The organism is Microcystis sp. M44BS1, assembly GCF_020244875.1.
GTDB classification, from domain to species: domain Bacteria; phylum Cyanobacteriota; class Cyanobacteriia; order Cyanobacteriales; family Microcystaceae; genus Microcystis; species Microcystis panniformis.
On the sequence record NZ_JADBVM010000085.1, the window covers coordinates 1 to 57,671 of the forward strand.

Genomic DNA, 57,671 nt, shown 5'->3' on the forward strand with positions numbered 1-57,671 from the left:
CCCTAGCCTGTTCAAAACAGGAATCGTCGCCATCCATCAATTACCAGTCAATGAGGAGACTTTATGGTTGAGGGTGCTAGGGAAAGGAGGGACACAGAAACGAGCAGTAGAAGAATTAGTGCAATTGCCTGAAGGTAATCCTTTCCAAGAGAATTTACTGGAAATTCTGGCTAACTGGCGCAAGAATTTAGAGTTGAGAGATAATTTAAGTACCGAAGAACAGGAGGACATCATGAACTTATCACCAGCTTATCTAAAACAACGGGAAGAGTGGAAAGAAGAGGGGATGCAAGAAGGGATACAAAGAGGCACTTTAGAAGGACAACTATCGCTGATAACCAGTCTTCTGGAAGGACGCTTTGGCAGCCTAGATGCAGAATTATCTGGTCTGGTGGAACAGATTGCCCAACTTCCCCTCTCGGAACGCACCGGGTTACTTCTTTCTCTGGCCAATTTATCTCGCTCAGAACTGTTAGAAAGATTCAGGGAAAATTAAACTTTCACTCCCCCTAAGCTAGGAAAAACTATCCCCCAGCATTAATGGTAGTTTGTCGGCTGAATTATGCTCAAATCTCCCTCGCGGATAGAAAACGGGTTTCTCGGAGAAACCCGTTTTCTGTGCGTTACTCAACGGATTTAGTATGACAAATGACAAAAACCCCTCCAATTAATGAAGGGGGATTGTGGGATTTTATTGATGGTATTAGGAGACTTTTGTGGTTTCTTTTTCTGAAAAGACGGATGACAACAAATCACACACTCCCCAAATAAACTGTATTATAAGCTACATTTTTATAAATATTTACATTCCTCTCCGTCAGGCTTCTTTAGCAAGGTTAAGAGCGATCGCCTTCTATCTTTTAGTAGTCAATAATGCCGTTAACAAGAGCTAAGTTAAGATTGAAGGGCATTCAGTTGTTAATTCGTGTAATTCTTGAGTAGGGCGAAAATATGACGACACTACTTGTGCAAGCGACCTCGGCTCCTTTGATGATTGATCTTCCTTGGATTATGCCGATGACGGAGGAGCAATTTTATGAATTTTGTTTAGCCAATCGAGATTTACGCATTGAACGCAGCGCTAGTGGAGAAGTGATCGTTATGCCTCCTGCTTTTTCAGATACGGGTAATCGCAATTTTAATATAGCTCTGCAACTGGGGAGTTGGTCAGAACTAGATGGGACGGGGCTTGGGTTTGATTCCAGTGCGGGTTTTACGCTGCCCAATGGCGCGACTCGTTCACCCGATGCTGCTTGGATTAAATTAGAACGCTGGAATGCTTTAACAGAAAAACAAAAAGCCTCTTTTGCCCCCATCTGTCCCGATTTTGTCATTGAATTGCGTTCTGCTAGTGATACAGTATCCAGTTTGCAGAAAAAGATGGAGGAATATATTGCCAATGGTACTTTATTGGGTTGGTTAATAGATCGCCAAAATCGCCAAGTCTATATTTATCGCCCCCATCGAGAACCGGAGATTTTAAATGCTCCTGAAACCATTAGTGGTGATCCAGAATTGCCGGGGTTTGTATTAGTAATGGCTAAGATTTGGTAAATGCGATCGCTGCGGACTCCTGTTATGAATTATGAATTATGAATTGGGGAAGTGGGGAGTGGGTTTTTAAAGTTGGATTGGGAGTTAATCATACTGTTAAAAAAGGATTTAGTATCAGAGGCGACCGGGATTTTCCCACAACTCGATCGAATATGTTATCATTCTGGGCAAATAGAGTAAGTCAGCCTAATTCAACCGTGGTCTGTTGAAGCGGAGGAACCGAATTTGGGGCGAATTTCAGTCAATGAAAAGGACATCTCTCAGTCCTAGCCCGTCAGCTAACTTCGTCGGCATTGGGGGAAGACTGAAGAGAAACAGAATAGGAGATATTCCTGCAAATATTCTGGCTCTTTCAGGATTCTTGGTTGGTACTGCTCATTATCTGTACCTCGATCCTTATATAAGGGTAAATAACATGAATATTGCGGCTATTTTAGTCGCTGGGCGTGCCACAGGCAGGCAAGCGAAAGCTTGGCTGTTTAAGGATGTGGTACTGTATCCGGCGATGGGTTTTATCGGTCTGATTACCCTCTGGTGGGTAATTGCGACTTTCCGAAGTGAATTGATGCCCAATCCTTGGCAGGCCTTGACTAGCAATCTCGATTATATTCTCCATCCCTTCTATCGTCGCGGTCCGGGCAATCTCGGCATCGGTTGGCTATTGCTGGCCAGTTTGCGACGCGTCTTAATCGGTTTTCTGTTGGGAGCATTAGTGGCTATTCCAGTCGGGTTTCTCATCGGGCTATCCCGGCCGGCTATGCTCATCCTCAATCCGATCATTCAAATTCTACGCCCCGTTTCCCCCCTAGCTTGGCTACCCATCTCTCTGGCCATGTTTGGAGTCGCGGAACCCTCGGCCATTTTTGTGATTTTCATCACCTCCCTCTGGTCAACCATGATTAATACAGCCCTAGGAGTCGGTAGTGTACCCAAAGACTATATCGATGTAGCCAGAGTCCTAGAAATGCCCAAATATCGCCAGATTTTTAAAATTATCCTCCCCGCTAGTTTGCCTTACATTTTTACGGGATTGCGCTTAAGTTTAGGAATTGCTTGGCTAGTCATCGTAGCCGTGGAAATGTTAACCGGAGGTGTGGGAATCGGGTTTTTTCTTTGGGATGAGTGGAATCGCTTAAACCTTAGTTCCGTCTTTCTGGCGGTGATTGTCATTGGCGTTACCGGTTTAATCCTCGATTACCTAATTAGCCGTTTACAAGTCCTTGTCACCCATCGTCCTGCTAAACCGGGCAGTTAATACCATGATTCCCCCCATATCTAGACGTACCTTCCTTCAGGGATTGGGGACGACTTTGGTTACTGGTAGTCTGACTGCCTGTACTATCAATGCCAGTCGCAACCCGACGGGATTAACCGAGGCAGCCCTAGCCGTAACCCCGATTATCGATCCGAAAACCCTAGAAAAACCTCACCTCACCGTGGGATATGTCCCCGTCAATGATTGCGCCCCCTTCGCCGTCGCCTGGGAAAAAGGCTTTTTTCGCAAGTATGGACTGAATGTCACCCTCAGTCGGGAAGCAAGTTGGGCGAATTCCCGTGATGGGATTATCTTCGGACGCTTGGATGCTTCTCCCGTGGTCTCCGGGGCGATTACCAATGCGAGGACGGGGGCAGAAGGGGCGCGGGTTGCCCCTCTGTGTGGGGCGATGACTATTCATCGTCACGGTAACGCTATGACCATGAACCGGCCGATGTGGGATTTTGGCCTTCGACCTTGGCGAGAGTATAATGGCGATCTTGAGCAAGCGGGACGGCAACTGCAAGCCTATTTCCAGAGTATCCCCCCGGAAGAGCGCATCTGGGCAGCGGTCTTGAGTTCCTCCATCTATGAATACTTCCTGCGTTACCTGACGGCATCGATGGGCATTAATCCGATCGAAGAATTTCGTCTTTTGATTATTCCGCCGCCGCAGATGGTCAACAATATGCGTATTGGTACAATGCAAGCTTATATGGTGGCCGAACCCTGGAACACTAGGGCGATTACCGGTAACGAAGGGGTCGGTTTTACCTTTGCCCAGGGACGGGAAATCTGGCAAGGACACCCCGATCGCATTCTAGCGGTGATGGAGTCTTTTATCGAAGAAAACCCGAAAACCTATCGCTCTTTAGTGAAAGCGATGATTGAAGCTTGTCAGTATTGCGATCGACCTGAAAATCGAGAGGAAGTAGCGACGATCATTTCTGGGCGCTCGTTTACAGGGGCAAAACCACAATTTACCCGCCCCGGCATCGTTGGGGATTACAACTATGGCGGTTTCGATGATCGAAAACGTCTGGTTGAGGATCTAGCGACGACAATTTTTTTCGCCATGCCAAAAGATATTGCCAAAGCCGATCGCGATCATTCTACCTTTCTCTGGCAATCGGAAAGTCTTTGGTTAATCACCCAGGCCGCTCGCTGGGGACAGATTGCTGAAATACCCAAAAATGCGGAAGAAGTAGCCAAAAAAGCTTGGAAAACCGATTTATACCGTCAAATCGCCGACGATATGGGTATTGTTTCTCCCAGCGAGGATTATTACGTCGTACCGCCGGGGGCTTTTATCGATCAAAAAGCTTTTGATCCTAGCGATCTCGTCGGTTATCTCAACAGTTTTGAAATTCGCGCCAATTCATCTCAATTCTTTTATTTGCAGGGATAATTAATTATTATGGCTCAATTCTCCTCTGTTCCTAACGCGATCTCAAGTTCCTTTTCCGGGGAGGAATTTTTAGAGATTAAAAATATCGTTAAAGCTTATCCTAAGGCTGATGGCAGCAATTTTGTTGTCCTCGATGGGGTCAATCTAACTATTGGTTCCCAAGAATACATTTCGGTGATCGGTCATTCCGGTTGCGGCAAATCGACGCTTTTAAAAATTATCGCTGGTTTAGAACAATCCTCCTCGGGACAGGTCACTTTAGAAGGAAAGTTAATTCGTAAACCGGGGGCTGACCGCATGATGGTTTTTCAACATTATTCTCTTTTGCCCTGGTTGACAGTGCGAGAAAATATTCGCTTGGCGGTGGATGAAGTTCTTAAAAGTGCTAGTAAAGTTGAAAAAAATAGCCTTGTTAATGAACATTTAGCTATGGTGCATTTAACGGCCGCTGCTGATAAATATCCCGAAGAAATCTCCGGCGGAATGAAGCAGCGGGTGGGCATCGCTCGCGCTTTGGTAACTCGACCGAAAATGCTATTAATGGATGAACCTTTTGGGGCTTTAGATGCTTTAACTAAGCGAAAATTACAACAGGAAGTGCTGAAAATTTGGGAGAGTCACCGGCAAGCGGTGATTATGATTACCCATGATGTAGATGAGGCAATTTTCATGTCCGATCGCATTGTTTTAATGACCAATGGGCCCCATGCTAATATCGGTGAGATTTTAACAGTGCCTTTTCCCCATCCCCGGGATCGTCACGCCATGCGAGAAACTCAAGAATATTATGATTTAAGAAATCATGCTCTCGATTTTCTAGAGCGTTATTTTACAGCCGATGAATAGGCGGTGAACAAGTCAGATAATATCTGTCGGGCCAAAGCATTCGGATGGGAAATCTCCGGTTTCAGCGATAGGTTATTGCCCGAATGCTTCGCCCTTTTTCTGTTAAGATTGGGTCAGAGTAGCCAATTCTAAGGCTAAAGGATCAACCCGGCGTAAATTTGCCCCTAATGCTCTTAATTTACCCTCTAAATTATCGTAACCTCGATCGAGGTGATGGAGTCCCTGCACAATAGTAGTCCCCTGGGCTGCCAATCCTGCCACCACCAAAGCTGCCGAAGCGCGTAGATCCGTGGCCATCACCGGCGCTCCAGAGAGGAAAGGCACACCGCGCACTAAAGCGACATTTCCTTTGACCTTGATATCTGCTCCCAGACGCTTTAATTCCGCCACATGACGCAGACGGTTTTCAAAAACCGTCTCATTAACCACGCTACTGCCCTCGGCTAAAGTTAATAGAGCCATAAATTGGGCCTGCATATCCGTGGGAAAACCGGGATAGGGCAGGGTTTCCATATCGGTGGCTTTTAAGTCTCTAGGGATAATCCGGAGACGATTGGGACCATCTTCCACCACTTCCGGACCGATTTCGTGCAGTTTGGCAATTACCGAAGCTAAATGGCTGGGAATCACGGGATAAAGACTAATTTCTGAGTGGGTAATCGCCCCAGCTATCAGTAAAGTCCCGGCTTCAATGCGATCGGGAATGATACTGTAATCGGTACTGTGCAGACGGGAAACTCCCTCGATGACAATTGTATTGGTCCCGGCACCGCGAATTTTTGCCCCCATGGAAACACAAAAATTGGCTAAATCAATCACCTCTGGCTCCTGGGCCGCATTACCGAGAATGGTTTCCCCTTGCGCTAAAGTCGCCGCCATCATTAGGGTTTCCGTCGCTCCCACACTGGGATAATCCAGATAAATATTCGCCCCTTTCAGACGACCATTACCTTTAACGCGGGCGTGTACCATGCCGCCATCGATTAATACATCTGCACCCATTGACTGTAGGCCTCTAACGTGCAGATCAACCGGTCTGGCCCCAATGGCGCAGCCGCCGGGGAGGGGAACTTTTGCTTCTCCCAAACGGGCTAAAATCGGTCCGATGGCAAAAAAACTGGCCCGCAACTGGGAGACGAGATCGTAGGGCGCTTGAGCTTGTTGCAGGTCTCTGCCATCAATCTCTAGTCTATCTCCGGTGCGACGGACTTGCACGCCCAAAGCCGAGAGAATTTGACTCATCCGCTCGATATCGGCCAGGGAAGGGACATTACTAATCTGGCACTCGTCGGAGCAGAGTAAAGCTCCCGCCATAATCACGAGAGCGGCATTTTTGGCACCACTGATCTTAACTTCACCCTTGAGAGAGTGACGACCTTGAATTTCTAAATAGGGATGCTCGGTATCGATGGTCATAGGATCATTCATTTATCTTAGTTGGGAGTCTTGGCTAAGGAAAGCTTCAGCAAAATGAGACTGCACTGTATCAGATTTTTGAGGAAATTATTGGTGATTCTACCCCGAAAAGCGATTTTTGTCTTAATTATCTCAACTATCTTGACTTATGGATTGTCCGATAGTATAATAAAAGATTGTGAAAGAAAAATGCGGAACTGGCGGAATTGGTAGACGCGCTAGATTCAGGTTCTAGTGTCTGCAAAGACTTTCGGGTTCAAGTCCCGAGTTCCGCATTATCTCCCTCAAGACGCAGTTGTTTAGGGTAGCCCTAGCAGGGTGAAAAATCCGATTGGCTATGATTAGCAGTGTTCAAAACCCTTTAATCAAGCAAATTCGCAAGCTACACCGCACTAGAGAGCGACAGGAGCAGAATTTGTCCTTAATTGAGGGAACCCACTTACTAGAGACGGCTTTAGCCGTGAATTGTTCCCTGGAGACGGTCTGTTTGACGGAAAAGTGGCGGCAAAGACAGGGACAATTAGCAGAGAAGCTTCCAAATCAAGCCAAACGAGTCGAGATAGTTTCCCCGGAAGTCCTCGCTTCCCTAGCAACAACGGTTAATCCCGATGGCGTGATTGCCACTATTTCCCGTCATCACCTTCATCCAACCCCCCAAAATCCGCTACAATTGGGCTTAGTTTTGGAAAGATTGCAGGATCCGGGTAATCTCGGCACTATTATTCGCACTGCCGTGGCTACGGAAGTACAGGGTATCTGGTTAAGTCTCGATAGCGTCGAAATCGATAATCCCAAAGTGATCCGCAGTTCCGCCGGGGAATGGTTTCGATCGCCCCTGGTGGTAGAATCGGATTTATCGGCTTTGGTGAAAAAATATCAAGCACAGGGGGTAAAAGCGATCGCGACTTTACCCACAGCCACCAAAAACCACTGGGAGATTGATTTTACCCGTCCGACTTTAATCTTGTTAGGCAATGAAGGAGCCGGTTTATCGCCCCAATTAGCGACTTTAGCCGATGAAACGGTGAAAATTCCCCTCTTTGGCGGTGTGGAATCTTTAAATGTTGCGATCGCTACTGCTGTCATCCTCTACGAAGCTAGAAGACAATTAAGCTGCCCGCGCATTTGAATTGCTTGTTGAGATGAGGCACTCATGCAAGGGGCAAGAGGCAACCCCCCCTTGCCCCCCCGATGTCGGGGGGGTTGGGGGGGCGGGGGAGATTTAGCCAATCTAAGAAAGTGATAGCAAAGTAGCGATTGCGGGGAGCAGTTTTGCACATGACTCGGCCAGTTTGGCAGCATCGGGCAAACCAGCAATCGTTCCTTTGAGAATTTTCAAAGCAGTTTTTGCCGCTTTTTGGAGTGCATTATCTTCGGGTTTCTGTCCTGCTTCTGCCAGGGTTTTGACCTGTTCCATCGCCTCCGCTTTATCTTCCGGCGCTAGGTGGGATTCATTTTTGATCGCAGATTGAAGCTGTTCGAGCAGTGTGGCCAGTTGAGTTGCTTCAGGGGTATTCGTCGATTGCAGTTGACCGATGCTGTTCGTGACCACACCGCTAATTTGTCCGAGTGCAACCCCGGTCATGGTTTGGTTTTCGCCTGCGGCGGCAATTCCGCTCACGTTTCCCTGTACGCCGCTGATGTTGACGTTTCCTTTATTTTCTGTCATAGTTTCTACATGGTTGTAATAGTTTTTCGCGTAAACCTTTTGGCTGCTGATGGCGGGTTCAGCAAAGTTAGAATCAACCGCTTCATAAGCTTTTTGTGTTAGAGCGCACTTGTATTCATCCGAGGCTATTGTTTGCAAATTAATATAACCAGATTTTTCTAATCCACCGAGCGTTGGGAATTCGACCTCAGGACAGCTATCAGAACCCGTGTAATTTGGCCAACTAGGGCCGTTGAAAACCTGAGGACCCCACAAAATATTGTCCTCGGCGGGAAAATCACCAGCCAGTACTCCTTTAACTATCCATCGCAAAAGGTTTTTTTGTTTTTCTGTTAAACTCATATTTAAGCCTCGAAAAATAAACAACAGTACCATTATACTATGTAGTTTTGATTTTCGTAACGGGAATTTGCTAAAACCGACATCTATATAGGGTCTGCTGAAAAAGTACGGGCGAAGCATTCGGATAGAAAATCTACGGTTTCACCGATAGGTTATTGCCCGAATGCTTCGCCCCTACAGGACACGGGCCGATGAAGACGCAAGGTTTTGAACGAAGATTCTCTCAAAATCTTGCACCTGTGAGAGCAAAACAGAACCCTAAAACCCTTACCTCGTCTATATTTCACATTTATTCAGCAAGCCCTATATAAATCCCTCGGATAGGTGAAACTGTTTCTATGAATAGTGCAATTTGAGACAGTCAACCAATTTTTTACACTTCCGTTTTTTTGGCAGGTTTTGGCGGAATTTGTGCGGCTGTTAAGGTGACAATTTGGCCATCTTTGAAAATGCTGATAGACTCTCCTAAGAGGCGGTGTCTCTCAATTGCTTCTGCGATTGCGACTCTAACACCTGTATCGATTTTCTGATGCAGTTCCGTTAAGGTTGGTTCAGTCATTTTAGTTTCTGGTAATGATTCGGAAGGTGTCTGGGTTATAAATAATAGGAGGTTGATTAAATCCTAACGCAGCAACTAAGTGCGGTTCATCCCCAGAATTATCATAGATAACCCAAGTATCGCACAAAGGTAAATACAACTGCACGAGGTTAATGCGTCCCCGCTCATAACGACGACGAACCACATCTTCAGGAATATTATGACCGCCACTGGCTACCCTTCTGTGAACTCTCTCTAAAGCTAATTCTGGACTTTGTAGCCAAAAATAAATAAGATTGAGCCTATAGCCAGAACTTTGACAGTCTCTCAAAAAACGGGCAAAATGTCGGGCTGCCAGGGTGCTTTCAAAGGCAAAATCTATTCCTTGGCACTTCAGTGTTACCAGCCTTTCTAACATCAACCGTCCTGCTTGGATAGCAACCGACTCAGGATTAAAAGGTGAGAGTCCAGCCGCAATTTCATCGGCGTTAACGTACTCGATAACGCCTAAAAAGTTGGGTAAAAGTTTTTTAGCGACGGTGGTTTTCCCGGAACCATTGGGGCCACCAATTAGATAAACGTCAGACATGAGGGAAAAGCTCGTCCTCCAGATTATTTTGAGATAACCTCGAACTAAGTACCAGTGGTACCAGTTTACCAGAAGTGGCTACTCTCCTAGATGATGGTAATCTGAGAACATTTGGCGATGACGGTTGCCAAGAGGTTTTCACTAATCTCGATCGACTTCGTTACCCTGAAAAATCCTGTATTTTTTAACAAGTCAGACTAAATCTTTCAAGGAGGAGTTTACAAATTTCCTTGGCATAAGTTGATATTTGAGAGACGAAAATATAGAAGCAGCTGATTATTTACTAACCTACTTTTTTTTATTTTTAACGGGTTAGGGCTGGGATATACTGAGATTGTTGCTTATAGATCACTACTATGGGACGTTTAGCGCTGATCAGCGTCACTGACAAAACCGGAATAGTTGACTTTGCCCGTCAGCTAACAGAAGAATTTGATTTTGAAATTATTAGCAGTGGAGGAACCGCCAAAACGCTCCAATCGGCGGGAATTCCCGTGATTAAAGTGGGAGAATATACAGGATCTCCTGAAATCTTGGGCGGAAGGGTGAAAACTCTCCATCCTCGCATCCATGGCGGTATTTTGGCTAGACGGGATTGGCAGTCAGATTTAGCGGAAATGGAGGCTAATCAAATTCGTCCTTTTGATTTGGTGGTGGTTAATCTCTATCCCTTTGAACAGACGATCGCTAATCCTGATGTTACCACCGCTCAGGCGATCGAACAAATCGATATTGGCGGTCCGGCGATGTTACGCGCCTCGGCTAAAAATTTCGCCCATTTGACTGTCATCAGTAACCCGAAGTATTACGAGCAGTATTTAAGCCAATTACGGCAAAATAACGGCGAAATCTCCCTGGAATTCCGTCAAAAAATGGCGGGGGAAACCTTCGCTTTAACCAATGCCTACGATGGTGCGATCGCTGCCTATTTCGCCAGCTTAAACGGGGAAACGACTCGCTTTAATTTGGCGGGAAATGCCCTGCAAACCCTGCGTTACGGCGAAAATCCCCACCAAAGTGCCACTTGGTACGGCAGCGGTACAATGGCTCAAGGTTGGGGAAAAGCGACCTTATTACAGGGAAAAGAACTAAGTTATAACAATTTAGTCGATTTAGAATCAGCCCGCCGTTTAATCGCCGAATTCGGCAGGGAAGAACCGGCTGCCGCTATTTTGAAACACACTAATCCCTGTGGAGTGGCGATCGGTGGTAGTTTAGTGGAAGCTTATACTAAAGCTTTTCATGCCGATGCTATCTCGGCTTTTGGGGGTATTGTTGCCCTAAATCAAGCCATAGATGAAGCAACCGCTAAAGAATTAACGAAAACCTTCCTAGAATGCGTGGTTGCCCCCGATTGTAGCCCCGAAGCCCGGGATATACTCGCTAAAAAGTCAAAAGTGCGGATTTTATTACTGCCGGATTTAAGCAGGGGAGAAAAACAAACAGTAAAAGTTATCGCTGGCGGTTTTCTAGTACAAGCGGCCGATGACGTGGTGGAAACTCCGGATGATTGGCGCGTGGTGACAGAAAAACAACCTACCCCTGCACAATTAGCGGAATTACTGTTTGCTTGGAAAGTATCTAAGCACGTTAAATCTAACGCTATTGTGGTGACAAAAAATCAAACTACTTTAGGCGTTGGTGCGGGGCAAATGAATCGCGTTGGTTCGGTGAAAATTGCCCTTGAACAAGCAGGGGAAGCGGCTAAAGGTGGCTATTTGGCTAGTGATGGTTTTTTCCCCTTTGATGATTCTGTTCGCACGGCGGCCCAGTTTGGTATCGAGGCAATTGTTCAACCCGGAGGTTCTTTAAAAGATCAGGATTCAATTAATGCCGCTAATGAGTTAGGTTTAATTATGGTCTTAACAGGCATTCGTCATTTCTTGCATTAATACAAAGTTAGGGTGTGTTATTGCTTAAATTAACGCACCCCAAATTTGTATTAATTATCAGTTAATTTCCCCTATTCAATAGTCTTAAATTTGCCAAAAGTGCGAGGATGTCAAGCTTTTGGGGAACAAATAAAATAGTGCCATGTCTGGCTATTTATTCAGGTCATTTCCTCAAATGCTTTGGACAAAAATTGACCAGACTTAGCGATCAATGTTTCCTCTCCAACTATTAAGAGTGTCAAAATAATAGTGAAGTTTTGTGACAAAGTGCAGTCAGATAAAGAATCTTTGCTAGAACTCTAGAAGGCTTCTATGATAAGTCTCCTTAAAGTAGATTGTTTGCAGCAAACTAATCTGGCTAACAGGCTTTTGGGCGTGATGTAGGGAAAGTTTCTTGCGATTGCGCCTAAATGGGGTGATGTACAGAAAGTTGATCCATATCGTTACTCTGGAGAGTGTTATATAGAAAGTTGACCTGTAATATGTAGTTATGCGGCAAGTCCTCGGTTAGGACAGTGGCTTGAAGTTGCTTGCGGGGCATTCATTGACGATAAACATTGCTTGGCATGGATAGCTGTAACGACAATTTATAACTACAATTGGTTATTGTAGCTGTCGTTCGGTTATGGAATATGAATGGGATGAAGCAAAACGTCTTGCTAATCTTCGTAAGCACGGAATAGATTTTACCGATGTTCCAGCCGTGTTTGATGGGGATATTGTAACGGTTGAGGACGATCGTTACGGTTATGGAGAGCAGCGTTTTGTCACATTCGGTTTGTTGCAAGGGCGAGTGATTGCCGTTGTCCATACAGAACGGGAGGATTGCACCCGTATTATTTCTGCAAGAAAAGCGACGAAATATGAACAACGAACCTACTTCGAGCAACTCTCAAACTGATTGGCAACGATTGGATGCGATGAGCGATGAAGATATTGATTTATCAGATTGTCCAGAGATTACGCCAGAAATGTTTGCTAAGGCGGTAGTGCGGCGGGGTTTACCTGCTACAAAAGCCAAGGCTCAAGTTACACTCCCCATTGATAGCGATGTATTAGAGTGGTTTAAGTCTCAAGGGCATGGCTATCAAACACAGATCAATCAATTGCTACGAGCGTATATGGAGGCACATCAATAACAGGCAGATTCATGTTTTTGTATTTGAAAACAAGGATTGCAGCGGCATAACAAGGGATTTACCATACCTTATTAGACTGAAAACCGCTATAACAAATCACCGCACCCGAAATAATAGTGAAATTTTGTGACAAAGTGCAGCCAGATACAAGGATCTTTGCCATAATTCTGGAAAGCTTCTATGATAAGTCTCTTTAAAGTAGATTGTTTGCAGTAAACTAATCTGGCTAACACGCTTTTGGGCGTAATATAGGGAAAGTTTCTTGCGATTGCTCCATTTGAGAGTAATAGGCGGAAAGATTTTTTTTTAACAAATGTGTATTCGGCGTGATATATGGAAACTTTCCGTCTAACATATAGTGATGTTTTCAAGAGAAGAGAAGAAATGTTATCAACACTTCTAAGTAAACCTGTACAAAAAGCTCAAGAACTACCAGAAGCAATTCAATTGGAAGGCTGCCTCGACGCAATAATTGCCGGTAAGCCGGTTCATTTTCTGGATGGTGGCCTCCGATGATTGCTGCTCTCGATGTCCATTACACCGACACTGCGGCACACGCTGCCGCAATTGTGTTCAAAGAATGGCAATCTGAGGAACCAATTGCCAGCCGCACGGCGACCGAAGAACCTGTGGCGGCATACGAACCAGGAAAGTTCTACAGGCGGGAATTGTCGCCGCTGCTGAGGGTGATCACGCAGATCGGGTTCGACGTACACACCTATGTGATTGATGGCTATTGCCATCTCTCTCGTGACCTTACGCCAGGTTTGGGTGCGTATCTGCACCGTTCGCTGACGCAACCCGCCGTCATCGTCGGCGTTGCCAAGAACCGTTATCGTGATTCGGAACACGCGGTCGAAGTGTTCCGCGCAAACAGCAAGCGGCCTCTCTTTGTCACAGCAATCGGCATCGAATACAACGTAGCTGCCCAACACATTCAATCAATGGCTGGGCAATTCCGAATACCCAAGATGCTCAAGGCCGCTGATGGTCTTGCACGGAGACTGAAATAGTGCGATGCCGAAGGCACTGCATAGTGCGATGCCGAAGGCACTGGGTAGCAGTACGCCGAGCTTGTAGGGTGCGTTCCCTAATCTGGAGCCTACTGCTCCACCGATCGATTTTTGGGAACGCACCATGCCCATAGATTGAAGTTGTGAGTTTAAGTGCGATGCCGAAGGCACTACGCCATTGCCGTATGTAGCTTAAAGCTTGAGAGCCAACTAACAAAAATATGCCCAGAGGTGGGTTAGTCATCTATCGGATTAAAATGTAAAGAGAATAATCACCTATACTTCAATCTAATATCCATCCTATGCAAATTACCCTCAACCTTGATGAATCGCTTCTCAAGGAAGCCTTTCAACTGACTAACCTCACCACCCAAGAGGAACTAATGAATCTTGCTCTACAAGAATTCGTAAGATCCCGCCGTAAGAAAAACCTTCTCGACCTTGCCGGACAAATTCAATTTGCTCCAGATTTTGATTATAAAGCCCTACGTGAAACTCGTCATGTTGCTGATTGACACATCTGTGTGGATCAGCGTCTTCCGCGATCGCAGTGGTCAAGTTCGCCAGCAACTGGAAACGTTAATTGCAAATCGTGAGATTTTACTCACCCGCTTTACCGAAATTTTGGGTTAAAGCCCCGTCCTTTTAGGACGGCTTTTTAAACTATATCTTGTTAACTTAACTTTTATTGTGCTATACTGATTTTGTCTAAGTCCCCCCTGCGTAAAATGTTTGTCTTAGAGTTTAAAGTTAAAGCTAAAACTCAACAGTATCAAGCCATAGACGATGCTATTCGTACTGCTCAATTCATCCGTAACAAATGTGTAAGGTTATGGATGGATACAAAAGGTACGGGTAAGAATGATTTATACCGATATTCTAAAGAATTAGCTCAGGACTTTAAATTTGCCGATGAACTTAATTCAACTGCTAGACAGGCAAGTGCTGAACGTGCTTGGAGTTCAATTAGTCGTTTTTACGACAACTGTAAACGTAAAGTATCAGGCAAAAAGGGGTATCCTCAATTTAAAAAATCTCGCTCTGTTGAATACAAACAATCAGGATGGAAGCTTCTTAGCCCTAAAACTGTTAAGTTCACTGACAAGAAAAACATTGGTGTTCTTAAGTTGGTAGGAACTTGGGATTTAGGGTACTTTCAAGAATCCGATATTAAACGGGTTAGGTTGATTCGGAGAGCGGACGGTTATTATTGTCAATTTGTCCTTTCTTGTGACGTTAAAGAAGATGTTAAACCATCAGGTAAGTGTATTGGCTTAGATGTAGGTTTGGCTTCTTTCTATACAGATAACAATGGCAACAAGGTTGATAATCCTCAATTCTTGAGAAAGTCCGAGAAACGATTAAAACGACTTCAAAGGCGATTATCTAAAAAGAAAAAGGGAAGTAAAAATCGTCAAAAAGCTAGACAAAGATTAGCTAAAGCTCACCTTAAAGTAAATAGGCAACGTCAAGACTTTGCTGTGAAATTAGCAAGGTGCGTAGTTCACTCTAGCGATGTGATAGCCTACGAGGATTTAAGAGTTAAGAACTTAGTCAAGAATCATTGTCTAGCTAAATCGATAAATGATGCGGCCTGGTATCAGTTTCGGGAATGGATAGAGTATTTTGGGGTTAAATTCGGCAAGATAACGATTGCTGTCTCACCGAATTATACAAGCCAAAACTGTTCAAACTGTGGTGAAACTGTCAAAAAATCTTTATCGACTAGAACCCATCAGTGCAAATGTGGATGTGTTTTGGATAGGGATGAAAACGCCGCAATCAACATCCTTAAAAGGGGACTAAGTACGGTAGGGCATACCGGAACCTTTGGGCTCGATCCAATAAACGCTTGGGGAGAGAATACCTCTACTTTTTCAGAAGCAATTCTGTCTAAGCAAGTAATCTCTGTGAACCAAGAATCCCCGTCTCTTTAGAGCGGGGAGTGTCAAAGTCCCATTAAGATTCTCAGTCTGTCTTCAACCAATGCCAGGGTTTCTGAGGATACAGTTCCCCATCGCTTCTCAAGTCGTTCTACTGAGATTGATCTTACGTCCTCGCACTTGATAAAACTTGGCATTTTCACTCCTCCCTCTGGGGGTTCCACTTTTAGGTGAAAAGGGATTCCTTTGTCTTTAGAAGTTACTGGCAAAACAACAACTAAGCCAGATGCACCCTGATTAAACAGGTCTGCTGAAATCACTAAACATGGACGCTTACCAGCCTGTTCATGCCCCCTTACTGGATTAAGGTCTGCTAGCCATATTTCTCCTCTGGTAATTTCTGCCACTACCCTTCTACTCCATCAGCGAGAGTTTGCTCCCATGTCTGCCTTTCAGAAATTTCCTCTTGCCATAAAGTCTCATTCTTCCTTAAGGCGGCGAAGGCTTCATTCGCTTGAACTAGAAAAACATATCTGCGATAATTTTCGATGGCTTTGTCTAATACTGTTGGGAGCGTATCCCCAGAGGAGTCAACGAGTGCTAGCAGCGTTTTGTGAGCAGCCTCACTAATGCTAATTTTTAATTCAGGCATACTTTTCTCTTGTAGCTTGTGTAGGGCTATTGTAGCCAATTGTGTAAGGACTAACAACCTGGTTGGAACTGATTATTTATTCTCCCTTTTGCCTTTTTCCTCTCCTGATATGTAGCCTATACTCAACGGATTTAGTATTAGATAACACCTGTGAATAACGGAGTCGGAGAAGAATTTTTTTCGCCCAATGTTGAAACACTTTCAATTGATGGCGTTTGCTGGGTAAACGCAGTATATAGACAAATCGACGCATTATATCGGCTAATCTACCAGTAATATTAAGGCCAAAACTGGAGACAAGGGCTGATTGTTTACCCAAGGTTAACATATCACCTAAATGGAGATAATAATAGGGTTGGGGCGATTTTTTTCTAATCACTGCCGAGATATTTTTGGCTACTACACTGGCTGCTTGATAGGCTGCCTGTGCTGTGGCAGGAATTACCTGTTTACTCGGATAAATTTCGGCTAGATCCCCAAGGGCAAAAACTTCGGGATAGTCGATTAATTGTAAACTGGAACGGGTTAATAATTTGCCTTGTGCTGTTTTCTGACAATCTAAATTATTGATCCAATCTTGTGCTTGGGTTCCTGCTGTCCACAATAATAAATCAATGGGGATAACTTCATTTGTATTATCTTTAAATACGGTTATGGAATTAGCTGCAACTTCCTTTAATCCTGTGTTTAAATAGAGACTAACATTCTTGGCTAAAAGGGAACGATAGGAAGCAACACGCACCGATTTAGGGAAGTTTTGCAGTATTTCCTCGTTCTTTTCCACTAGATGAACTTTGCCCTTTTTTCCTAAGCGATCAGCTACCTTACAGGCTAATTCTACCCCATTGGGACCGCCGCCAATAATGGCTAAATTAATTGAGGATTTTCCTTGAGTTTCTAAGTCATGAATTGCCGTTTGTAATTTTTCCACATCCTCTAAACTCCGAAAAGTTAGCCCATAATCAGCTAACCCCAGTATAGCCGGCCAACGATTCCGCACTCCCACCGCTAAAACGAGGTAATCGTAATCTATAACTTCCTCATTTTCTAAATATACTTGATGATTGTTTAAGTCAATATTACTAGCTTTTTGAGGTTTTAAATTAACCTTAGTTCCTGTTAATAATTGACGGTAGGAGGGGGCAATTTCCCAGCGTTGCAATTCTCCTGTAATTAGTTCATAGAGAAGGGGAGTAAAGAGAAAATGGTTTTTTGGTTCGACTAAAGTTATTTGCCATTGACCTGATTTTACTGCTGTTAATCGACTCAGATCGAGTGCCGTGTATAACCCTCCAAAACCACCTCCCAGAATGCAAATCTTAGTTATAGGTTTATTCATGGATTTTTATTCTCAGTTGTGTTTAAGAGGGGTTTCAGTTCCGAAACTAATTGTTCTGAACGAATAATTCTCGCCGGGGGCAAAAGATGATAGTGAGTGTCAGCAAAAATAGTAGAATCGGTCTTAATATTCAAGTCTTTTGGGTCATAAATTGTTGGCACAACCCGACTTAATTCTTCGGCAGATTTGCGAATATTAGCAACGGTTTTACCATCATTTTTTGCATAAACCCAGGGCAAAGAAACCACTAAAGTCGCACCTTTTGCTTCTAAATCTTTCTTGAGCTTTTCAATAGCTTTAATCGAGTGAGCAGAGGCAGGAGTATTAAAAGTCATTTGCCACCATTTCCCCGTTCTTTCCTTAACTATAGTCGGATCACCTGTATTAGTAATCGGATCGGAAAGATAACCCGTCATTCTGCCTTTAGTGAATAAATCAACCATCGATTTAGTGACTGGACGCATCCCCGGAATACCTAATAACCAAGTATCCTCGATCATGGTTTTTAAAGGTATCCCACCTAACCCTGGTTTGCCAATAGCGACGCTAAAAGGTGCGGATCCCCAAAGTCCTTCGCCGCGATTAAAACCGTCCTCATCCATGAGCATGAGATATTCAGGAATCAGCAGAATTACGTCTCCTTGGCGCGCTTTTTCGAGAATCATAGCGGCAATGACATTTAAGCCGATATCCCCCTGTAAACCGAAGTTAACCACGGGCATTCCCAATTCTTTGGCCATTAATTCCGAATTTATGCTATAATGCGCCCCCGATCCCGCCGTGACGATTAAACGCCGCGGTCCTTCGGTACTAGCTGCGATCGCTGATTTTTCCTCGTACATCATCCGCAACCAGCTTAATTCGCCGCCGTAGATGACATTATAAACAAAGCCGAGGGACCAAGCGACTCCCAGAGAGGCTAACCAGGGGAAAGGGTTAAAGGATTTAGTATTCATCAGAATTCAAAGTAAATAAAGTCACCGGTATTAGTGGAAGCTAGGAGAATAGTTAAACCTAGCAATATTTTAGACAGCCAAGGGGATAACAAGAGTTCATATTCAAACTTTTTCTGGGCAATAGCCAGATGTTCGAGGATTAAAACAATGATACCAAGAACTAAAGCGACGCTTAAAACTGCTCCTTGATTGAGAGTATAGGAACTAAAAATCTCCCCGATATTAGCTAAGGAATAATTGAAAGGATTGGCAATAACCAGCATTTTGCCGATTAATCTTCTGGTGTTAATCTCCATGAAAAAGAGACAACCAAAAATGACAGCCAATTGCGTTAAAGCCCAGGAGACAATTTGCGGCTGAGAAACGTATTTTCCGACGAAAGCATAGAAAGGTCGGCCCAGATAACGCAGTAATAATAATAATGCCCCGTGGTAAGCACCCCAAAAGATGAAATTCCAAGCTGCACCGTGCCAGAAACCTGAAAGAGTAAAGGTAATGAATAGATAAAAAGGCGCCCAATTTTTATTGGAACCCATCAGGGGTAAAAACACATAATCCCGAAACCAAGTGCTAAGGGTAATATGCCAACGTCGCCAAAATTCGTTAATACTTTGGGATGTGTAGGGGGCTAAAAAGTTTAATTCTAATCTAACCCCGACAAAATAGGCTAAACCGACAGCAATAAAGCTATAACCACCGAAGTCAAAATAGATTCTCAGGGTGAATAAAAAGGCCTCAAACCAGATATACCAAGCATTGTCGATCATCTTATCTAATTCGATGTAGGGCGCAATGTTATCGGCGAGGACAAATTTCATAAATAAACCGAGGGAAAGCCAACGCAAACCCTTCTCGAAGTTTTCTCCTGTAAATTTGAGGCGAAATCCCTCCATTTGCGGTAATAAATCCCGGCGACGCTCGATCGGACCTGCGACAATTTGGGGGAAAAAGGAGATAAAATTGACATAATCGAGGACGGCTAGGGGTTTCTTTTTCTTTTCCCGTAGGGAGTCCACCACGAAAGCCACCATCTGGAAGGTATAGAAGGATACCCCCGGTGGGATTTGGCTAGGCACGGGAATTGGGGAAAGTTCCTTCCAGTTAGGGGGGAGAGAAACGAACAATCCGATGATTTCCTGCACAAAAAAGCCGAAATACTTGAAGTAGGCAAGGACGAGAATATCGATGACGATAACGATAGTGGCTAGGATATTCGCTTTCCAGCCGCTCATTTTCAGCACTAGCCAGACCATAATGTAGTTAAAGGCTAGGGAGACGATGAAAACGAGGAAACTGGTGCGACTGGCGTAATAAAACAGGATCAGGGAAAGCGCCGCTAATCCAACTCCATCAAAAACACCTCGCCAGAGATTGAAGGACTTCGCTATATAGCGCGCCGTTAGGAAAGGCACGCTAAAAAGGATTAATATCCACCAAAATATAAAATCAGAGTAATTCAAGGCTTGTTAACTCCTGATGGTCTGTGTTACCTTGTTTGAGATGGGTTTCCTGACTTCTGATGCTTAGAGAAGAGGGATTTTCTTGACAAGCATATCAAATTTTGTCAGACTTGTCCATAAAATTACCTTCATCCATCCTAGAAAATCGAGGCTAGACAAGCAATGCTTTATCAAAAACTGTTAGATGCACATAAACGCTATCGGCAATTTAAGACTTATCCTCATATTGCTGATCAATACTGGTCTAGTCAATTGGCAGAGCATAATATTAGTCCTAATTATGTGGAATATGATGCTAAATCTGGTCAACTTTTTTACAAACCCTTAGGGATCAGTTTAAGCAAAAATAAGCAGGATTTCCTCTTGGCTAGTAAAGTTGTTAACAAAGCTAACGCTTTAAAATCTCTGGCTGATTGTAAATTTTATATCGATGAGCAACAGGAATTAATTATCGAGATCGATGGAGTTAAGCTAATTATCGAGACGGGACAGGATTTGGATATCGCCCATGAAATTTTCCTGTTAGGTGTATATAATTTCCTCTATGACAAGCCCTGTGTAGCGATCGATATTGGTATGAATACGGGTTTTGCTAGTCTCTTTTTTGCCAATCGATCTAATGTGAAAGCTGTCTATAGTTACGAACCTTTTAAGGCTACCTACGACCAAGCTTTCAGAAATTTTGCCCTCAATCCTAATCTAGCGGAAAAGATTAAAGCTTTTGATTATGGAGTCGGCGCTCGTGATGAAATTATTCAAGTAGAATACGATTACAATGTTAAAGGTAGTGTTGGTATTTCTGGTATTGACAACCAATTAAAACCTTTTGCCTCGAAACAAACAGCTAGAGCCGATTTAATTCTTAAACCTTTCACCGATGTGTTTAAAGGTATTACCTCTGATTATCCCGACATCGATATAGTTGCCAAGATTGATTGTGAAGGTTCCGAATACGAAATCCTCGATTCTTTAGCGGCAACTGGTCAATTAGGACAGATTAAAATTGTCATGATGGAATGGCATAAAAAGGGCCCCGATGCTTTAGTCAAACATCTGCAAGACTTCGGTTTTATCATCTTTTCCAGGATGCCTCGCAGTAAAAATGTCGGCACTTTGTACGCAATTAAACCCTAAAGTCAGGAGTGAGGTGATGGGGAGATAGGGAAATGGGGCAATTTCCACTAATACCCCAAAACCCTAACACCTTCTAACTGATAACTGATAACTGATAACTGCTTTACTGTGCTTGACAATAGGTATTAAAAGCTTCGCCAGTTTCCTTTTCTAATTGGCCAGCTTTTCTGACCTTTTCCTGTGCTAATTTTGCCCCGTTTTTATTGCGAGTTTCGATCACTTGAATTATTTCACGAGTGGCAGTGGCATAATCTTCGTAAACTTGAGCGAAGGCGATTTTATATTTCTCTAGTTCGGTATCCTTCACTGCTAATTTTTTCATATTTTCTGCGGCCTGTTCGATTTTATCGGCGGCTAATAGCCAACTTTTTTGGTCAATTTCTGTCCCTTGAGCGTTGGTTAAGGATTTGGTTTCTTGGGCCACTTCGTTGGCAATCCGATAGATTTTTTGACATTGAAACTGTTTACTATCAGCACAACTTGCTAAAAAAGTCAAGCCCATAAATATTAAGATTATTTTTTTATTCATAGCATTGTATTTGAGATGATTCTAGGGAAGCTTATAGCGGTAAACTATCAGCCTCTAAGTAGGGAGGCACAATTATTTGTAGGATGGGTTAGCGGTAGCGTAACATGAGCGGGCGTTGGGTTTCATGCTTCAACCCAACCTACGTTCTATCGGCACCCCCCTTATCAAGGGGGGCAGGGGGGATCAAAGACAAAATCTATCTTCAATTTAATTGAAACCACTTACTTAGAATTGTTCAATCTGATAATACTAAAGTTTAGCACTCGATCGCTGTTAAGCGTGTCTTTTTTGATGCCAATTCCAAGCGTGTTCAACTATTACCTTGAGATCGGCATATTGGGGATGCCAACCGAGAACCTGTTTAGCTTTATCACTACTGCCGATTAAAATCGGGGCATCACCTGCCCTTCTGGGACTTTCGATGACAGGAATATCTAAACCAGTTACCGCTTGCGCTGTTTCAATCACTTCACGCACAGAAAAACCATTACCATTACCCAAATTAAACACATTACTTTCGCCCCCATTTAAGAGATATTCTAAGCCTAAAACGTGAGCCTGGGCCAAATCATTAACATGGATATAATCCCGCACAGCAGTGCCATCGGGAGTATCATAATCTGTGCCAAAAATTGACAGGGAATCCCGTTTTTTCAGGGCAGTTAATAAAGCCAAGGGAATTAAATGGGTTTCCGGTTGGTGATCTTCCCCTAATAAACCACTGGGATCGGCTCCTGAAGCATTAAAATAACGGAAAGCCACCGATTTAAAACCATAGGCCCGATCAAAATCCCTAAGAATTTGTTCCACCATTTCCTTGCTGGCTGCGTAGGGACTGAGGGGATGATGGGGGTGACTTTCCGTCATCGGAATTTCCTTCGGCATTCCATAAATGGCACAGGTGGAAGAAAAAACAAATTTCTTCACATCGGCGGCGATCATCGCTTGCAAAAGAGTCAGACTACCACTAACATTATTTTGATAGTAAATAGCCGGTTCTTGGACCGATTCCCCCACGGCAATAAAAGCGGCAAAGTGCATGACAGCGGTAATATCACGACTAGCAAATAAATTATCCAGCAGCGATCGATCCCTAGTATCACCGACAATTAACTCAACTTTTAATATATCCTTAATGATTTCGGCGTGACCGTAGGATAAATTATCGAGTACGATGACGGAATAACCGGCATTTTTGAGCGCTAGAACTGCATGGGAACCAATATAACCCGCACCGCCAGTAACGAGAATGGTAGGTTTAACTTGAGACACGCGATCATACCTATTTGAAATTGACTTGTCTATAACTTTATACCCTAATTTTGCTTTGAGTTGACCATCATGTTAAGTCCCCTCGATCTATCTCTTTCCCTTGACAAGGAAACTTATCAATCACAAATTAAAGATTTAATGCAACAACTGCGATCGCTACAGAAGTCCTGTTGGGAGTGTAAATTACCCGTGGTGGTGGTTTTGGAAGGTTGGGCGGCGGCAGGCAAGGGAACTTTAGTCAAAAAAATGGTTAACTATATGGATCCGCGCGGTTTTACCGTCCATCCAATTTTAACCCCTTCCCCCCAAGAGGAAAGTTACCCGTTTTTGTGGCGATTTTGGCAAAAACTGCCAGCAAAAGGCAGTATCGGCATTTTTTATCACAGTTGGTACACCCATCTACTAGAGGATCGACTCTTAAATAAATTGCCCTCCTCCCAGATTCCCCTAGTCATGCGCGATATCAACACCTTTGAGCGACAATTATCTGATGATCGGGTCGCAATCGCTAAATTCTGGATTCACCTCAGTCAAAGGGAATTAAAGTCACGCATCAAAGAATACGCCGAAAATGAGCTAGAATCTTGGCGCGTGCGTCCGGAAGATTGGCAACAGGCCAAACGTTATGATGAGTATGCCAGTTTAGCCGAGGAAATGATTACCTACACTAGCACGGGGGCCGCCCCTTGGATATTGGTGGAGGGCAACTGTCAACGTTGGGCCCGGGTAAAAGTTCTCTCCCAATTAGTCGGTACGATCGCTCAAGCTTTGGATCAGCGGCAATTACCGATCGAACCCCCTGTCAATCTACCACCTCAAGCCCAATTACTGCCCACGGAACCCGATTATCTGGGGAGAGTGGACTTAAGTGCCAAATTGGAAAAAGAAGACTATAAAATCCGTTTGCGTCAGGCACAGGTAGAATTAAGAAAACTGCAATTAGAGATTTTTCAGGCAAATATTCCCGTTTTAGTCCTCTTTGAGGGGTGGGATGCCGCCGGTAAGGGAGGGGCGATCAAACGCTTAACCGATACCCTCGATCCTCGCAGTTATCAAGTGATTGCCTTTGCTGCTCCGACGGAGGAAGAACACCGCTATCATTATCTCTGGCGCTTCTGGCGGAAATTACCCGCAGCCAAAACTATCGGTATATTCGATCGCAGTTGGTATGGACGGATTTTGGTGGAGAGAGTGGAAGGATTCGCTAAAGATATGGAGTGGCGACGGGCATATCAAGAAATTAACGAATTTGAAGCACAATTAACCCATTCAGGCTGTGTTTTAGTCAAATTCTGGTTACATATCAGCCCCGAAGAACAGTTAAATCGCTTCAACGAACGCCAAACTAACCCCTATCGTCAACATAAACTCACCGATGAAGATTGGCGCAATCGGGAAAAACAGCCCCTCTACCATGTGGCAGTTAATCACATGGTAGCCCGTACTAGCACCCCCGTCGCCCCCTGGACGATTGTGGCGGCAAATGATAAGTATTTCGCCCGCGTTAAAGTCATAGAAACAGTCATTGCCGCTATTGAAACCGGTTTGAAACAACGGGGATAAGGGAGATAGGGGTATGGGGATTTTTTCGATTCACCCTCTCTTAACCGTGATGTGCTGAGAAGCAGAGTCGAGAACTTTATTGAACGTTTTGAATATCCACCAGAGGAGAAACAATCATGAATCTCAATGAGTTGCCAGGGGCCGAGATCATCTTACCCGGACTGAGGGATCTTCACAATGGTGAGTCCAATACCATTGGGGCGTTGCTAGTTGCGATCGCATCGACGCGCCTAACCGAAGTCGGTTTCGATATCCCTAAAAATCACCTAGCTTCAGAGCCTGAGCTAACCTTGTATGCCTATCTCCAAGAGGAACGGGATGATGCTTATTCTTACTATAATGCTTTGCTGAATCGCCTCAATAGCTTTTGCAATGCACTCGAACTCGCTTATAAAATATGATGACAATTTCCCCCAGTTTAATTTCTCCCGATCTTAGTTTGGCCGATATTCCCCTAGAGGAAACCCTCTCTTTAGGAGTGATGGCTTCTGGTAGTGGTTCCAATTTTGCTGTTTTAGCAGCAGCGATCGCCAAAAAACAGCTAAATGCCCAGATTTCTGTCCTCATCTACAATAATCCCGATGCCAAGGTAAAAGAAAAAGCCGCTCACTACAATATCCCCGCGGTTTTCCTCGATCATCGTCAATTTAAACCCAGAGAAGAACTCGATCGGGCAATAGTAGAAACTTTCCAAGAATACGGCGTAAAATGGGTAATTATGGCGGGCTGGATGCGAATTGTCACCCCGGTTTTACTAGATGCTTTTCCCGATCGCGTGATTAATATCCATCCTAGTTTACTACCCAGTTTTAAGGGTGTGCGCGCCGTGGAACAAGCTTTAGCGGCAGGGGTAAAAGTGACCGGATGTACTGTGCATATCGCTCGCGCGGAGGTAGATAGTGGCCCAATTTTAATGCAAGCAGTGGTTCCCATTCTCCCGGATGATACCGCGGCCAGTCTCCACGAACGCATTCAAGTGCAAGAACATCGCATTTTCCCAGTAGCGATCGCTTTAGCGGCGAAATTGAGCCTATAGAGATAGATTTCTGGACTTTCTTGGCGAGAATACTGGCAAAAAAACGAAAATTCAAGGCAAATCGTTAAATATCACTCCTTCGTAAATTTCCTGAAAACTGAGAGCAAAATTGACAGAAGTTAAAGATAAACTGGCATTTTCGCCCTCGTATTCCGTTAATAACCATTTATTTTCCTCAGTTTTGTTATACTGCATGATATAGGGACGACTTTGACTAATGAGAATATATTCTTGCAATTCCAGCAGCGAACGATAATAGAGAAATTTATCACCCTGGTCATAATTTTGAGTTGATTTTGAGAGGACTTCTACTATTAATCTGGGATTGGTAATAGTTGTCTTGCCAGTTTCATAATAAATCGGTTCCCCCTCAATTAGCATCACATCGGGATAGGTTGCTTGACGATATTGCGCTATCCATAATTTAACATCACCGATAAATATTTTATAGTTAGACTGTGGTAACTTTAGGCGTAAATAAAAGTAAAAATTACCTGCAATTTTATTATGATCGGTAGTGCCTCCTGTCATCGGTACGATTTCCCCATCTTGATACTCATGTTTATAGGTTGCCGTTTCCTCTAGTTGTAAATATTCGGCAAAGCTATAGGTACTTTTATCTGTGGCTATGGTCATAATTGATTGATTCTTTGGTTAACTTAAGCTGGTTTAAACAACTGGTTTAATCATTGATTATATTAAAAGTAACTCCTTCGTAAATTTCCTGAAAACTGAGATCGAAATTGACAGAAGTTAAAGATAAACTGGTATTTTCGCCCTCGTATTCCGTTAATAACCATTTATTTTCCTCAGTTTTGTTATACTGCATGACATAGGGACGACTTTGACTGATCAGAATATATTCTTGAAATTCCGGCAGCGAACGATAATAGAGAAATTTGTCGCCCTGGTCATAATTTTGAGTTGATTTTGAGAGGACTTCTACTATTAATCTGGGATTGGTAACAGTTGTCTTGCCAGTTTCATAATAAATCGGTTCACCCTCAATTAGCATCACATCGGGATAGGTTGCTTGACGATATTGCGCTATCCATAATTTCACATCACCGATAAAAATATTATATTTCTGTCCTTTGAGGGCAAATTTTAAATAAGCGGCAAAATTGAGAGCAATTTTATTATGATCGGTAGTGTCTCCTGTCATCGGTACGATTTCCCCATCTTGATACTCATGTTTATAGGCTGCCGTTTCCTCTAGTTGTAAATATTCGGCAAAGCTATAGGTACTTTTATCTGTGGCTATGGTCATAATTTAAGTAGCTGGTTATAATTAAATTAAAAATGGATTTTAGGTTCGATCCCCTCTGTCCCCCTTAATAAGGGGGGTGCCGATCTCCCCCTTATTAAGTAGGGTTGATTCATGAATCAACCCTAGGGTTGGGGGGGGGTTGCTTTTTGCCTAATCTCAACAAGCAATTTAAATACTTAACAGCTTAACAGCTATCTTAATAAGACTTTTGAAAATTTTTACCCAGCAACTAAACCAGAATTTGATCTCTCCCAAATGTGGGACAATTGACAAAGAACTAAGAATTGTAGAATCCCCCCATCATGACCTCGGAACTATCGAAGCAATACGATCCCAAGATCACAGAAACGAAATGGCAGCAATATTGGGAAAATCAAGAAATATTTACAGCAAACCCCGAAAAAGGCGGCGAAACCTACTGTATAGTCATCCCCCCTCCCAATGTTACCGGTAGTCTCCACATGGGTCACGCTTTCGAGAGTGCCTTGATTGATACACTTGTTCGCTACAAACGCATGACCGGCAAAAATACCCTCTGGCTGCCCGGCACGGATCACGCTAGTATTGCAGTACAAGCTATACTCGATCGCCAATTAAAAGCCGAAAAAACCGACCGTTATCAACTAGGAAGGGAAAAATTCCTCGAACGCGCTTGGCAATGGAAAGAGGAGTCTGGTAGTACCATTGTTAATCAACTGCGACGCTTGGGGGTATCCGTCGATTGGACGCGGGAACGTTTCACCATGGATGAGGGACTCTCCCATGCTGTCCGTACTGCTTTTATCAAACTCTATGAGGACGGATTAATCTATCGCGGTCAATACTTAGTTAACTGGTGTCCCGAATCCCGGTCGGCCGTTTCCGATTTAGAGGTGGAAAACAAGGATATTGAGGGAAATCTCTGGTATTTTCGCTATCCTCTCAGCGATGGTAGCGGTTATCTTCAAGTAGCCACCACAAGGCCCGAAACCATGCTCGGTGATACTGGTGTCGCTGTCAACCCGCAAGACCCCCGTTATCGCCATTTAATCGGCAAAACCGTCACTTTACCGATAATGGGGCGAGAAATCCCGATTATTGCCGATGAATTAGTGGATCCCGAATTCGGTACTGGTTGCGTCAAAGTTACGCCGGCCCACGATCCCAAGGATTTTGAGATGGGTAAACGCCATAATTTAGCCTTTATTAATATCATGAATTTAGACGGCAGTTTAAACGAAAATGCCGGAATATTCGCAGGTCAAGATCGTTTTGTTGCCCGCAAAAATGTCGTTAAAAAACTCGATGAAGACGGCTTTTTAGTTAAGATTGAAGCCTATCGTCATAGTGTCCCCTATAGCGATCGAGGTAAAGTTCCCGTGGAACCCCTTTTATCTACCCAATGGTTCGTTAAAATTGAACCTTTAGCCACAAAAGCTTTAGCCTGTTTAGATCAGGAAAACTCGCCCCGTTTTGTGCCAGAAAGATGGACAAAAGTTTATCGCGACTGGTTAGTTAAACTAAAAGATTGGTGTATTTCTCGACAACTGTGGTGGGGTCATCAAATTCCCGCTTGGTATATTATCAGTGAAACTAACAACGAAATTACTAACCATACTCCCTTCGTCGTTGCTCAGGATGAAACCTCCGCTTTAGCCAAGGCCAAACAAGAGTATGGAGAGGATATAATTATTCAACAAGACCCCGATGTTTTAGATACTTGGTTTTCCTCGGGATTGTGGCCATTTTCGACTATGGGATGGCCAGAAAAAACCCTTGATCTAGACACCTATTATCCCACCACAACCCTCGTCACCGGTTTTGATATTATCTTTTTCTGGGTGGCCAGAATGACGATGATGGCGGGCTATTTTACGGGACAAATGCCCTTTAAAGATGTCTATATTCACGGTTTAGTTAGGGATGAAAACGGCAAAAAGATGTCTAAATCTGCCAATAACGGCATCGATCCCCTAATTTTAATTGATAAATATGGAACCGATGCTTTACGATATACCTTAATTCGAGAAGTGGCAGGAGCAGGACAGGATATCAGTCTGCAATACAACCGTAAAACCGATGAATCGGAATCCGTAGAAGCTGCCCGAAATTTTGCCAATAAAATTTGGAATGCTTCCCGTTTTGTCATGATGAATCTGGAGGGAAAAACCCCAGAAGAATTGGGAGAACCAGTTTTAGAAAATTTAGAATTAGCCGATCGCTGGATTTTATCTCGTTATCATCAAACAGTACAAAAAACTAGAGATTATCTAGAAAATTATGGCATGGGGGAAGCGGCAAAAGGTCTATACGAATTTATCTGGCGCGATTTCTGTGATTGGTATATCGAGTTAGTGAAAACTCGTTTATGGAAGGATAAAGAATCGGTTTCCTGTGCTACGGCCCAGCAAACTTTGGCTTTTATCTTGGCAGGGACATTAAAATTATTACATCCCTTTATGCCCCATATTACCGAGGAAATTTGGCATCATTTAACCCAAGAAAATCAGCAGGTTTTGGCCTTAGAAACCTATCCAATAGCTGATAGTTCTCTGATCGATCTAGATTTAGAAAATACTTTTGAGTTATTAATTGAAAGTATTCGGGTGTTGCGTAATTTGCGCGCCGAAGCAGGGATTAAACCGGGGGCAACGATCACGGCAATTTTACAGACAGAAAACAGCCAAGAATTAGCTATTTTGCAACGCGGACAAGTGTACTTAAAAGACCTGGCCAAGATCGAAAAGTTAATTTTGACGGCCAAATTAACCGAGGAAGTCAATCAGGCGATCGCTGGTGTTGTCGCTACGGTAGAAATCCTCATCCCCCTGTCCGGATTGGTTGATATATCGGTATTGGCCGGGAAATTAGCGAAAAATTTAGCTAAAGTGGAAGGGGAAATCAAGAGTTTGAGCGATCGCTTGAATAAACCTAGCTTTGTCGAAAAAGCTCCAGAAGCTTTAATCCAAAAAACGAAGCAAGCTTTAGCGGAGGCCGAAAAACAAGCCCAAATTCTCCAAGAACGCTTAAAACGTCTGCGATAGTGTTTTTGTACTAAATAAGTCCAGTGGGCTAGAGCAAAGCTACTGCGATCGAGATTATCGAAAATTTGGGTTTAAAACCCCGTCGTAGAACGACGACTTTTCTTGATCCCTGATATAAGTAGGGAGGCACAATTATTTGTAGGATGGGTTAGCGGTAGCGTAACATAATCGGGCGTTGGGTTTCATGCTTCAACCCAACCTACGTTCATCTGTCTCCTGTCTCGACTAGGAAATTAATTTTGCACGACTACTGAAATAAACAACATTTTGGTTGTTTATTTCTTTTTGTTGCGATTGAGTATTTATACTGGAACTTTTGATCCTAGGATTTCTATAATAGTGTCAGAACAGCTAAGAAGTTGATTTGCGCTCAATTGACTGGGTATATGTAGTCAAGCTCGGCATTTTTATAACAGTTCTAGTCACAATTATCTGGTAAAAGTGTGGGTGATTTTTGTAGGTTAGTTTCCGACTAATCTCCGCTCGGTTTTGCTTGGAATCACAGCTAAGAGAAGGGGTAGATTATGAGTAACGATTATTCTCTCTTATTCGATGGAACCGATGACTATATCAGTATTCCCCATGATTCTAATGCAGTCACAATCACTATTATTGATGATGATATACCAAAACCCGGAACTTTAGCCTTTAGTGATGCTCAATTTAGTGTTAATGAAGACGGAACACCCGTTAATGTTGTCACCATTAATCGTACAGGTGGAAGTGATGGACAAGTTGGCGCGACGATAGCTTTAAGTGATGGAACAGCTAAACGTCCTAATGATTATCCTAATAATTCTATCCCTGTCATCTTTAATAATGGGGAAACCTCTAAAACTATTACTATTCCTATTGTAGATGATCTCCAATTTGAAAGTAATAAAACCCTTAATTTAACCCTAACAAATGCCACAGGTGCCGCAACAATAGGCACACAAGACAAAGCAACTTTAACGATAGTTGATAACGAAGTTAATCAAGTAATCATCCTTGATGAAGGACAAACAAAACTGATTAATAATGCTGTTCTTAAAGCTGTTGAAACTAATAAGTTACCCACAGAGATTATCTATACCTTAACTGATTTACCTGATAACGGTCAGTTAATTCTCAATAATCCCACTGGTAAAGCATTATCATTTGATGGAGGTAGTGATTATGTAAACTTACCAGCTAGTGCTATAGGAGGTGCAATTACAGTTGAAGCTTGGGTTTATGCTAAAGATTCTCATCGCTATTGGCAGAGAATTATTGATTTGGGAAATGGGAGAATAAATAATAATATTGTACTTGGTTGGTATGGCAGTTCTGGTCAAATGTTTATGGAAAATTACCAAGGTAGTAGCACAATAAAAATTATTACCAATGAAATATTTCCTGAAAATCAATGGACTCATGTTGCCGCAGTTACTAATAGCAATGGCAATGCCTATATCTACTGGAATGGTCAAATAAAGGCTTCTGGTAATATTTACCCTGTAGTCAATACTATTCGCTATAATCAGTATATTGGTAAAAGTAATTGGGTTCCTCCTGATGCAGATTTTTATGGAGTTTTTGATGAAGTTAGAATCTGGAATAAAGCCAGAACTCAAGCTGAAATTCAAGCTGACATGAATCGTCAATTAACAGGTAATGAAACTGGGTTGGTCGGTTATTGGAACTTTAATGAAGGTTCAGGAAATACGGTTACAGACTTAACTAATAATCATAATAATGGCACAATTTATGGTGCAACTTGGACAACAGGAATTGTACCCACCAGTACAACTTTAAAACTGGGTGATACTTTCAGCCAAGCTGATATAGATAATGGTCTTTTAACCTATCAGCATAACGGAAGTGAAACCACATCTGATAACTTTAAATTTACCCTTGCCGATGTCAAAAATGAATTTCAGGTTAATACCTATACAACTAATAATCAAGGATTTAATGATAACTACCATCAATCATCAACAACAGCTTTAAAAGATGGTGGCTTTGTAATCGTTTGGTCATCTCAAGGACAAGATGGCAGTGATTGGGGAATCTATGGGCAACGTTACGACATTAATAGTAATAAAATAGGCAGTGAATTTCAAATTAATACCTACACTCAAAATGCTCAATATAACCCCTCAATTACAGCTTTAAATAGTGGCGGTTTTGTTGTGGTTTGGGCATCTAAATTACAAGATGGAAGTGGTAATCCTATTTATGGACAACGCTATGATACTAATGGCAATAAAGTAGGCAGTGAATTTCAAATTAGTACCTATACTCAAGATACCCAATGGTGGGAACCTTATCCTTCAGTAACAACTCTTAATGATGGTGGTTTCTTTGTCACTTGGGCATCTGAATCAGGAGATGTTGATGGTAATATTTATGGACAACGCTATGGTGCTAATGGCAATAAAGTAGGTACTAATTTCCCAATTAATACTTATACTTCTGGAATCCAAATACAAGCGGCCGCAATAACCCTAAATAATGGTGATTTAATCGTTGCTTGGCAATCCTATCCTCAAAATAATGGTCATTGGGGTCTTTATGGACAGCGTTATGACAACAATGGTAATAAGCTAGGCAATCAGTTTCAAATTCATTCTAGTCCTTATTATGATTGTTCTGGCCCGAAAATAGCTGTATTAACTGATGGTGGATTTGTTGTTACTTACGAATCTGGAGACTGGAATGGAAATGGTATTGATGGTAGTGGTTATGGTGTTCATGGACAAAAATTTGACTCCACCGGTAATAAAATAGGCAGTGAATTTCTAATTAATACTTATACTACTGGAAATCAATTTTATCAATCTGTAACTGCTTTAGGTAATGGTGGATTTGTTGTTGTTTGGCAATCCCAAAATCAAGATGGTAGTGGTTATGGTATTTATGGACAGCAATTTGACGCTAATTGTAATAAGATTGGTAATGAATTTGCCATAAATCAATACACTGCTAATAATCAATGGGTTCCTGCCATAACAACCTTAGCAGATGGAAGTTCTGTTATCATTACTTGGACATCAGAAAATCAAGATGGAAGTGGATACGGTATCTATGCACGAAAATTTAATACCAGCGACCCACCTATTTCTACTTTTAACATTACTATTAATAATGTTAATGAAGCCCCGACAAATATCCAACTCAGCAAGAATAACATTGATGAAAATAGCCCTAACGGAACAGTTATCGGCACATTAACTACCACTGATCCCGATGCCAATAATACCTTTAGTTACAGTTTAGTTGATAATGCAGGTGGTCGCTTTGCAATTAACAGTAATCAATTAATTGTCGCTGATGGAACTAAATTAGATTACGAAACTAATCAAAAGCATACTATCACTATTCGGACGCAAGATCAAGGCGGATTAACCTACGATAAATCTTTTGATATTAACCTAATTGATGTGGCTGATTCTGGTGTAATTGCTTTCAGTCAACCTAATTATTCTGTCAAAGAAGACGGTACACCTATCACCGAAATTACTTTAACTCGTAGCATTAATACTCAGGGACAAGTTAGTGTTACTGTTACTCCTAGTAACGGGACAGCAACAGCATCCAATGACTACAATAATGCACTGATTACGGTCACATTTGCTGATGGCGAAACCAGCAAGAAAATTGCTATTCCCATTGTCAAAGATACTGGTTATGAAGGCAACGAAACCGTAAATTTAACCCTCGGTAATCCTACTAATGGCGCAACATTAGGAACACAAAAAACTGCTACTTTAACTATTGTTGATACTCCGATTACTTATTATCTAACGACTGCAACCACTTGGACAGATGCACAAGCACAAGCGCAAGCAATAGGAGGCAATTTAGTTACCATTAATGATGCAGCAGAAAATCAATTTTTAGTTAATGCTTTTGGTGGATCTGAATATTTATGGATTGGTTTTACTGATGCAGTACAAGAAGGTAATTGGCAATGGATTAATGGTGAACCTGTTACCTATACAAATTGGGCATCGGGAGAGCCTAATAATTCAGGTAATGAGGACTATGCTGGTCTTAATTGGGGTGGAATTGGACGATGGAATGATTATAAATTTAATGTCTATAACTTAAGAGGAATTGTCGAGGTTCTTGATGGAACATCTACCATTTCTATCGCTGACGCAACCATTAATGAATCTCAAAACCAAGCAACTGTAACAGTTAAATTAACAGGAATTAGCCAGCAAACCTTTACCATTGATTATAACACCAATGACGGAACAGCAAAAGCCGGACAAGACTATACTTCTGTTAGTGGAACATTAACTTTTAATGCAGGAGAAAGTCAAAAAACTATCACCATTCCCATTAATAATGACCCTGATTCTGAAGGAAATGAAACCTTTACCATCAATCTTTCTAATCCTATAGGTGGCGCAGTTTTAGGAACAAATACAGCTACAATAACGATTATTGATAATGACGTTTCCAGCAACCCCACCGAAGGAGATGACACCCTTTACGGAACACCAGGAAATGATACCATTGATGGCCTAGGCGGAAATGACCAGATTTTTGGACTAGCAGCAAACGATAATCTCTTGGGTGGAATCGGGAATGATACCCTTAACCCCGGTTTGGGAATCGACACCGTAAATGGTAACGATGGAAGTGACTTACTACTCCTCGATTACTCTACCCTAACCACCAATATTACCTCTACCAATACGGGTACAAGTGGCACAATCACCACTACTAATAACAGCGTCACCTACACCAACATCGAAGCAATGAACGTTCAGGGTGGCAGTGGCAACGATACTATCTACGGAACCTCTGGCAACGATACCATCTTTGGCAACGGTGGCGCAGATTACCTCATTGGTGGTGATGGCGATGATAGTCTCGATGGCGGCGCGGGTAATGATACCCTCTATGGTGGGGCAGGAGATGATACCCTCAATGGTGGTGTGGGAGATGATACCTTTAACCTGAGTGGTACAGGTACAGTTATTGGGGGCGATGGGGATGATATCTTTATCTTCTATGGCCCCTATACTGGTATCATCGACGGCGGTGGCGGTAACGATCGCATTGACATAGCACCGGGTTATTCTGGAAATATCGTTTTCCCCGCAACTATCACCGGCATAGAAAGCGTAATTGTACCCGGAAGTGGTGGCGACGATTACCTCATCGGTGACGATGGCAATGATTCCCTCAATGGACAAGATGGTAACGACACCCTCGAAGGACGCGGCGGTAATGATAACCTTTTAGGTGGTACAGGCAACGATGTCATCTACACTGGTTTAGGAATAGATACGGTAGATGGGGGGGAAGGCATCGACCACCTGATCGTAGGCTATTCTAGCCTAACAACTCCAGTCTCCTCAACCTACAGCAATGGTTCAGGGAGTATCAACACCACTGATAACCAAGTAACCTACGATCGCATTGATAGATTAACCTTAATCACCGGCAGTAATCAAGATTTTTTGGCAGGAACAACCGGCAGTGATAGCCTCGATGGACAAGCAGGTAATGACACTCTTTTAGGAGTTGATAGCCATAGCCTCACCCCGGGTCTTAATGAAATTGATACAATGACGGGAGGAACAGGCAGCGATCGCTTTATCCTCGGTGATGAAAGTTGGTGGAGCTACGATGATCGCAATCATAGCAGTAATGGTGCCACAGACTACGCCCTAATTCAAGACTTTAGCTCGATCGAAGATGACATCGTACAACTGCACGGCGACAAGAGTTATTATCGTCTAGAAACCGTCAATAACGATACCCATCTCTACCTAGACCAGCCGGTGGGTGAACCAGATGAACTTATCGCTATTTTCGCCAATCTTACTGGTTTAGAACTGAACTCGGAGGCTTTTGTCTTCATTGCTGCCGCTATAGAATTGCCGCAAGTCAGTCTAGCGGTTAATCCCAGTAATGTCAATGAAAACGGTTCACCGAACCTTATCTATACCTTCACTCGCACTGGAGACAAAACTAATTCTTTAACCGTTAACTTCAACGTCAGTGGAACGGCTACTTTCAGCAATGACTACACCCGTAGTGGGGGTAATAGTTTCAGTGCAACAGCAGGTTCGATTACATTTCTAGCCGGCTCATCCACCGCTACCCTGACCCTCAATCCCACCGCTGATAATATCGTTGAACCCCATGAAACCATTGGCATTACCCTCACCAGTGGCACCAGTTACACGATTGGCACAACCGCAGCCGTGATAGGCACAATTACCAATGATGACGCAGATACCAACAACAACGAACTCATCGGCGGCAGTGGCAATGATAACCTCGGCGGACTAGCAGGTAACGACACAATTATCGGTAATGCTGGCAATGATACCCTCAATGGCGGTGCGGGTGTTGATAGCCTAATTGGAAATACAGGCAACGATACCTATATCATCGATGACCTTAACGATGTCATTGTCGAAAATGCCAACGAAGGAACCGATACTGTTCAAACTTCGATTAATTTCGACTTAACAGCAACCAATCTAGAAAATATCACCCTGTTAGGAACAGATAACCTCAATGCCACGGGAAATAGTTTCAATAACACGCTAATTGGTAATGACGGTGATAACCGACTGCAAGGATTAGCAGGTAACGATAATCTCGATGGCAAGGCAGGTAACGATACTCTCGTTGGTGGTGCTGGCAATGATACTTATACTATCGATGCCGGTGATACGATTGTTGAAAATCCCAACGAAGGAACCGATGCCGTAAAAGCGGGTTTCAGCTACATTCTCGCTAATAACCTAGAAAATTTAACCTTACTCGCTACAGGAAATATTGACGGCACAGGTAATAGCAGTAACAATAGCCTGACAGGAAATAACGGCAATAACCGACTGGAAGGATTAGCAGGTAACGATAACCTCAATGGGGGATTAGGTAATGATACTCTCGTGGGTGGCAGCGGCAATGATAACTACACCATTGATGGGGGAGATACCCTGATAGAAAATCTTAACGAAGGAACTGATACTGTCACAGCTAGTTTTACCTACACTTTGGGAGACAACCTAGAAAACCTCAACCTCAGTGGCAATGCTGCTATTAACGGCACTGGGAACACCCTAAACAACAGTCTTAATGGCAATAGTGGCAATAATCTTCTTCTTGGGTTAGAAGGGAATGATTCTCTTGATGGAAAAGCCGGTAATGACACCCTCGAAGGAGGCGCTGGTGACGACACTTACACCATTGATGTCGGGGATACAATCACAGAAAATGCTAACGCAGGAACCGATACGGTTAAAGTTGGTTTTGCTTCCTACACCCTAACCACTAATTTTGAAAATCTGACTTTAACGGGAACTTTAGCCATTAATGGGACAGGCAATAGCAGCAATAACCTTTTGACAGGGAATAATGCCGCTAACACCCTTACCGGACTAGACGGAAACGATACCCTGCTAGGCGGTAGTGGCAATGATACTCTAGTTGGCGGCAATGGTAATGATATTCTCACAGGAGGTTCGGGACTCGAACAATTTGTCTTGAATGCACCGGGTACCGGCATTGACTCAATTACCGATTTCAAAGTAATCGATGATACCCTTGTGGTTTCTGCGTCTCAATTTGGTGGTGGGTTGACGCTGGGAACGGCTATCGATTCTAGTCAATTCCGCATCGGCGCCGGAGCCACCACAGCAACGACTGCTGACCATCGTTTTATCTATAATTCCACCAATGGAGCTTTATTCTTCGATGCCGATGGTAGTGCCACTACAGCTATGGCGATTCAGTTGGCTACCCTCTCCCCACAATTAGCTTTAACTGCCGGTGATTTTATCGTTGGAGTTTGATAATAAAAAGTAAAGGGTTCTGGTATTGCTGATTTTAACTATGAATTATCTTATACCCCTGTATCATTCGTAAACAGAGGGGTTGAGTATCATCAATCCTTACCTCCTCTTGCCCAAAAAACACAAACAGACAAAGGAAATATTACGACCAAACCCGTTTTATTCCGTTTTGCTGCTCACTCAAAACATCCTACAAGTTTTAACTCATACCAAATTTCTCAATCCATGACAGACATCCACGCTCGAATGCTTGCCAAGCCTGCATTCGTTGTGACGCAAATAAAGAAAAATGGGATCATATTGGTGATTTTCTCTCACTTAAGGTGAGCAGCAGAAGTTGTTCAAAGAGGGCGCAAGCATTGCGCCCCTACAGTAACGGATTTTGTCCACAATGTAGGGGCGAACTGCGTTCGCCCAAAAGGTACATTATCAAAGCGCAAGTCCCTTACGGGATTTTCCGAAAAATAGGGCAGTTTTCAGGCTACCCTAACCGGAAAATTAATCCCCAAAATGGGAGATAATCGCATCGGCAAATTCGGAACATTTCAGGGGAGGATTAACGGGAGGTTCCATCAGACGCGCTAAATCGTAGGTAACTTGTCGATTAGCGATCGCTGCTGCGATGCCTTTTTTAATCAAATCGGCCGCTTCTTGCCATCCCATGTATTCCAACATCATTACCCCAGAAAGAATCACCGAACCGGGGTTAATTCGGTCTAAACCGGCGTGTTTAGGGGCTGTACCGTGGGTTGCCTCAAAAATAGCGCAACTATCGCCAATATTCGCCCCGGGTCCCATCCCTAAACCACCGACGATCGCCGCTGCCGCATCGGAGAGATAATCGCCATTCAGGTTCATGGTAGCGAGGATCGAGTATTCATCGGGACGGGTTTGGATCTGTTGGAAGATACTATCGGCAATGCGATCATTAACCATAATTTTATCTTTCCATTGCCCATTGCCGTGGGTTTCCCAGATAGCATCGAGAACACTGGTCACTTCTTGGCAGATTTTAGCTTTTTTCTCGTCCGTGAGGGCATCATAACCCGGTTCCACCATGCGGGCGTTATCTTCGATGCTCAGATCAGGGTTTTTCTCCTTATTACTCAGGATCCATGATTCCATCTCGGTAACGCACACATCCCGGAATTCACTTTTAGCTAATTCATAACCCCAATCCCGGAACGCCCCTTCCGTATATTTCATAATGTTACCCTTGTGGACAAGCGTAACTTGATTTTTCGGTTTGGGTAAAGTCAGCGCTCGTTCGATCGCCCGGCGGACTAATCTTTGGGAACCCGTCTTACTAATCGGTTTGATCCCGATGCCCGCATCGAGGGGAATTTGTTTGTTACCGTGTTCGGGAGTGGCGGGAATTAGTTCCGTATTGAGATAATTAATCAGTTTATCGGCGATTTCCGTGCCTTGTTTCCATTCGATGCCGAGATAGATATCCTCGGTATTTTCCCGATAGACGATGACATCGAGTTTTTCCGGGGTTTTATGGGGGGAAGGGGTTCCCGCATAGTAACGACAGGGACGAACACAGGCATAAAGGTCAAAAATTTGCCGCAAAGCCACATTCAGGGAACGAATCCCGCCACCGATGGGAGTGGTCAGGGGACCCTTGATGGCTATACCATATTCTTTAATCGCTGTCAAGGTATCTTGGGGTAGATATTGATAAGTCCCGTAGATTTCGCAAGCTTCATCGCCTGCATAGACTTTAAACCAATGGATTTTCCTTTGACCAGCGTAGGCTTTGGCGATCGCTGCATCGATAACTTTTGCGGTTGCGGGCCAGATATCGACCCCCGTACCGTCACCGCGAATGAAGGGAATGATCGGATCGTCGGGAACTAGAGGTTTTCCCTCAGAAAAAGTAATTGTCGAGCCTGTTGTCGGTGGGGTAATTTTTTCGTAGCTCACAGTCATGGGCTTCCAGAAACAGTATTTATCTATACGTTGGGAGTCTAGCGCCGTCAATATCTAGACTCAGGGATTTTGGGTAATTTCTTAAAGATTCCCTTGCTGGTATCAACTTTGTACCTCACCATTAAGATAACTGCGTATTTAAATTGCCTGTTGAGATGAGGCAAGAGACTTCGCAGGAATTTGATGACAGTTTACCCAAAATTGATCGGGAAATTATCGACTAACCGTTGGTTCTATAATCTCAATTTTTTCGATGATACCGAAGTTTTCACTAATTGCTCGTGTTGCTTTCAGTTGACCGGTTACTAAAAACTTCAGCTTCATTTTAATTGAGGATGTATCGGCTGGATTTCCTGCTAAAAACTGAATTTGTCGCAGTTGGGCTAAAATTCCCAAAGAAGCTGCATTATATTCTGTTTTGTAGGTAGTATCTTGATTATAGGCTTCGATTAATTGGTCGTGGTGGGTTAGGATAGAGCCAGCAATGAGAGCCGTTAATTTTTCCAGTTCATTGATACTTGCAGCTTGTACCTCTATGAAAAGTTCTTGTTCAAAATTTCTTAGGCTAAAAATCCCGACAAAAGAGTAGATAAACAGGATACTTTTCGCTTTTGATATATCATAGGTAAAGTTACACTCTTGCGTTTTATAATTGATGGTAAAGTCTTGTTTTTCCTGAAGCCAAATTTGCTTTTCTGTTAAGGTACCTTCAGCAAAGAAAGCTTGACACTGAACCGTTCCTTGTAGGGGTGTTTTGGCTAAGATATATGGTCCTAAAGGTTTTCCTTGGATGACAGCCAGTTTTTCCCGAAACTCTTCTGGACGCGGTTGATTAGAGGTGTTTTCTCCGGGTTGTTGGCTGATGGTAAAGCAACCCGGAGTTATAACAATCATCGGGAGATTACTGCTATCATTTGAGTCAACCGGTCCGGCCTTAATGTGTTGCTCTGCGGGAGAAACAACGCTTGCTAAGGTTTTAACTAGCAAGCTGATTATTCTCAAAACTAGGTTTTGAATCATGGCAGTTTTGGGGAAGAATATTAACTACTTCATTGAGAGAGAACTTCTACTTTTTTAGCGTCGTCAAGATTTTCTTCTTCCTCAGCTTTAGCCAGCAGTTCTTCTAATACTTGAATTGCGCCACTGATGCGAAGCATGGTAGTTCTTAGATTAGACTCTTGTGTTTCTAGATCAGCTAACATTTTTTGACCAGACTCATATTCAGCTTTGAGTTGTTCGATGCGTTCTTGGATTTGTTCTTTCATAGGAATAAATCGTGGGAAAAGTTAGTTTTTAAACTAGGGTTTCTAGATCGTACCACAAAAACTGTAAGTTAAGGACAAATCCGGGTAAAATATCTTCTCCTGATAAAGTAGCAGGCTTTTTTAAGACTTCTACGGGTTGATCAGCGCGATAAATTTCGACAAGTTTATTTTTGGTATCAATTAACCAGCCTAAGCGCATTTGGTTGGCTAGGTATTCCTGCATTTTCTCCCGTAAGGGTTTCATCTTGTCTGTTTTAGAGCGCAATTCTAAGACAAAATCAGGACATAATGGGGGAAAGGTGTCTTGTTGTTCGCGGGTTAGACAATTCCATCGTTCTCGACTAACCCAAGCGACATCAGGAGAACGGTTTGCGCCATTGGGAAGGCTAAATGCTGTGGAGGAATCAAAAACCTCTCCTAATTGGGTTTGTTCGTTCCAAATGACAAAACGACTAGCGAGTTTAGCGTTGTATTTCCCTGTGCTTCCTCCAGTAGGTGACATCATGATTAATTCGCCGGTATTACTGCGTTCAAGGCGGAGTTCTCGGTTGGCTATTGCTAGTTTTTTAAACTGTTGTTGGCTGATTTTGCAATGGTTTGGCAGATTAATTATCGCTGGTTTCATAAATCATCTACTCTCCTGGCTCTTCATTGATGATAGCATGGTATAAGATGCCTAAAATTTTGTTGATGTCTTTAATATAATACTCACTCAAATCAATCTCAACGGTTTTACCTACAAGTTTTAAAAATCTCCAGATAGTTCCAATGGTCACGACTCCGTAAATGACAGGGGTTTTATTACCTTCCTGTTGGTTGAAGATTTGAGCAGCGATCGCTTCAGCGATACACTGACCAAATCCTGAGTTTAAGTTTTCATTTTTCGCCTCGACAATTGTGACAATCGGCTGACGAATAAATAACTGTTCTGGATTTTTACTGATAATAAAGTCGCAAATACCGTTCAAGCCTTGGCTGAAATCGACAGTAAAGTCAACTCCAGAAAATAGACTAATTTGGTGTTTTAATTTCCTTCGCAACTCTAATAGGACGGGAGCAATAATCATTTCTGAACGAGCTTTTTCGGTGTTGATAGCTACTGCTAAATCGACAGTTTCCCGGAGAGTTGTTATTAAATGTTCACTAGACTCTAGTTCTGGAATGGTATCAAATAATTCAGAGTTTTCCTGAATGGTTAAATCAAAAATTTTCACTAATTCATCTAATTTAAAATTGCTATAAGCCATTTACATTTACCGCCTTTTATGGGTTAAATAAAATTCTAATAAACACCCCAGAGACACAGAGGACAAGGAGTTTTTTTGTTGTTGATTCAGTGAGCGCTCTGTTGTTTTATTTCCCTAAGTTCTCGCATTTGCTGTTGATATTTTAAGGCTAATTCTGTTGATATTTCACCAATTTATCTCGCTTGTTGTTCAGCAATTTTGAACTGTTATAGCATGGCTAATAGAGTTATTATTGCTCAACCCAACCTACGGCTCTAACATCTTTTGACCAGACTCATATTCGGCTTTGAGTTGTTGGATGCGTTCTTTGATTTGTTCTTTCATGTTCCTTTAGTGATAAGTTGTTTGAGCAAGAATTTCTTCTATGATATTCGATATTTCTGCTTCTGAGTCAATATGCTTGGCTAAAACCTGTGCTGTTGTCTCTAATATACGGTTAGAAAACATTTTGGTTAAATCCTGTCTTAGTCCTTGTCCAATATACAGCTTCAGCAGTGCTTCATAAGACATATCTCGATTAGCAGCTACTTTTTTGATGGCGGCTAAGGTGTCTTTTGGAATATCCAGAGAGATTGTCTCTTCAAGACGGGGATGCAGTTTTAAGCTATATTCATCTTCTGGTTTGTTCATAGAGTTTCCTTTCATTCCTAGTAGCTTGACGAGCAGAAATTATCCAGTTTCTTTTTCCTTTTTCTACATAGATAACTAACAAAAGATGCTGTTCTAAAGAATAACCGAGAATAAACCGACGTTGTTCACTATTGGTAACATTCTGGGGGGTTGCTTCTCCTTCTTGGTAAAAGGGGTCAAAAAACGCCTCTATTGCCTCCTCAAAGCTAATGCCATGTTTTTCCAAATTAATCTGAGCTTTATGACTATCCCACTCAAATTCAACGCCTTGTAGTTGATAGACAACATTCATAGATTTATTTAAAGAGCATTGACATTCCTGACAGCGAGGCGTTTTTCTAGTTGTTCCTTCATGTTTCTTTAGGTATAAGGCGTTTAAAGTGATCGCTATTATTATTATTTAATCACAGCCTGACAGCTAATGTTTAGTTCTTTGGCCATTTGATCAAGCCAGATATATTTCCCTCCAACTGATAAGATATGCGATCGCACTGTGATTGATCGACACGATCATTATCATACATGGGGAACAGAGGAAGTTCACGAATCATTTAGATTTGCTATAGCGTTTACATTTGAGTTGTGGAACGAGATAAGGACGCGGGTTCCTTGCGCCTCTACAGAGGTCTTTCCACATTTTATTTGAAAACACTATATCATGTTATTATATCACTGATAACTGATACAGAGGATTCGCTAACTATGTGGCACGGCAAAATCCTGACATTAGACATCTTATAAAAGTAGGTTCGTAGTTGCGCTTTAGCGCTATTTGATTTAGAGGTAAATGTTATATGAAAACATTGGCTAAATGTTCTTTAGAAGATTATCATCAGATGATTGCAGCAGGTATTCTGCGCGATCGTCGTTGGGAATTATTAGATGGCAAAATTTTTGAAATGAGTCCAGAAACCCCGCTTCATTACACTACAGCTAAACGAGGTGTAAAATATTTAGAAGATTTGCTTTCAAGCAAGGCTGATGTCCGTTTCAATGGACCAATTACCCTATCTGACTCGGAACCCGAACCTGATATTGCCATTGTTCGACTACCAGAATCATCCTACAATGATCGCCATCCAGGTTCTCAAGATATTTTCTGGATTATAGAAATTGCCAAGACAAGCTTAAAGAAGAATTTAGAGATTAAACTGGCAATTTATGCAACGGCTGGAATTGAGGAATATTGGGTTTTAGATTTAGCAACCAAGCAGGTGATTGTCTTCAGAAATCCTCAAGGAAGTCAGTACCTTGAAGAATTTAGGGTTGTTCAAGGAGCGATCACACCCCTAGCATTTCCTGATATTTTAGTGTCTGTTGAGCGACTTTTCCTGTGAACAAACGTAGAGTTTATCTGGACAAAACGTCAGAAAGCAAGCACTACAGAACTGGAAACTACTCCTCGCTCATTTTTTGAAGTGGCCCAGGCTTCGATTGGGGTGGGGGAGAGACCAGGATATCTTTCGACCAATCCAGAATATATGCAGGGTTATGGACAGTAATATTCTATCAAGTGATTGTTGATACGGGTGTTTTGGTGGCTTTTTTATCTTATACAATTGTACCGATTATGCTAAATCAGGAAGAACTTTATGTCCAGATTCTTATTCAGATTTAAGTTCTTGTAAGCGTTCATAATTATGAGACCTGATCCCAATTATTATCCCCGTCCCAAGATATTTGTTTATTAGTACCGTGAACTGCATTCGATAAATAAAAAACTACTCGATTTCCTTCTACGCTTATTCTAAATGTATTACTGTTATTGGTGATTGTCAAATTTCCTACATTAATAATTTGATGACCTACAAAGGTATTTCCACCTCTTGTTGCTACTTCGTTCCAACCAGGATTATTGGTTTCTAAGCCCGCAACTTTTCTAAAGAAAAGTCGATCATTGCTGACAAATGTTGAGGCAATTTGCAATTGATGATTATTAGATGTGTTGCTATGACGAGCGGTTATTAAGTGTGTCCACTTATTGGAAGTATCGGGTACATCACCAGGGATTTCGCTGCCGCCATTTTGATAAAAACCTGACTTAAGAGGAGTACCAAAATTGGAGATATCACTTTCATAACCTAGGAATGCAGAGCCTTGTAAATCTAGATTACCCCTAATATAAGTATTACCAGTACCTCCGTCAACCGCAAATAATGGATTCCAACCAGTTGACCAAAACCCAAACTCTCGATTCTGGTGAAGATGAATACCAAATCCTGCTTTTTTAAAAACTCCTCGACTGGACGAATGTTTAATCAGTCCTTCATCCCAATTTTGATTCAGATCACGAGACCAAAATACATTAGGCCATTCATCTTTATCCTCAGAGGTAAAACCTCCCAATTGCAAGCTTCCAATCTTAACAATACCAGAAACTGAAAGAACGCCATTGCTATCAAGAGTCATCAAGGATCTTCCACCACCTGCATTTAATTCAGCATCATTGTGTGAACCACCTTGATACCAAGCAAAGTTGTAATCGCTACGAAAATATTGGGTCATATTTTGTATGCCAATTCCATAGCCAGTTGACCATAAATTAAGCATTTGACGCACTTGTGAACCAAAACTAACTGAACCTGTTACTGATAAATCACCAGAAACTGTTAATGTTTGGGCTTTAACAATACCAGAAACTGATAAACTTCCAGAAACCTTAACTTCTCCTGTCCCTTTTGGTTTTAATTGTAAATCTTGATTAGGATTACTTCCTGCTGCATAAATGGTATTGAACCCAAAGCCAATTCCTTGAGTACCACTACTATGGCGAAATTCTACACCATCATTATCAGCATTAAAATCACCGGTTATATATAGACCTTTAATGGCTGTCGGATGAGTTCCAGTGCGAGAAGCTGAGGCAATATCTAAACTAGCAACTGGATTTATTGTACTACCACTACCAATGCCAATATTATTCCCCAACCGATTGATAAGCAAAGGTTTGCTACCATGAGATTGAATCCAAGAATAATCTTGATGATAGCCTAATCGTAGATTAGAAGCATTAGTAGATCCTAAAACTAAAATCTGACCTGAAGGATCTTGAGGTTGAGGAAGAACAATACTTAGACTTCCCTTAATAGTGACATTACTATTGGCGTTTAAGGCTTCAGCAATAGTTAGCGGTCCTTTAAGAGTGTCGGCTCCATCTCGATTGATTTTTGCTGTTTCTAAGCGGTCGATTTCTTTGATTATGACATTCCAATCATCAGACTTGAGAATGTCACCCGGTTTTCTGTTGAGAGTGTCGGCTAATGGCATGATTGTCACCAATAATTAGAGTGTAAGTTAATTTAGAAAAGATTAGGTTTATTTCAAAAGGTGATTTCCCAAATCAGGGTAAGAATAAAATCTTTAGTTTTATTGATGGGTTTAAAGATAACCCTATTATACATGACTTTATCCGCATTAAACAAAGCCGCTTCTTTTAATTCTCCATTACCTTCTTCTGCTTGGAGATCAGCCGTTATTGTTAGTTTGATTCTTTTGCTATCAGGTAACAGAACTAAATCACTGTCCTTAATGGGATTTATCTTTTTGCGGAAGATTTCTTGTGCTAATTGTAAATCATCATCACTGACCGCTTTATCATTACCTCCGATCGCAATCTGAGAAACTGGTTTAATTGTGTCTTTGAAGTCTTTACTAAAAAGTTGAGCCACTAATCTCCGTCCAGAAGTGACAATAGTGTTGTTAGCGTGAATTTCTTCTACCAGTTGATTATTCAAGTCTCTTTTTTGGATGGTGAGACTTCCTTTGATGTCCATTGTGTCTTGGATAGCCATAGCTAGATCTCCTTAGGTAAATACAATTGTATCAAAATAAGTGTAGTCAAATACGGCTGAGGTCAAAAATGTATCAGACATTTCCTGTTCAGAACGCAAAGATTGTTGAGATCGACCATCAAATTTATCAGTTATGTTATGATCTTCTGAAAATTTGCCTTTTCCTTTAAATGACAATTTTTCCTGGATTTGATGGTCTTCTTGAAATTGTTGTTCATAAGCAATTTTAGCACAAATCCCCGATGCTTTGACTTTTTCAATTAAACTTTGGATTTGGTGGCGTGGATGATCTAAGCTTTCGTCAAAGCGATCACTGTAACCTGGGATTTGCCAAGGAATCTTAACTGTGAAACCTCCTGGAGTTATTTGATAAAAAGAGAATGTAACCACCAAGGAATAAGATTTAGCTTGTTGCTCAGATGTAATTGGATTATTTTCGGCATTTTCAAATAAAGAAAAGTCAAACAGAGTGTAATCAAAAGTAACTTGTGGATTGCCAATATCCGCTTCTATTGACCATTCAGATTGACCTAAAGGTAAACTCGGTATAGATCCCACAAGTGGAGGTTTAGGAATTGTTACTCCATTTACCATAGCTGAACCATCTGGTAGGATTAATAAAATTTGATTGATATTGAGACTTGCTTCATATTTTATAGATTGATTATTAGTGAGATTAATTAGACAAATATTCGTTAAAGGTGATAAAGAACCTTGCGGATTTTCACGATTATCTAAAATCTTGATTTGAATCGCAGGAATAGCCAGAACAGCATTGGGGTTCTGGACATTAAATTTACCAATATGAGGATGAATTGTATATTTATGAAAAACCAATTCAGGAAAAAATTCAATTACCCGAATTAACTGACGATAAACCTTAAGGGTTCCATTTTTTTTAAGAATACGATAAACTTGTCCTTGGCTGGCATCAGTAAGCAACCAACATTGTTGAGATTTCTCTAACACAATAGTTGTCCCAAATGCCAAAATTAATCCTTTTTCTCGAAAGACTTGCTGAAGTTCTGCGGGTACAGTAAGCTTACTAAGAGAGGGTTCCAAGGTTATCGGAATGTCAAAAAGGTAAGATTCCCAAGGTTTGATCTCTTGGCTATCATCCGTACTCATTCCTAAGTTTGCAGCAACAATTTTGACTATTCCCTCTTTAGTTGAAGCACCAGATTTTAAAACATCGATTAGGCGTTCAAGACGTTTACGATAGACAGTAATATTTTTTTCTAAATAAGTGGGATAGGCTGTTTCTAACAGTAAGCGATTCAGCCGTTTAATTTGTGATTTAGACTGAATCAAGCTTTGCATTTCGCGAGATAGGCTTTTAAAAGTAAAACTTTCTTTATTATTTTCATAGAATTTGTCATCAGTTAAAATTTTCTGATTGAAAGCTTGAGCAAGTTGTTCAGCGACTTCTCTTGCTGTCGGCGTTTTACTGGAGGGAATTTCCTCTGGATAAACCGATTCTAATAGCATTCGATTGAGTCGGATTAAATCATCTCCAACGATGACTTGAGATAGAAGGTATTCCGCTGCGGGGGAAAGCTTGGCTATTTCTAGATTAGTGGTATTTTCTGGAACCGATAACAAACTAGATAAACTAATTTTGTCAATTTCTAATAAACTGTTGATTGCTTGGGTTGATAAAAATGTAGTCGCTGCTTCAGCTTGATTAATTACAGCAAGTAATTGTTGGACAAAGGAAATATTTTTAAATAAAGCTTTTAATTGATTTTTTAAGTCAATCTCAATTTCAGGCGTAATATCTTGAGGTTGAAAAGGCGGGTTTTGTCGAGAAAGTATTCTTTGAATGTCTAGAGGTAAACGCCGATACAATCCTTTTGCTAATACTATCTTTACTGGTTCTAAGCCTTGATTAATTTGTTGGAAAAGGTTGATCTGTAAATTTCTTTGTTGCAGGTATTTATAAAGATTACGATCTTCTTGTAAAATCTTATTAAATTCCTTAACTAATGCAAGATTTAGATCAGGGTTAATAGATGCTGAACCATCATAATTGAATAATTTTTCTTTAGTTTCTGCTGATAATTTATCGCGCAGATAGCTAGTAAAAGCATCCTCTCCAATAATCAATTTAAGAATTAGTGATAAGTGAAACTGAAAATCCTTGGAGAAGTAGGAATTGCTGACATGATATTTATTGATTAAATTTTCTGTATTTTCAAATAATTTAATTTTTGTAAAAATATAACTCGATAAAGGGTTTTCTGAATCAACCAATTCTTTCACTAATAGGGAGATTTGTGTAAAGTCCCTAGGTTGAAATTCGGGATTGACTTGGGTTAATTGGGATGTTCCTCCCAATTCCGCTAACATAAGAGCAAAGATTTTATCTAAATCTCCTTTTTGGGTAGCGGTGAAACCCAGAGAACCAAAATTGTCTGCTGTATTAATAAAATGAGATTTTAAGACACGGATTAAATCCTGCTCCACTTCGTCTAGTATCTCTCCAAAAACATCCAAAAATTGAGGTAAAAAACTCGTAGGATCTTCAGGAGGATAGAAGTGGGGAAACCGACTTATAATACTAGCTGTTCTACCACTAATTGTCATTGTTTTCTCAGTCTAGAACAAGATGAGAGTAGGGTCGTAGAAAAGTGGGGTTGTGGGAGAAATGAGACCTTTCTCGACAACCATGTAAATCAGTATAGCAGGTATGGCCAGTTGCAGCAAGCATTTATATGAGATGACGATAACAATGCGCTAAATTAATTAAAACAGTCCACTGCTTAGTAGGGTTATTTCACTTCTACTGTTGCTAGAGGGTTGATTTCTTTGATTATTTCGACGGAACGAACATGAATCTCTTGATTGTTGTTAATATTTCTTGTTTGAGTGCGGTTATCAGATTGAGAAGTTGCTGTTAGGTCAAAATTTTCGATAACGTAAGTAACGCCTCGCAATAAATTTTGTAATTCTGGCGAACTAATTGGTGTAAGAATAGCTTGTTGCAAGCTTGCATAAGACAAGTTTTTCCCTTGTCCTGGCTTCGGAAAGTCTTGAATGACTTTCGTAACAGCTTTTTGTATTGGTTCAATAACATCTGTTTGCTTGAAACCACTAGGAGAAGGATTGGGAATTACCAATTTTAAGCTTAATTTAGTAATATCTACCTTGATACTTTCAATCTCGCTAGTTACACAAAAATTACCAAGCTGCACTTTTTCCCATTGTTTAACTTCAATTTGCTTTTGATTGATCCTTAATTCTTCTTTATCGTTAATTATAGTGATAAAATCATTGATATCAAGCTTGAATGGCATATCATTAACAACATTTTTGACCGCTTTTTCCAACCCATCAATGTCAACGTTTTCTTCGGGTTTAAGCGTCTCTAAATAAGCATTCAAACTGTCAAAAATTTTTTGCTTGATTTTATTTTTCTCCTCATCATTAGTTGTCTTAGAAGTGGTAAATTGTACTGCGCCAACAATTTGCAGGATCTTACGATAAATAAACAGATTTTCTTTGTCTAATTCGGCTTTTTCGGCAAAACTCAATTTAATTTCTTCCGGTGTAACTACTGCTAAAGGCGATAAATCTGAAGCTTGTAACTTCAAGTCTTTATCTTCAACAGTGATTTGAGCTTCAGCAATTTTATTTTCAATATCTCCTTTTTTCACTGAGTCACCAGATTTTAGATTTGTGAAATATTCTGATAATTTATCTATAATTTCTTGTTCTCGAGAAGACTGAATATCCTGATTGATTTTAAATTGAATTACAATAGGAACTGTTTTCACTTGTGAAGTTACCCAAATCTTACGCAGATAGATTTTTTGCGCTTCCTCAATATCAATTTGCTTTCGAGAATCATTATCAGCATAACATTGATTTGGTGTACTGGGAATAGAGCCATTGTCTATTGGGACATAGGTACAAATTTCAAAACGCTCTATATTATAGATATTTGTTACAGAAAGAATTTGGCGAGTCAGTTGAGAAAACAACAAGGGTTGTCCCATTTTTGTTTGACTAATATAATTAATGATGCTTTCTTCAACAGATTTTTCTATTGTCTTGCGCTCCATTTCTGATATTTTTATAGCTGGATTAATTTCAATCTTAAATACAGCATCTATAGGAACAAAAATAGCTGATTGTAAACGAACAAATACCCCTGCTGCTCTAACTTTATCAATCTGACTTTTCAGACTTTGAACTTTAGTTTCATTGCTAAAATCAACGCCATCGACAAATATGTCAACTAAACCATATTTTTGTTCAGGATCATTAAACCTTTCAATCAGTTTAACTTCTTTAACGCTCGGCTGACTTAAAAGTGCATTTTCTAGAGCAATATTAGAAGCTTTTCCAGAAGAAATCAGGGCAATTTTTGCTCTTTTTCGTAATTCCTCATCGGTTTCTGTTTTTTTTCCAGTAAACTGTATAGGACTTTTATTGATGACTGATTTAATTCCCGTAATCGGGAGAGGCATAATATTAATTGTCTCCTCCTTAGTCACCTGTTCTTCTCCTCGTTCTACAGCTTGAATTTTAACATCAAGAGTTTTTGAATTGGCGGGAAAAATTTGGGATTCAATAGTTGTATAAGCTTTTTTCGGTGATTTTTCACTGTCTTCTGTAGTCACTAAAGTTCCCACAGGAATTTCAATTATGTCGGTTCCTAAATCCCGTTGAAAAGTGACGGTTCCCTCGGCAAAATCTGGTAATCCTCGTTGAATTCCTAGCAAAGCTACCAACATTTCTAATTGTGAACCTTCTGCTGAATCAATAAAGGCTGACAGATAAACTTGATTTAATTGTTCGTAGAGTATCCCAATTTCATAAGCAAAAGATTCATACATGGTGCGAATAACGCTACCTACCTGAAAATCTGTCAAAGTAGGAACTTTTTCTTGGGATTTCTGCACCATGTTGGTGTAGATTTCTTCAAATTTTTTCGGTTCAAAAGTCATAATCTAATTCTCGGTGTTGGTGAAAGGATAATTATGGCTAAAGATTGATGGCTAACTGAATGTTAAGAGCGGTAGATTCTCCTACAGGTTGCAAAATAATTGTTGTTAGTAAAACATTGCGTTTATCTAAGTCGCGAGAAGGTGGTTCAAATCTAATTTCCTTGATTTCAGCAATCCGAGATTCTTGCTCTAAGCATTCTCTGATATAAAGTTCTGCAAGCTTACGAGTACGAATATTATTAGGTTCTCCCATTAATAAATAAAGGCGAGATCCATAGGATGGATGTCCTAATTTTGTCAATTCTCCCCGACGAGTATAAAATCTATTAACAATAGCTTGTGCTAGATTTTTTCGTCCATCAACTCGATTAAGATCTTGTTTTTGTCCTAGTTCCCCCGGTGTTAATTGCAGATCAAAAGTATTGATACTGGTCATATTCTAACCCCTGATTATTTATTTAAGCTTTGCTTAATTTCCTGAATTAATTCCTGTTTTATGGCGGAGGAAAGTTTTCCAGTAATTTCCTTTTCTACGGTAAGATTGCCTTTAACCGTCACTGTTTTATTGACAGCAGGACTTAATTCAATGTTACCGGCTAAATCAAAACGAATTGCTGCGCCATTTTCTAGCTTGATTTCTAATCCTTGATCTAACAGGGTTAAAGAACAACTCGGTTTTTTATCCCTTTTAATGATAACTTTTCCACTAGCGGGGATGAGTTCAATATTACCCTCCTGAGTGACTGAGAGTTTATTATTGTTGTCAGTAATTAAAGAAATTCCCTCCTTTTGATGTAGATTGATAAGAGCATGACCGGATTTATTCCCTTCGTGGGGACAATTCTGATCTGTGCCTATGCACCATTTACCATTATGGGGTTTTTCGATGCGACTAGGCATATCATAGGGACAGATAAAAATCTGAAGAAAAAGCTCTGGTCTTTCTGTCGTTTTGTCAACAATTCCATCAGTTTGACTTGAATATTCATAATCGCTGTTTGCGCCTTTAAGTCTGACCATGATTTAAGCCTCTTTGTCAATTTTACTTAGTTAATTATCCTACTTTTGTATTTCTTGCTTTAGCTTGAATTGAGTTAATTTTTTCAGTCGGAACCAGAATCGGACAAGGCGCACCTAAATTTCCCAGATGGGTATGAGTTGTTAACAAAATGTCATCATTGTCGGCGATCGCATTTGCTAGAACTCTCCCCCCAACTTGGATACTAGAAGTAGCAGCATCGCCAATTTTTATCCCACCTAAACTTTTCAAAGTCAGATTACTACTTGCTGCATCAATAGTAATTCCTCCACTGGCAATTTCAATTTTACAAGTCCCATTATCAATCGTCAAAGTCGTCCCTTTAAGAACAATATTACACTGTTGAGTTTTTAAGGTCATATCGCCATCATTAAGATTAATTTCGCATTTCTCATTAGTTGTTGTGATTTCTTTATCCTTCACTGTCACAATGCTTTTTTCATCTTTACTGGTAATGGTAATCACACTATCTTTATCAATCTTAATTTGACTACCATTTTCCAGAGGATGTTGTAATAAAAATTCTTGCTCTTGGTTGACAGGTGGCTGATCTTGATCATTGTATAAACGACCAATAATCACGGGAGAATTGAGATCACCCCCAATAAAAGTAACCAAAACCAGGTCATCAACTTTGGGAATATTTACCCATCCTAAATGGGGAGTAGCAAGGGGAACTTTCCTGAGTTCAAAATCAGTTCCGTCTGGTTGCCTTTTATTTTTCAATTTTACTGAACATTGATAATTATCTTGATCATTTTCTGCTGAATGAGGAAAAATTGCAGTAACAATACCAAGTTCAGTAGTGTAGATTTTTTGTGCTTCCTGTTGAGCAACTTTTTTCATTACGCCGACAATTGAATCCATTAGACTTCCTCCCAGTGAATAGTAGTATAAAATCCCTTGTGACGAGATAAATAATGTTCTACTCCCGTAATCTTAAAAGTACCATTAAGCGACGATATTGGCATTTTAGCAATTTCAACACCGTCGCCTAATTTAGCTTCAGGTTCCCCCACAACTTTAATCACTCCTTTTTGTTTTTTCTGGTATTTGTTTAAGTAAGCTTTAGCAATTTTGTTGGCAATATCTTGAGTTCTAGCAGTAGAATCTTCTAGTTGCAAAGTTGCTGGAGATTTTTTGCCATCAGTTCCTTTAACCTCTTTTTTAGTGAGCCAAGATACAGCTTTTTCCCCTTGTCCCTGACTAGCGGGACTTTCCCCATAAACTTCTACCCCAGATTGCAAGGGATTTTCCTCCATCTGTTCCCAAGCAAGAAGATTAATGCCATACTCAAATTTATGTTTTTTTGAGGTTTTATAGGGAGCAAAAACTAATTGGTCTTCAATATTAGCATACAGATCAAAGCCGCATTTCTGAGCTAAGATTTGTAAATTTTCATAAACTGTGTGCTGATTTCCGATAACATAGACAGGAAATTTAATCCCATTGTCAACTTGCTTAACTTTCAACCCCAATATATTTTGAGCAATATTTTTTACTATATCTCCAGCAAAGGACTTTTCATAGAGGAGGTTAAATTTTGCCTTCGTCAAGCTACTAAAACTACTCATAGCTTCAATATTTACCTGATCAACCTGCCATTTTATCTGGCTAATTTTACCTTGAAAAACCTGACTTAATTGAGAATTACTTCCTAATTTAACTGTTATCGATTCATCAAGAGAGGGAGCCAACGAATCAGCAAGAATGAGGGAAATCTGACATAAATTTACAGGAATATTCAATGAAGAACTTACCCGCAAGTTTAAAACCAACGATGAATCATCAACCGTATAAGTGGTAGTACCAATCGTTACTTTATAGTTAACTTGTAGAGGTTGATTCATAAATTTAGTTTAACCTCCTTCTCTTAAACGGGAATAGCTACTAATAAACTTCGGTAAGCATCACTGACATCTTCTAATCCGATACCTAACTCACTTTCTAACCCATATAATCGTTCAATTAAAGCTTTAAAAATACGATCAATTTTCTGGCGTATTTCTTGATAAGCAGCTACTACTTTTTGATATTCATCATTAAGCGCACCTTCTAAAGCTTTAGGAATATCAAGGATGAGTTTGACAATGTTAGCATGAAGTTCATCTAGTTTGTTGACTATTTCGGTGGGATAAATATCCTTCAATTTTCCTAAGAAAAATGGATAAATTGATTGTAAGCTCAGAATTATTTCTTGAGAATAAGCGGTTTCTAGCAGTAAGCGATTTAAGCGAATAGTTTCTAGTTCACTGCGCTGCGGTTTAGCAATTAAATCTTTAGCTTCTTGGGGAAGATTCTCAGCAACTAATTTGAAGCGTTCAGTGCCATAGAAATTTACATCTGTTAGTAATTTATTGAGAGCATTAAAAAGAGCTTTTTGCGTTCCTGGTTGCTTGGGATCAGCATTTTCTAGCAAAGCTTTTTGCGTTTCATTGAGAGTTGTCCAGAAGTAGGCTGAAACTGCATCCAATGGCTCTTTCCGCCGTAATTTTGTCAAGAGATTTGCCACAGTACCACCTTTAAAATCACTGACATCATAGAAAGAATTTAGAATCAGCAAAGGTCTTAGTTCTTTAAGTTTATCAACAATCTCTTTGTAAATTGTTTCCAGGGAATCAATAATTTTATTTACAGTACCATCAATAGCAGTTTTAACTTTATTGATCGAATCTCGAATAAGTTTACCAAAATCAGCGGTTAAATTTTTCAGAATGTTGGCGATTTCTGTAGGAGCAGATTGCAAGCGTTGAATGACTTTCTTGATTTCTGCTAAGATAGTACGGGGTTGAGCCAGAATTTCATCCAAGCTACTAAGAATCCTTTTGAGCGGACCTGTCAACTGAGATTCGATTTCATTGGGAATGACTTTTTTTAAATCAGCAATAATTTGTTCATCACTTCGCGCTGTAGCACTTTTCAGTAAGTTGTCTAACTTTTTTTTGGTGGGAGTTGACGAAGGAGTTAGCTCTTTTATACTAGGATCGTTGTTGACTTTTGCAGTAACTAATCTTTGACGTAGAGCAGTCATACGAGTTAACAAATCTCGATAATCTACCGCAAATTCCGCCGGTGGATTAAAATTGTCTAAAAGTGGCTTGCTGTGATTCCATTCAGCCATAAAATCCTCCGATGCTTTTTGATAATTGCTCCAAGCTTGGTTTAACTCATTCTTGGCGTTACTGATCGCAATGTTAGGCTCCGTTGCATAGTTGGTAAGATTAGTACGTAAGCTAGTTAACGCAGCAATCAACTTGGTTTCATCAATGTTATTAACCCGTTCTAGAATTTTCGCTTTAATGGTATCTACTTGTTGAATTTGTTCTTGGAGGTTAAGGCTCAAAATTTCTTCTAAAGTTTGCCAAAAACCAGAATTTAACACATTGTCTAATCCTAAACCGCTTAACAATTTTTCCACATCACCGATGGCTTCAATAACTTTATTGATCAGTTGTTCAACTGGTAAGTTATCTAAGATGCTTTTCAGTGCATTTAGCTTTTCCGTCAAGAACTGTGTGAGTTTTTCAGGAGAGAGAGAGTCAACAACTGCAAGTAATTTTTCATAAAGTTCTTCTAAACGTTCTAAAAGCTGATTAGGATTCAAAATTTCTAACTTTTCTAGTAAGGTTTCATACGGTTGTTTAACTGTCTCTAAAAGTACAGAAGGTTTATATTTATTCAGTTCCGTCACTAGAGATTGAATATAAGGATCAAGAAAAGTCTTAACTAAGGTTCCGGGATCAAAAGATTTAACTTGTTCATCAACTTGTTTAATTTCTCCTTGAATTGAATCTACTAACCCAACAACCGGATCTAACAGAGAATCGAAGGCTGCTGTTAATTCTGGATTAACTACCCCAGGAACATCAATTTCTTGGAGAATTTTGACCCCTACTTTTAAGGCGGTTTTTTGTGCCGTTCCCATGGTAGAAACATCTATTTTTTTGAGTTCTATTTCTAATTTATTGGTTTGATTAACTGCTAATTGAAAAGCAGGTTCAAGGGAAACTTTCTGTAAAGCAGCCACCACTTGATCGATACCTTGATCAGCTTTATTTAAAGCATCTTTAACCGGTTGACTCTGTAAAACACCTGTTACTTTACCCAGAAGTTCCTTGATTTTTGCTTTTAATTGTTCCTGACTAAGTTCAGTAGTAATTTTTTTATTTACTTCATCTAAAGATTTCTCAATTGTTTGAGTTGTCTGTTTAATTTCTTGCGCTACTGTTTCAATACCTTGTACCGCAGTATTAGCAAATTGATTGATCGCTTGCTTTAAAGGTTTAACAATTTCATCAGATTTTGCTGCTGTTTGTTCAACAAAATCAACTAATTTATCGATAGTATTAGTGAGATAAGCTTGAACCTGATCTAAAGCTTTTCCCGCTTGTTCAATTTTATCGGCGATCGCTTTTAAAATCTTGTTCCCGATTTCGCTGACTTTGGTAATAGCCTGATTAATTAAATCTTGTATTTTTGCAATGAAGGTTTTTAGTTGTTCTGTGACTGTCGTAATCCTTTCTTTTAAACTGTTGACAAAATTTTCTATGCCTTGAAACATTTTGGAAAGAGTTTCAATTTGTACCCCTCCACTATTGGGAAGATTTGCCAAGAGCGTAGAAAACTTATCAATATCAAAAGAGTTAAGATTTTTAATTGCTAAATCAATCTGTTCTTCTTGAGAGTTAACCTCCGATAACCAGCTTTTGATTTGTTGTCTTAAGGGGATAATTTTGGGACGGCTTAAATTTTTAGGATTGAGAGATTTTAGAAAATTTTGATAATCTTTATAAAGTTGGGTCTGTTGATTAAGTTGTAAGGTATAGAGTTGAATCGCTCCATTGGGTAAGATATAATTAAGTTCTTGAATTTGCTCAACAAAAATTTCAGTTAAAGCGTCAGAACTAAGCCTATCTAACCATTTGTCTGGATTAGATAATTTATCAATAAAATTTTTAAAGGCTTTAATAATAGCATCTAAAACTTTACCCGGAAAAGCTTGAGCATTATTGAGAAACTCTTGAAACTCGTCAAAGGGAGTTGATTGATTTTTGGGAATACCAAGTTGACCAAAATTAGCATTACCAGTAATAGATGAAGTTAAACTACTAAGAGAACTATTAACTTGATCTGTGACAGCTAATCCTTTAAAAGTATCTGCACCTGGATTAGTCGGGATTGACTGGGTTAAAGTGTCTATACTAATGCTAGAAATATCGCCTAATTTTCCCGTAACCTGTG

The 57,671-nt window shown here is 41.1% G+C and carries 49 protein-coding genes, 1 tRNA gene and 1 riboswitch (1 of these 51 running past the window's edge); of the genes, 21 read left to right on the plus strand and 29 right to left on the minus strand.

The annotated features are described in order from the left end of the window. The 5 genes from IM515_RS05760 to IM515_RS05780 all read left to right on the plus strand — a co-directional run. Window positions 1–496 (plus strand): RpnC/YadD family protein (locus tag IM515_RS05760; RefSeq protein ID WP_502881970.1); only part of this gene is annotated, 496 nt, incomplete at its 5' end. Window positions 497–951: 455 nt separating this feature from the next. Continuing rightward, complete coding sequence (locus IM515_RS05765; RefSeq protein WP_287627413.1) at window positions 952–1,554, plus strand: Uma2 family endonuclease; 603 nt, start codon at window positions 952–954, stop codon at window positions 1,552–1,554. A gap of 173 nt (window positions 1,555–1,727) precedes the next feature. Then, a riboswitch (cyclic di-AMP (ydaO/yuaA leader) is annotated at window positions 1,728–1,862 on the plus strand. Window positions 1,863–1,969: 107 nt separating this feature from the next. Further along, window positions 1,970–2,809: a nitrate ABC transporter permease gene (gene ntrB / locus IM515_RS05770; RefSeq protein WP_108936655.1), complete on the plus strand. Its 840-nt coding sequence runs from the start codon at window positions 1,970–1,972 to the stop codon at window positions 2,807–2,809. A gap of 4 nt (window positions 2,810–2,813) precedes the next feature. Then, window positions 2,814–4,217 (plus strand): CmpA/NrtA family ABC transporter substrate-binding protein, encoded by a 1,404-nt coding sequence (locus IM515_RS05775; protein WP_287627414.1) that lies wholly within the window; start codon window positions 2,814–2,816, stop codon window positions 4,215–4,217. 9 nt (window positions 4,218–4,226) lie between these two features. Continuing rightward, entirely contained in the window at window positions 4,227–5,063 is an 837-nt protein-coding gene (locus IM515_RS05780; protein WP_287627415.1) for an ABC transporter ATP-binding protein, read from the plus strand. Between the two features lie 102 nt (window positions 5,064–5,165). On the opposite strand, the gene murA is transcribed toward IM515_RS05780, so the two are convergent. Continuing rightward, on the minus strand, window positions 5,166–6,479 hold the full coding sequence (gene murA, locus IM515_RS05785; RefSeq protein ID WP_287627416.1) for a UDP-N-acetylglucosamine 1-carboxyvinyltransferase: 1,314 nt from the start codon (window positions 6,477–6,479) through the stop codon (window positions 5,166–5,168). 191 nt (window positions 6,480–6,670) lie between these two features. Here murA and IM515_RS05790 point away from each other — a divergent pair. Continuing rightward, window positions 6,671–6,754, plus strand: a tRNA-Leu gene (locus IM515_RS05790). A 62-nt stretch (window positions 6,755–6,816) separates the two neighbouring features. Further along, on the plus strand, window positions 6,817–7,608 hold the full coding sequence (locus IM515_RS05795) for a TrmH family RNA methyltransferase (RefSeq protein WP_072927211.1): 792 nt from the start codon (window positions 6,817–6,819) through the stop codon (window positions 7,606–7,608). Window positions 7,609–7,710: 102 nt separating this feature from the next. Here the strand turns inward: IM515_RS05795 and IM515_RS05800 are convergent, their stop codons facing one another. The 3 genes from IM515_RS05800 to IM515_RS05810 form a co-directional block, all read right to left on the minus strand. Then, window positions 7,711–8,490, minus strand: coding sequence for a hypothetical protein (locus tag IM515_RS05800; protein ID WP_287627417.1), 780 nt, complete (start codon window positions 8,488–8,490; stop codon window positions 7,711–7,713). A gap of 373 nt (window positions 8,491–8,863) precedes the next feature. Beyond that, window positions 8,864–9,049, minus strand: a complete 186-nt coding sequence (locus tag IM515_RS05805) for a hypothetical protein (protein WP_103111104.1) — start codon at window positions 9,047–9,049, stop codon at window positions 8,864–8,866. 1 nt (window position 9,050) lies between these two features. Beyond that, entirely contained in the window at window positions 9,051–9,617 is a 567-nt protein-coding gene (locus tag IM515_RS05810; protein WP_287627418.1) for an ATPase, read from the minus strand. Between the two features lie 356 nt (window positions 9,618–9,973). Between IM515_RS05810 and purH the strand changes: the two genes are divergently transcribed. The 7 genes from purH to IM515_RS05845 all read left to right on the plus strand — a co-directional run bounded on the left by purH (window position 9,974) and on the right by IM515_RS05845 (window position 15,598). Further along, window positions 9,974–11,509, plus strand: coding sequence for a bifunctional phosphoribosylaminoimidazolecarboxamide formyltransferase/IMP cyclohydrolase (purH, locus tag IM515_RS05815; RefSeq protein WP_287627419.1), 1,536 nt, complete (start codon window positions 9,974–9,976; stop codon window positions 11,507–11,509). A 625-nt stretch (window positions 11,510–12,134) separates the two neighbouring features. After that, window positions 12,135–12,410 carry a BrnT family toxin gene (locus IM515_RS05820; protein WP_002785632.1) on the plus strand — a complete coding sequence of 92 codons (276 nt, stop codon included), beginning with the start codon at window positions 12,135–12,137 and terminating at the stop codon, window positions 12,408–12,410. Further along, entirely contained in the window at window positions 12,373–12,648 is a 276-nt protein-coding gene (locus IM515_RS05825; RefSeq protein ID WP_190722971.1) for a BrnA antitoxin family protein, read from the plus strand. The genes IM515_RS05820 and IM515_RS05825 overlap by 38 nt, the downstream gene beginning before the upstream one ends. A gap of 384 nt (window positions 12,649–13,032) precedes the next feature. Continuing rightward, the gene (locus IM515_RS05830; RefSeq protein WP_255520654.1) at window positions 13,033–13,164 is read left to right on the plus strand and encodes a hypothetical protein; all 132 of its coding nucleotides are present in this window, start codon (window positions 13,033–13,035) and stop codon (window positions 13,162–13,164) included. Continuing rightward, a complete protein-coding gene (locus IM515_RS05835) occupies window positions 13,161–13,661 on the plus strand; it encodes an endonuclease V (RefSeq protein ID WP_043996815.1) in 501 nt (166 codons plus the stop codon). The genes IM515_RS05830 and IM515_RS05835 overlap by 4 nt, the downstream gene beginning before the upstream one ends. A gap of 302 nt (window positions 13,662–13,963) precedes the next feature. Beyond that, window positions 13,964–14,176, plus strand: coding sequence for a type II toxin-antitoxin system VapB family antitoxin (locus IM515_RS05840; protein WP_041804466.1), 213 nt, complete (start codon window positions 13,964–13,966; stop codon window positions 14,174–14,176). 213 nt (window positions 14,177–14,389) lie between these two features. Beyond that, complete coding sequence (locus IM515_RS05845; protein WP_002750518.1) at window positions 14,390–15,598, plus strand: RNA-guided endonuclease InsQ/TnpB family protein; 1,209 nt, start codon at window positions 14,390–14,392, stop codon at window positions 15,596–15,598. 11 nt (window positions 15,599–15,609) lie between these two features. On the opposite strand, the gene IM515_RS05850 is transcribed toward IM515_RS05845, so the two are convergent. The 5 genes from IM515_RS05850 to IM515_RS05870 form a co-directional block, all read right to left on the minus strand. Further along, window positions 15,610–15,951 carry a type II toxin-antitoxin system PemK/MazF family toxin gene (locus tag IM515_RS05850; protein ID WP_043996813.1) on the minus strand — a complete coding sequence of 114 codons (342 nt, stop codon included), beginning with the start codon at window positions 15,949–15,951 and terminating at the stop codon, window positions 15,610–15,612. Next, window positions 15,951–16,196 carry a hypothetical protein gene (locus IM515_RS05855; RefSeq protein ID WP_002739747.1) on the minus strand — a complete coding sequence of 82 codons (246 nt, stop codon included), beginning with the start codon at window positions 16,194–16,196 and terminating at the stop codon, window positions 15,951–15,953. Before IM515_RS05855 ends, IM515_RS05850 begins: the two co-directional genes overlap by 1 nt. Window positions 16,197–16,272: 76 nt before the next feature. Then, on the minus strand, window positions 16,273–17,535 hold the full coding sequence (locus IM515_RS05860) for an NAD(P)/FAD-dependent oxidoreductase (protein ID WP_287627426.1): 1,263 nt from the start codon (window positions 17,533–17,535) through the stop codon (window positions 16,273–16,275). Beyond that, window positions 17,532–18,491, minus strand: a complete 960-nt coding sequence (locus IM515_RS05865; RefSeq protein ID WP_287627428.1) for a hypothetical protein — start codon at window positions 18,489–18,491, stop codon at window positions 17,532–17,534. The genes IM515_RS05860 and IM515_RS05865 overlap by 4 nt, the downstream gene beginning before the upstream one ends. Continuing rightward, window positions 18,491–19,951, minus strand: coding sequence for an MBOAT family O-acyltransferase (locus IM515_RS05870; RefSeq protein ID WP_287627430.1), 1,461 nt, complete (start codon window positions 19,949–19,951; stop codon window positions 18,491–18,493). Before IM515_RS05870 ends, IM515_RS05865 begins: the two co-directional genes overlap by 1 nt. 162 nt (window positions 19,952–20,113) lie before the next feature. Here IM515_RS05870 and IM515_RS05875 point away from each other — a divergent pair, with 162 nt between their 5' ends. Further along, window positions 20,114–21,085 (plus strand): FkbM family methyltransferase, encoded by a 972-nt coding sequence (locus IM515_RS05875; protein ID WP_287627432.1) that lies wholly within the window; start codon window positions 20,114–20,116, stop codon window positions 21,083–21,085. Between the two features lie 103 nt (window positions 21,086–21,188). Here the strand turns inward: IM515_RS05875 and IM515_RS05880 are convergent, their stop codons facing one another. After that, window positions 21,189–21,614 (minus strand): hypothetical protein, encoded by a 426-nt coding sequence (locus tag IM515_RS05880; protein ID WP_287627434.1) that lies wholly within the window; start codon window positions 21,612–21,614, stop codon window positions 21,189–21,191. A gap of 273 nt (window positions 21,615–21,887) precedes the next feature. Further along, window positions 21,888–22,886: a UDP-glucose 4-epimerase GalE gene (gene galE / locus IM515_RS05885; RefSeq protein WP_287627436.1), complete on the minus strand. Its 999-nt coding sequence runs from the start codon at window positions 22,884–22,886 to the stop codon at window positions 21,888–21,890. Window positions 22,887–22,955: 69 nt separating this feature from the next. Between galE and pap the strand changes: the two genes are divergently transcribed. The 3 genes from pap to purN all read left to right on the plus strand — a co-directional run bounded on the left by pap (window position 22,956) and on the right by purN (window position 25,485). Beyond that, a complete protein-coding gene (gene pap / locus IM515_RS05890; RefSeq protein WP_287627438.1) occupies window positions 22,956–24,449 on the plus strand; it encodes a polyphosphate:AMP phosphotransferase in 1,494 nt (497 codons plus the stop codon). A 116-nt stretch (window positions 24,450–24,565) separates the two neighbouring features. After that, window positions 24,566–24,850 (plus strand): hypothetical protein, encoded by a 285-nt coding sequence (locus IM515_RS05895; protein ID WP_002769454.1) that lies wholly within the window; start codon window positions 24,566–24,568, stop codon window positions 24,848–24,850. Next, on the plus strand, window positions 24,847–25,485 hold the full coding sequence (gene purN, locus IM515_RS05900) for a phosphoribosylglycinamide formyltransferase (protein ID WP_287627440.1): 639 nt from the start codon (window positions 24,847–24,849) through the stop codon (window positions 25,483–25,485). The genes IM515_RS05895 and purN overlap by 4 nt, the downstream gene beginning before the upstream one ends. A gap of 51 nt (window positions 25,486–25,536) precedes the next feature. Here purN and IM515_RS05905 read toward each other — a convergent pair whose 3' ends face one another. Further along, complete coding sequence (locus tag IM515_RS05905; protein WP_287627442.1) at window positions 25,537–26,121, minus strand: Uma2 family endonuclease; 585 nt, start codon at window positions 26,119–26,121, stop codon at window positions 25,537–25,539. Between the two features lie 46 nt (window positions 26,122–26,167). Then, window positions 26,168–26,755 carry a Uma2 family endonuclease gene (locus tag IM515_RS05910; protein WP_287697913.1) on the minus strand — a complete coding sequence of 196 codons (588 nt, stop codon included), beginning with the start codon at window positions 26,753–26,755 and terminating at the stop codon, window positions 26,168–26,170. Window positions 26,756–27,057: 302 nt separating this feature from the next. On the opposite strand from IM515_RS05910, the gene IM515_RS05915 reads away from it, so the two are divergent. Both IM515_RS05915 and IM515_RS05920 read left to right on the plus strand, forming a co-directional pair. Then, on the plus strand, window positions 27,058–29,778 hold the full coding sequence (locus IM515_RS05915; protein ID WP_287627444.1) for a valine--tRNA ligase: 2,721 nt from the start codon (window positions 27,058–27,060) through the stop codon (window positions 29,776–29,778). Window positions 29,779–30,302: 524 nt separating this feature from the next. Beyond that, window positions 30,303–37,571 (plus strand): Calx-beta domain-containing protein, encoded by a 7,269-nt coding sequence (locus IM515_RS05920; protein ID WP_287627446.1) that lies wholly within the window; start codon window positions 30,303–30,305, stop codon window positions 37,569–37,571. Window positions 37,572–38,069: 498 nt separating this feature from the next. Here IM515_RS05920 and IM515_RS05925 read toward each other — a convergent pair whose 3' ends face one another. The 7 genes from IM515_RS05925 to IM515_RS05955 all read right to left on the minus strand — a co-directional run bounded on the left by IM515_RS05925 (window position 38,070) and on the right by IM515_RS05955 (window position 42,940). After that, on the minus strand, window positions 38,070–39,506 hold the full coding sequence (locus IM515_RS05925; RefSeq protein ID WP_287627448.1) for an NADP-dependent isocitrate dehydrogenase: 1,437 nt from the start codon (window positions 39,504–39,506) through the stop codon (window positions 38,070–38,072). Between the two features lie 213 nt (window positions 39,507–39,719). Further along, entirely contained in the window at window positions 39,720–40,493 is a 774-nt protein-coding gene (locus tag IM515_RS05930; protein ID WP_287697915.1) for a hypothetical protein, read from the minus strand. A 62-nt stretch (window positions 40,494–40,555) separates the two neighbouring features. Beyond that, window positions 40,556–40,771: a hypothetical protein gene (locus IM515_RS05935; RefSeq protein WP_287627452.1), complete on the minus strand. Its 216-nt coding sequence runs from the start codon at window positions 40,769–40,771 to the stop codon at window positions 40,556–40,558. Window positions 40,772–40,799: 28 nt separating this feature from the next. Beyond that, a complete protein-coding gene (locus IM515_RS05940; RefSeq protein WP_287627454.1) occupies window positions 40,800–41,396 on the minus strand; it encodes a Uma2 family endonuclease in 597 nt (198 codons plus the stop codon). Window positions 41,397–41,403: 7 nt separating this feature from the next. Continuing rightward, on the minus strand, window positions 41,404–42,018 hold the full coding sequence (locus tag IM515_RS05945; RefSeq protein WP_287627456.1) for a hypothetical protein: 615 nt from the start codon (window positions 42,016–42,018) through the stop codon (window positions 41,404–41,406). Window positions 42,019–42,348: 330 nt separating this feature from the next. Beyond that, window positions 42,349–42,648 (minus strand): hypothetical protein, encoded by a 300-nt coding sequence (locus IM515_RS05950; protein ID WP_287627458.1) that lies wholly within the window; start codon window positions 42,646–42,648, stop codon window positions 42,349–42,351. Continuing rightward, window positions 42,629–42,940 carry a BrnT family toxin gene (locus tag IM515_RS05955; protein ID WP_287627460.1) on the minus strand — a complete coding sequence of 104 codons (312 nt, stop codon included), beginning with the start codon at window positions 42,938–42,940 and terminating at the stop codon, window positions 42,629–42,631. Before IM515_RS05955 ends, IM515_RS05950 begins: the two co-directional genes overlap by 20 nt. 502 nt (window positions 42,941–43,442) lie before the next feature. Here IM515_RS05955 and IM515_RS05960 point away from each other — a divergent pair. Further along, complete coding sequence (locus tag IM515_RS05960; RefSeq protein WP_287627462.1) at window positions 43,443–43,985, plus strand: Uma2 family endonuclease; 543 nt, start codon at window positions 43,443–43,445, stop codon at window positions 43,983–43,985. 301 nt (window positions 43,986–44,286) lie between these two features. Here IM515_RS05960 and IM515_RS05965 read toward each other — a convergent pair whose 3' ends face one another. The 9 genes from IM515_RS05965 to IM515_RS06005 all read right to left on the minus strand — a co-directional run. Next, complete coding sequence (locus IM515_RS05965) at window positions 44,287–45,915, minus strand: hypothetical protein (protein ID WP_287627464.1); 1,629 nt, start codon at window positions 45,913–45,915, stop codon at window positions 44,287–44,289. A gap of 53 nt (window positions 45,916–45,968) precedes the next feature. Continuing rightward, entirely contained in the window at window positions 45,969–46,439 is a 471-nt protein-coding gene (locus IM515_RS05970; protein ID WP_287627466.1) for a hypothetical protein, read from the minus strand. A 12-nt stretch (window positions 46,440–46,451) separates the two neighbouring features. Then, a complete protein-coding gene (locus tag IM515_RS05975; RefSeq protein ID WP_287627467.1) occupies window positions 46,452–49,025 on the minus strand; it encodes a hypothetical protein in 2,574 nt (857 codons plus the stop codon). A gap of 185 nt (window positions 49,026–49,210) precedes the next feature. Then, window positions 49,211–51,391: a baseplate J/gp47 family protein gene (locus IM515_RS05980; protein ID WP_287627468.1), complete on the minus strand. Its 2,181-nt coding sequence runs from the start codon at window positions 51,389–51,391 to the stop codon at window positions 49,211–49,213. Window positions 51,392–51,428: 37 nt separating this feature from the next. Further along, window positions 51,429–51,827 (minus strand): contractile injection system sheath initiator, encoded by a 399-nt coding sequence (locus IM515_RS05985; protein ID WP_147069717.1) that lies wholly within the window; start codon window positions 51,825–51,827, stop codon window positions 51,429–51,431. Window positions 51,828–51,841: 14 nt separating this feature from the next. Continuing rightward, window positions 51,842–52,411 carry a hypothetical protein gene (locus IM515_RS05990; protein WP_190723842.1) on the minus strand — a complete coding sequence of 190 codons (570 nt, stop codon included), beginning with the start codon at window positions 52,409–52,411 and terminating at the stop codon, window positions 51,842–51,844. Between the two features lie 34 nt (window positions 52,412–52,445). Continuing rightward, window positions 52,446–53,297, minus strand: a complete 852-nt coding sequence (locus IM515_RS05995) for a phage baseplate assembly protein V (RefSeq protein WP_147069713.1) — start codon at window positions 53,295–53,297, stop codon at window positions 52,446–52,448. After that, a complete protein-coding gene (locus IM515_RS06000; RefSeq protein WP_199308269.1) occupies window positions 53,297–54,280 on the minus strand; it encodes a hypothetical protein in 984 nt (327 codons plus the stop codon). Before IM515_RS06000 ends, IM515_RS05995 begins: the two co-directional genes overlap by 1 nt. A 23-nt stretch (window positions 54,281–54,303) precedes the next feature. Beyond that, window positions 54,304–57,671: the 3' portion of a DUF4455 domain-containing protein gene (locus IM515_RS06005; protein WP_287627470.1), read on the minus strand. 247 nt of this gene lie beyond the right edge of the window; only the last 3,368 of its 3,615 coding nucleotides appear in the window; its start codon lies off the right edge, out of view — the gene reads right to left on this strand; the stop codon is at window positions 54,304–54,306.

Bases quoted from the DNA above. Each gene is read 5' to 3' on its own strand.
- purH (WP_287627419.1), top strand. From the start codon at position 9,974: ATGGGACGTTTAGCGCTGATCAGCGTCACTGACAAAACCGGAATAGTT.
- IM515_RS05965 (WP_287627464.1), bottom strand. From the start codon at position 45,915: ATGCCATTAGCCGACACTCTCAACAGAAAACCGGGTGACATTCTCAAG.
- IM515_RS05995 (WP_147069713.1), bottom strand. From the start codon at position 53,297: ATGGATTCAATTGTCGGCGTAATGAAAAAAGTTGCTCAACAGGAAGCA.
- IM515_RS05925 (WP_287627448.1), bottom strand. From the start codon at position 39,506: ATGACTGTGAGCTACGAAAAAATTACCCCACCGACAACAGGCTCGACA.
- IM515_RS05975 (WP_287627467.1), bottom strand. From the start codon at position 49,025: ATGACAATTAGTGGTAGAACAGCTAGTATTATAAGTCGGTTTCCCCAC.
- IM515_RS05955 (WP_287627460.1), bottom strand. From the start codon at position 42,940: ATGAATGTTGTCTATCAACTACAAGGCGTTGAATTTGAGTGGGATAGT.
- IM515_RS05980 (WP_287627468.1), bottom strand. From the start codon at position 51,391: ATGACTTTTGAACCGAAAAAATTTGAAGAAATCTACACCAACATGGTG.
- IM515_RS05970 (WP_287627466.1), bottom strand. From the start codon at position 46,439: ATGGCTATCCAAGACACAATGGACATCAAAGGAAGTCTCACCATCCAA.
- IM515_RS05825 (WP_190722971.1), top strand. From the start codon at position 12,373: ATGAACAACGAACCTACTTCGAGCAACTCTCAAACTGATTGGCAACGA.
- IM515_RS05835 (WP_043996815.1), top strand. From the start codon at position 13,161: ATGATTGCTGCTCTCGATGTCCATTACACCGACACTGCGGCACACGCT.
- IM515_RS05865 (WP_287627428.1), bottom strand. From the start codon at position 18,491: ATGAATACTAAATCCTTTAACCCTTTCCCCTGGTTAGCCTCTCTGGGA.
- IM515_RS05795 (WP_072927211.1), top strand. From the start codon at position 6,817: ATGATTAGCAGTGTTCAAAACCCTTTAATCAAGCAAATTCGCAAGCTA.
- IM515_RS05780 (WP_287627415.1), top strand. From the start codon at position 4,227: ATGGCTCAATTCTCCTCTGTTCCTAACGCGATCTCAAGTTCCTTTTCC.
- IM515_RS05805 (WP_103111104.1), bottom strand. From the start codon at position 9,049: ATGACTGAACCAACCTTAACGGAACTGCATCAGAAAATCGATACAGGT.
- IM515_RS05775 (WP_287627414.1), top strand. From the start codon at position 2,814: ATGATTCCCCCCATATCTAGACGTACCTTCCTTCAGGGATTGGGGACG.
- pap (WP_287627438.1), top strand. From the start codon at position 22,956: ATGTTAAGTCCCCTCGATCTATCTCTTTCCCTTGACAAGGAAACTTAT.
- IM515_RS05950 (WP_287627458.1), bottom strand. From the start codon at position 42,648: ATGAACAAACCAGAAGATGAATATAGCTTAAAACTGCATCCCCGTCTT.
- IM515_RS05810 (WP_287627418.1), bottom strand. From the start codon at position 9,617: ATGTCTGACGTTTATCTAATTGGTGGCCCCAATGGTTCCGGGAAAACC.
- IM515_RS05935 (WP_287627452.1), bottom strand. From the start codon at position 40,771: ATGAAAGAACAAATCCAAGAACGCATCGAACAACTCAAAGCTGAATAT.
- IM515_RS05845 (WP_002750518.1), top strand. From the start codon at position 14,390: ATGTTTGTCTTAGAGTTTAAAGTTAAAGCTAAAACTCAACAGTATCAA.
- IM515_RS05985 (WP_147069717.1), bottom strand. From the start codon at position 51,827: ATGACCAGTATCAATACTTTTGATCTGCAATTAACACCGGGGGAACTA.
- IM515_RS05765 (WP_287627413.1), top strand. From the start codon at position 952: ATGACGACACTACTTGTGCAAGCGACCTCGGCTCCTTTGATGATTGAT.
- IM515_RS05940 (WP_287627454.1), bottom strand. From the start codon at position 41,396: ATGAAACCAGCGATAATTAATCTGCCAAACCATTGCAAAATCAGCCAA.
- IM515_RS05905 (WP_287627442.1), bottom strand. From the start codon at position 26,121: ATGACCATAGCCACAGATAAAAGTACCTATAGCTTTGCCGAATATTTA.
- ntrB (WP_108936655.1), top strand. From the start codon at position 1,970: ATGAATATTGCGGCTATTTTAGTCGCTGGGCGTGCCACAGGCAGGCAA.
- IM515_RS05820 (WP_002785632.1), top strand. From the start codon at position 12,135: ATGGAATATGAATGGGATGAAGCAAAACGTCTTGCTAATCTTCGTAAG.
- IM515_RS06000 (WP_199308269.1), bottom strand. From the start codon at position 54,280: ATGAATCAACCTCTACAAGTTAACTATAAAGTAACGATTGGTACTACC.
- IM515_RS05960 (WP_287627462.1), top strand. From the start codon at position 43,443: ATGAAAACATTGGCTAAATGTTCTTTAGAAGATTATCATCAGATGATT.
- IM515_RS05860 (WP_287627426.1), bottom strand. From the start codon at position 17,535: ATGAATAAACCTATAACTAAGATTTGCATTCTGGGAGGTGGTTTTGGA.
- murA (WP_287627416.1), bottom strand. From the start codon at position 6,479: ATGACCATCGATACCGAGCATCCCTATTTAGAAATTCAAGGTCGTCAC.
- IM515_RS05880 (WP_287627434.1), bottom strand. From the start codon at position 21,614: ATGAATAAAAAAATAATCTTAATATTTATGGGCTTGACTTTTTTAGCA.
- IM515_RS05830 (WP_255520654.1), top strand. From the start codon at position 13,033: ATGTTATCAACACTTCTAAGTAAACCTGTACAAAAAGCTCAAGAACTA.
- IM515_RS05915 (WP_287627444.1), top strand. From the start codon at position 27,058: ATGACCTCGGAACTATCGAAGCAATACGATCCCAAGATCACAGAAACG.
- IM515_RS05840 (WP_041804466.1), top strand. From the start codon at position 13,964: ATGCAAATTACCCTCAACCTTGATGAATCGCTTCTCAAGGAAGCCTTT.
- IM515_RS05875 (WP_287627432.1), top strand. From the start codon at position 20,114: ATGCTTTATCAAAAACTGTTAGATGCACATAAACGCTATCGGCAATTT.
- purN (WP_287627440.1), top strand. From the start codon at position 24,847: ATGATGACAATTTCCCCCAGTTTAATTTCTCCCGATCTTAGTTTGGCC.
- IM515_RS05910 (WP_287697913.1), bottom strand. From the start codon at position 26,755: ATGACCATAGCCACAGATAAAAGTACCTATAGCTTTGCCGAATATTTA.
- IM515_RS05920 (WP_287627446.1), top strand. From the start codon at position 30,303: ATGAGTAACGATTATTCTCTCTTATTCGATGGAACCGATGACTATATC.
- IM515_RS05800 (WP_287627417.1), bottom strand. From the start codon at position 8,490: ATGAGTTTAACAGAAAAACAAAAAAACCTTTTGCGATGGATAGTTAAA.
- IM515_RS05990 (WP_190723842.1), bottom strand. From the start codon at position 52,411: ATGGTCAGACTTAAAGGCGCAAACAGCGATTATGAATATTCAAGTCAA.
- IM515_RS05895 (WP_002769454.1), top strand. From the start codon at position 24,566: ATGAATCTCAATGAGTTGCCAGGGGCCGAGATCATCTTACCCGGACTG.
- IM515_RS05855 (WP_002739747.1), bottom strand. From the start codon at position 16,196: ATGCCTGAATTAAAAATTAGCATTAGTGAGGCTGCTCACAAAACGCTG.
- IM515_RS05945 (WP_287627456.1), bottom strand. From the start codon at position 42,018: ATGGCTTATAGCAATTTTAAATTAGATGAATTAGTGAAAATTTTTGAT.